Here is a 53991-nt window from a genome sequence, read left to right on the forward strand (position 1 = left end):
GACAGGATGGGAAGAGGGAGGGAGCAGGTGAGGCTCTCCGGCTTCGTGATTCACGGCAACAACCGGGACACCCTTCCACGGTGCCTGGAGGGGCTGCTGTCTGTCTGCGACGAGGTCGTCGCGCTGGACTCGATGTCCACGGACGGCTCCACCGAAATCGCGACGCGGATGGGAGCCCGCTCGGTGTCGTTCCCCTGGGCGGGCTACGGCGCCGCGAGGGCCGCCGCGATCTCCGCGCTGGGCCCGTCCGACTACGTCTTCTTTCTCGACTCGGACGAGCACCTGGAGCCCGAGTCCATCCAGGCCATCCGGGACTGGAAGGCAACGGAGCCTCGGGACCCCGTCTACCGCCTGCCCCGGCATGACTGGGCGGAGGTGGAGGGCCGCCGCTTCCTCTACCGGACCGAGTGGCGCGCGCGCCTCATCCGCCGGGATGTCGCGGTCTGGCGCCCCGAGATGATCGTCCACGAGGCCCTGCCTCGCATGCGCGCGCTGCGCATCCAGGCCCCCATCGAGCACCAGTTCGCGACCTCCGTCTCCTGGCGCTCCGCCAAGGAGGAGCGCTACGCGATGCTGTGGGCCGTCATGGCCTTCGCCGAGGGCCGGCGACTCAAGCCCGCGCTGATTCAACGCCCCGTGCACGTGCTGCGCGATGGGCTCCTGCACGGCGCGCTCTGGCGCGGAGGGTTCGCGGCCTTGAAGCTCGCATGGGTGGTGGCGGGCTATCACGCGGCCAAGTACCGCTACCTGCGTGAGCTGCGGCAGGGCCGCCACCCCGAGCTGATCCAGGCCTTCCGGGAGCAGCGCTATGGGGAGCTGTTCCAGAAGATCCGGACCGGCGAACTCACCGGGTGACGGAGCGGGCCCCCTGGCGCGCGGCGCCGCGGCGGTCTACCGCTTCGCCGCGGAGCCGGCCTTCGCCTGCTCCGCCTGCTTCTTGAGCGCGAGCAGCGTTCCACGAGCCCGCTGGGTGGAGCGGCGGCGCAGGGCGGGGTCGTACTCGATGGCCCGGCCCAGGTCCTTCAGCCCCTCCGGCACCTTGCCGCGGCGCAGGAGGATCTCCCCACGGCCCACCAGCGCGTCCACGTTGGTGCTGTTGAAGCGCAGGGCCTGGTCATACGCCTCGAACGCGTCATCCACCCGGTCGACCGTCATGTACGCGGCGCCCAGCTGCGCGCGAAACACGGTGTCGTGCGGCGCGGCGGCCACCAGGCCCTCGAAGATCTGCAGCGCGACCTTCACGCGGCCCGCCAGCAACATCTGGTGGCCGGTGGCGGCGTACTTGTAGAGCCGGTCGTTCGACAGCCCGAGGAACTGCCCGAGCGTGACCTCGCCCCGGATGAGCCCTTCCTCCAGGGACGGAGCATCCTTCGGCGCATCTTTCGGCGCGGCCTTGGGAGACACGGGCTTGCGGCTCACGGACACCTCATCCGGGGGCCCCGGAGGGCCCCCTTCCAGGGGGTTGCGGTCAGACGAACAGGTTGCGCTTGACCATATCATTCAGGCGGCCGACGTCGTCGAGCGCGCTGAACATGGTCTTCACGCTGTCGAAGGCCTTGGTGATGGCCTTCGCGTGCTCGTCCTTGTCGTACTTGCCCAGGTCGTCCTTGCCCGTGAACGGGTTGAAGCCCAGCGACTGCGTGTTGCCCAGCGCGTTGAACGTGCGGGTCACGGACTCCGTGGCCTTGGTCAGCGCGTTGTCGCGGGTGGTGTCGAAGGTCGCCTTGTTGAACGTGGCCGAGCTGGTCTTCCCGTCCGAGCTGGAGATGGCCTTCTCGCTCAGCGTCATGAAGTCGCCGGTCTTGAACTTGTCGACGGTGCCGTCGTTGCCGGTCACCTCGCGGCCCCCGTAGGACCAGGAGGCCGTGGAGTCACCCATGTTCAGGCGGTCTTCGAAGTGCTTGGTGGTGAAGTCCGCGGAGACCTCCCAGCCATCCTTCTGGATGGTGCCGACCTTGCCCTTGCCCTTGTCGATGTCGGTGACCTGGATGTGGTCGTCGCCGCAGGTGATGTCCAGCTTGCCCGTCACCGTCATCCCGTTGCCGTACGGCACGGTGCCCACGTGGATCTGCGTGCCGTCACCCAGCACGAAGGTCGTGTCGCGCTTGAAGTCGAACTTGCCGCCGTCGCTCTCGTCGACGTGCGGGTCGCCCCAGATGCGGGTGCTCTTGCCGTCCGGGCCGGAGATCTTCCACTCCTGGGTGCCCAGCTGTTCAATCTTGTAGCCGCCCGGCGTGGTGATGACGCCGTTGTTGTCGACCTTGAGCTTGTCGGCGGGGCGCATCTGCGCTTCCCACTTCGGCGCCTCGGAGGGGAAGGCCCCGTTCGTGGTGGCCCCCTGCTGAGTGTCCGCGGGCGCCTGCTGGCTGGTCACGAACGCGCTGCCGTCCGGGGTCTTCGTCGTCGACGCAGGCTGCGCCGAGGCCTGCTTCAGCTGCGCCTCGATGAGCTTCAACGCCTCGTTGGCCGTCGACTCGATGAGCTTGAGGTTCTTCGCAAGCTCCGCCTCGCTCAAGCCGGGAGCATTGGTGGCGCTCTGCAGGACGCGGGTGCTGCTGCCGGTGGAGGTGATACCAGCCATGATCTTCCCCTCGGTGTTGGGCGCCTGCGAGGCGCCGGATATCTCACTGAGGGTTATCCCTCCGGGGCGATCAGAAGTTGTGCCTACATGGTGAATTCCACCAGGGCGGAAAACCGGGCGCGCCGCCTCCCGGGGTGAGGCCGGCGCCACCCAGGCCGGACTACCAGCCCTGGTTGTCCAGGGCGACGCGCAGGCTGGTGAGGAAGGCGTACTTGATGGCGGTGGCGCTGGCCTTGTCCTTCACCATGTCGTCCGCCATCTTCATCCAGGCGGAGACCTCCGAGGAGCTAGGAGGGCGGTAGCTGCTGCCCAGCACCTCGTGGAGGGCCTCGTCCAACACGCGCATCAGCGTGGCGCGGTCCGTCTTGTCCAGGCCGTCGCGGGCCTCGCGCATCATGGAGGGCAGCGTGTTCTTCACGCCGGACGCGTTCAGCTTGTTCTCGTCCACCAGCTTCTTGGCCTCCCCCTCCCAGCGGGACAGCTCGCCGGCGCTGGGCTCGCGGCCATAGGTGGCCTTGAAGGCGTCCTTCGCCAGGGTGCGCAGCGTGGCGGCGTCCGTCTTGTCCAGGCCGTCGCGCACCTCCCGCATCATCCCGGGCAGCGTGTTCTTCACGCCGGTCGCGTTCAGCTTGTTCTCGTCCACCAGCTTCTTGGCCTCTCCCTCCCAGCGGGACAGCTCGCCGGCGCTGGGCTCGCGGCCGAAGGTGGTCTTGAAGGCGTCCTTCGCCAGGGTGCGCAGCGTGGCGGCGTCTGTCTTGTCCAGGCCGTCGCGCACCTCCCGCATCATGGAGGGCAGCGTGCTCTTCACGCCGGTCGCGTTCAGCTTGTTCTCGTCCACCAGCTTCTTGGCCTCTCCCTCCCAGCGGGACAGCTCGCCGGCGCTGGGCTCGCGGCCGAAGGTGGTCTTGAAGGCGTCCTTCGCCAGGGTGCGCAGCGTGGCGGCGTCTGTCTTGTCCAGGCCGTCGCGCACCTCCCGCATCATGGAGGGCAGCGTGCTCTTCACGCCGGTCGCGTTCAGCTTGTTCTCGTCCACCAGCTTCTTGGCCTCTCCCTCCCAGCGGGACAGCTCGCCGGCGCTGGGCTCGCGGCCGAAGACGGACTTGAAGGTCTCCTTCGCGAGGCCGCGCAGCGCGGCGGGGTCTGTCTTGTCCAGGCCGTCGCGCACCTCCCGCATCATGGAGGGGAGGTTGTATTTGATGGAGGTGGCGTCCATCCCCTGGTCCGCCAGCTTCTGGGCTTCGGCGGTCCAGCGGCTCAGCTCACCCTCCCCTGGAGCCCGGCCGAAGAGGCTCTTGAACGTCTCGCTCGCCATGGAGCGCAGCTCGGCGGTGCTCGGCTTCACCGTGGAGCCTGACTGGATGGCCTTCAGCTTCTCGATGACCGCGTACTTGATCTCCGTGGCGCTCTTGCCCTTACCCGCAAGGTCATTCGCGAGCGCGATCATCTCCTTGCGCTCGTTCGAGGACGGAACGCGCCCGATCTGACGGTAGGCCTCGTCGACCTTGTTGGTGAGCACGTCCGGCCTGGGCCGGCTGTCTGGCAGCAGCGGCCCGGTGGGAGCCGCCTTGGCCTGCGGCGTCGTGACGTACTGCGTCCGGGCCACGTCCGTCGGCGCCGCCGCGGTGGGGGCCGCCACCGCCTGCGCGCTGGTCAACTCCTGCAACCCTTGGAGGAACTGCAGCTCCATGGCCTGCGCAGACGGGGCCGCCGCCGGCGTCTGGGTATTGGAAGGAATGGCACTGAGTGGACGCTCGCTCACCTTCATGGAATCTCCTCTGGAATGGAAAAGCGGGCCCCCCGCCATCTCAAATCATCCAAGAATAGCCAGAAAAGTTGCCATGAATGCCAGCACCCTGTCTTCTGTCGTTGCCGCAACGACAGTGCGCCCCGGACATACATCCCAGGAATGGGGGCAAGGCATGCGGGCGGAGGGACCGCAGGTGTTCGCACGCGCGGCCTGCTGGGAGTCTGGCTTCCCGGAGGCACCACGGCGGCTGGGAACGCCCAACTTTATGGGCCATGGAGAAGACAGCCCGCCCCCATCGCCATGCATTGAAGTGGGCGCTCGGCGCCATCGCCGCCGTACTGGTGTTGGTCGTCGGTGCGCTGGCACTGAAGTCCACGTGGATCGCCGAGCGCCTGCGTGGAGAGCTGGAAAGCATCGCCACCCGGTCGCTCGGCCGCCAGGTGAGCGTCGGCAAGCTCGAAACCCATTGGTTTCCGAAGCCTGGCGCCACGGTCACGAACCTGCGGGTCGAGGGGGCGGCCAATGAACCGCCCTTCCTGGAAGCCTCCCACGCGACGGCGACCGTTCAGCTCTGGCCGCTGATCCGGAGCCTGGGCAAGGACGTGCGCGTCGGCGCGCTGAAGCTGGACCAGACGAAGCTGAACCTCGTGCGGCACAAGGACGGGACGTGGAACTACGAGTCGCTCGGGGGGCCGCCCAAGCCTTCGCCGGCTCCCTCGCCGGGAGCCTCCGCTTCTGGCCGGGAGACGCTCATCGAGGACCTTGAGATCCGCGATGGCATCGTGAATGTGATGGACCAGCAGGCGACCGGTGGCAATGCCATCGTGGCGCTGCGGGACATCGACGTGACGTTGAAGGGCCTGGGGCCGGGCCGAGCGCTCAAGGGCTCCTTGAAGACGGCGCTCGCCGCGCCAAAGCAGAACGTGGCGGTGGACTTCAAGGTCGACCCCCTCCCCGCGGGGAAGATTCAGCCCGGACAGCCGTGGCCCCAGGTGACGATGCGCCTGCGTGGCAAGGACCTCTCCGTGAATGCGTTCCGGGACTTCCTGCCTCCAAAGGCAGCCAACTACTTCACCGGAGGCCAGGTGGACGTCAACGCGGACGTGAAGACCGAACAGGGCATGTACACGCTCGTCGGCCAGGGGGCCGCGAAGGCGCTGAAGCTTCGCGGTGAGCCGGCCAGCGGCGCGTTCACCTTCGCCTCCCGCGTCGACCCGGCCCATGTGAAGGCGGCGAAGGTCGACTTCACGCGGATCTCGCTCAAGGGGCCGGGCATCGACCTCGCGGGGAGCACTTCGGTGTCGATGGCGCCGATGCACGTGCGCTTCGCGTTCCAGGGGCAGGAGCTCGACCTGGGACACCTGCTGGGCGCACTGCCCCCCTCACAGCCCCAGACGCAGACCCAGGAAGCGACCTCCTCCACCGCGCTGCCTGCCTCGGTGCGCACGGGGCTCGCGAAGGTGGACGTGGGCGGCACCATCAAGTTCGCGAAGGTCCACCACGGCACGCTCGAGGCGACGAACGTGGATGCGCAGGCGAAGCTGGATGATGGCGTGCTGCTCCTCCAACACGGGAGCGCGACCGTCTACAGCGGGCACGCGGACCTCAGCGGGACCCGGGTGGACCTCACGAAGAAGCAGCCGGAGTGGTCGCTGAAGATGGCGCTCACCGGGATGGACACAGCCCAGGCCTTCCAGGCGCTGTCAGGGCACCCGTCCCTGAAGGGCAAGGCCAGCGGCCAGCTTCAGCTCACCGGTACTGGCGTGGATTGGGACCAGACGCGCAACACCATCACCGGCGAGGGGAACGTGCAGCTCCGCGACGGGGCGCTCACGACAGCGAGCCTGGGAGACAAGGTCACGCCAGTCCTGACGCAGGGACTGACGAGCTTGGGGCACAAGAACACGGCGGGCACGGTCGCGAAGACAGCGCAGGGCACGCAACTGAAGGACCTGAACGCGCAGTTCCGGGTCCAGGGTGGCTGGGTCGCGTTCACGAAGCCCATGGCCTTCGAGTCTGACATTGGCAGCGGGACCGTGGATGGCCGGGTGGGTCTGGATGAGCGGCTGGACCTCAAGGGCACCCTCAACGCTTCGGAGGCCTTCGTCTCCGGAATCACCCACGGCGCGATTCCCATCAAGGCTCCCGTCGCCATTCCGCTGACCATCACGGGCACGATTGGCTCACCGGAGGTGAGGCCGGGCAGCCCGCTGAACATCGCCCAGGGGCTGCTGCCCAAGGTGGGGGGCGGCAACCCGGTGAACCAGGCACGCAAGGGCCTGGGGGACCTCTTCAAGCGGCCCCAGCCCCAGAAATAGGGCTCCGCGGCACTCCTGATGGGTCGGAGAGACAGGGCCTCATGGACGCGCCCGCGCGGGCGCTCGGCTGATTTTTCTGGGACGGGGGCCGGCTCGGTCCCTCCTTCTCCATGGCAGCCCGCTTTCCACTCCCTCGCCCCACCCAGGAGGCGCCCATGGACTACCGCATCAAGTCAGGTGACACGCTGTCCCAGATCGCCAAGACGCACCACACCAGCGTCAGCGCGCTGATGAAGGCCAACCCGAAGCTCAAGGACGCGAACGTCATCCAGGCGGGCAAGTCCCTGAACATCCCTGGCAAGACGGACGGGTTCGATGACAAGCCCTCGCGGGCCATGGGCTCCCAGTCGTCAGCGAAGTCCGACGCCAAGAACACCACCTCCGGCGCGGACGCCGCGTCCTCCGGTGGCGCGAAGGGCGCCAAGGGCAATCCCTTGGACATCGCGAAGAAGCACCTGAACAAGAACGCCGGGTCGCTGAAGCTGGAGAAGAAGGGAGTGGGCGCCGACATGGACGACAACGTCGGCAACAAGGTCAACTGCGCCAACTTCGTCTCCGCGTGCCTGGAGCAGGCCGGGCAGATCAAGGACAACCAGCACAGCAACCTGGTGCGCGGCCTCCAGAACAACCTGGACAAGGACAAGAACTTCAAGCGCGTGTCCTTGAAGGATGCCAAGCCCGGCGACGTGGTCAGCTTGAAGACGGGCTCGGGTGTCGATGACCGCCACGTGGTGATCTTCGCGGGCTGGAAGAATGGGAAGGCGGAGTTCATCGGCTCGAACAACCGGAACCCCGACCGCACGCAGCGGATCACCATGACGATGTCGAACGCCCCCGTCCTGTCCGTCCACCACTACACGGGCTGACACCGACCGTGGAGGGGTGGACGGCCAGTCGCGGGCCGGGAGGTGCTTCACGCAGGGAGCCGGGTGCGCCGCGGCTCCCCGCCTTCAGACCCCGGCGGCCCGGTCACCGTGCGTTCGGGGCGGTCCCGACCACGTTCACCGTGGCCGTGGCGCTGGCCGCGATGCCGAAGTCATCCTGGTTGATGAGCAGCTCCACGGTGTGAACGCCCCGCGCATTCAGCGGAACGGTCTTGGTCATCGTGAACGAGTAGGCGCCGCCCGGAGGCAGGTTGACGCCCCAGTCGGACCAGGAGGTCTCCCAGCCGTCAGGCAGGGTGGACCAGAAGTCGTACCAGACCCAATTGCATGAGGCGGAGTCATTGTCGGTGACGGTCACCGACCACGTGACGTCCGAGCCCGGGGCCGCCGTCACCGTCGCCGGTGAGAGCGAGAGCGTGGGCGGCGTCGCGATGCAGCGCTCGACGACCTCCACGGTGGCCGTCCGCTGCACGGTCTGGCTGCCCCGCGTGACGGTGACGCCCGCCGTGTAGGAGCCGAGCGGCGTGCTGTAGGGCACATACGTCTGGAGGACCAGGGTGTCGGAGCTGGCGGCCGCGAGGGTGCGCTGCGCGGGCAGCGGGTCCGCGCCCCAGCCCGTGGGGACGATGGCGGCGAGCTGGAAGGTGCTCGGACCGCAGCCGGCCGAGTCCCGGTTGGTGATGGACAGCTCGAACTCCGGTCGTGCTCCGGGCGAGAAGGTGGGCTCCAGGGCCGTCACCCGCACCTCGGGCGCGGCCTGCACGCAGGTCGTCACGCGGCGCTGGACGCTCACCGTCAGCCCCGCGGACGTCGCCGCGTTCACCGTGAGGGAGAGGTCGCCATAGGGGTCATTCCACGTCGTGCCCGGCAGCAGGGCCGGGTCGCTCCAGGACGACGTCTGGGGCGTGAAGTCGAGCAGATGGGTGCCGCCGCGCGTCTCCGCGTCCGCCAGGTGGATGAGCGCGCCGCCGAACACCTGGGACGCCAGCGTCGACTCGAAGCGCCCCACGGGCTGGCGGTACTCCACCCACAGCCAGTCGTTGGTGCCAGGGCGCCGGCGCACCTTGAGCGCCTTGAGTCCACCGGAGGCCACCATCGGCGCCAGCGTGAAGGTGCCACCCGTGGCGTCCACCTCGGCCACGGCGGACGGAGCCAACCAGCCGATGCGCGCCTTGTGCGGCGCCGCGTAGTGGCCCAGGTTCCAGGAGCCCATCGTGGAGAAGAGGTCTCCATATTCGTCGATGGTGCCCAGGGCGCCCGGCATGCCCAGCGGCTCCGTGGAGAAGTCTCGAGAGCCCGCGTGGTCCAGCGTGAGGTTGTGTCCCGCCTCATGCGTCACCAGCTTCACGGCGGTGTCGTTGTTCCCCATCCAGTCAGCGACGAGCCACGCCATGGAGGCCGTCACGGTGCCATCCGCCGTCACGACCTGTCCGCAGGACAGGGTGGCCTGTCCCGCATAGGAGCAGCCCTGCGAGGGATTGGGGTGGACGATGAAGATGCGGTCGTACTGCGTGAAGTCCACGTCCGCGTCCGCCGCTCGCACGGCGGCGTCGCGCATGGCATCCACCTCTGAACAGGAATAGGCGCGGTCCAGCGTGTACCAGCCCACCACGTTGCCCGTGGTGGTGGTGCGTCCCTCGGAGACCTCGCTCCAGTAGCTCGCCAGCGAGCGCTGCGTGGAGGAGAAGAAGCTGTCGTGGATGCCCTGCGGGGTGACGGCGGGCCGGGGCATGCCCGGGAAGTCCGCGAGGATGACCAGGCTGCGCTGAACCCCAGTGAGCCCGCACGTTCCCAAGGTGGACTGCAAGGCCGCGGCCTGACGGTCCACTTCCACGCTCCGGGCCGTGAACCGGTGCGCCCCCTCGGTTCCGCGCAACGTCACGCGCAGGCCACTGCGCAACCCTTCCGGTGCCCCGCCGGTGAAGACCACCGGTCGGTGCTGGTTCCCGGTGAAGAGGAAGTACTCCTCGCGCGACTCAGCCAGCGAGGGCGCGTCCGCGACCCGGACCTCGAGCACGCCCTGCACCACCTGCTCACGGCTGGCGTCCCGAGGCGCAGGGGCCGCGTGCTCCTCTGGGACGGAGACCTGCGGGTTACAGGCCGCGAGCCACACGGCCGCGGTGATGCTCCACATGCGGGACATTTCCCCTCCGGCGAGTGGCGGCCCGGCGCGGGAGTGCGCCTGGCGACCGCCGCGCGCCTTGTGCCCCCAGTCGCGCCCGCGCGCAACGACGATTGGGAGCGGAGCGCCGCGGCGTCACCGGGCACGGGAGGCGACGCCGCCATGCAAGGCTTGCCGGACGCGTGCAAGGTTTGCCGTGCCGGCGCGCGGTTTCCGGCAAGCCTTGCCAGGCACGGTGCGCCGTCGTGGGCCGGGCCTCCGGGTTCAGGGTTGGCATCCGGGTTGCTCAGGAGGATGCGTGCTCAGCCCATCATCAAGGCGGGCCTGAAACGGAGACTGGCTTTGAGAACCCGAATCCTCCTTTTGCTCGCGGCATTGTTCTTCATCCACATCCCTCTTTCCGCCCAGGCCCAGGATATGGACTATCCGAGGTGCGGAACCCCCTACCCGAAGTGGTGGTGGAACAAGAATGGGCTCCTCGAGAAGGTCGGGATCCGCAACTGGGACATCCAGCAGGTCGGGCGCACGTTCCAGGTCCGCTTCGACGCCGTGAACCTCACGGACGCCGTCCTCGACTCCGGGCAGGTGTACACGTTGAGCCACGCGGCCGTGGACCCCTCCGGGCACCGGGATCCTTCGTCGCTCACCGTGCCCGCGGATCCTCGCGCGCTGCTGGGCGCGGAGGCGATTGTCCAGGGCCGGCTCCCCAGGCTGGCGCCCGGCCAGTCCGTCACCATCCGCGCGGAGGCGCAGGCCTTCCGGGAGGATGCGAACCACCTGCTGACGATCAGCTTCCTGGACGGCCAGCAGGTGCGCCTCCCGGCGGAGCCCGAGCCGTCGCCCTGGTTCTGGGTGCGCGTCCTCCAGCCGGACACGCGGGGTGCCGTCTTCCGCACCGTGACGAGCTCCGTGGAGGCCGTGGACTCGCGGATCCCGGGCTACGAGGCGCGCCATGTCCGCGCCACGCTCCAGAACGTGGGCAGCGTCACGCTGCGCGAAGGCACGCCCGTGGCCATGGGGCACAGCAGCGCGGCTTCGGCGGCGGGCCTCTGGAGCCCGGAGGATGACAAGGACCCGAATGATCCGGGCAACCCCTACGCCGTCATCTTCCGCACGATCCCGTACCAGGGTGTCCTCGAACGGGCCGTGGCACCGGGTGGCACCTTCACGGTGGAGGGAACGGTGTATCTGCCCCCGGGTCCCTGCATGCAGCTGATCACCGTGTCGGTGGGGCGCTGAGTTCCTGAAGCACACCGGCGTGGAACACCCGGGCCCGCTCCACCGGGCTCCACTCGTCGGTGCCGGTCCAGAGGCCCTCCTCCAGACCGTCCTTGACCTCCCCCCGGCCCCAGAGCCGCTTCTCCGAGGCATCCTCGGTGTGACTCGGGGGGAGGTGGTACTGCCAGGTCCCCTGCCGCACGCCGTTCTCGAAGTGGCCAGAAGCCAGGGGGGCTCCGGTCATGAAGAAGAAGCGGAAGGGGCCCTCCGGCTTGTCGTCCTTGAAGGCTCCCTCCGACTTCACCTTTCCATTGGGCCATCTCGCGTCCGGCGTCACCGCCGTGGGGTAGTAGGACGCGGACCCGGCATAGAGGGAGAGCTCGTCGGCGGGGTCGCTGGCGTTCTGCTTCCTCGGCTTCTTCGCACCGGTTCCCGCCGCCAGGGCCTTGCGGCGGACCTTCTCGATGCGGGCGATACACCAGTCATCGAAGCTCGCCGGCTTCTTCTGGGAGAGCGCGAGACTCTCTTCGATCTCCCAGACGCGCGGCTCCTCTCCGTCGAGCCTCAAGCACCAGCCGCCCACGTCGGAGAGGTCGGAGCCCGCGAAGAACGCGCCATTGGCGCGACGGACCGCCGCCTGGAGGAGCGCCTTGTAGAGGTGCCAGTCGAAACCGGCCTCCGCGAGCCCGATGGTGGGCTGAAGGTGCAGGGGGACGAAGGCCAGTTGAAGTCCCGGGGCCAGGATCGACGGATACCCGCACCGAGCGACGAACGCGCGCAGGGCGGGCGGCACCAGGTGCGCCCAGAGGGGGTGCGGCGCGTCGTCGGTCGGCGAGCCTTCGCGGATCCAATGCCTCTTGCCGTTCGCGTCCAGAAGAGACTTCAGCGCTTCAAAGGCGGCCGCGGCACGAGATTCCATCATCCCCGGAAGCATAGCCCCGCCCGTGCGCGGCAGGTCGTGCCTCGGTCCGTCACACGGCCTCGGGGACATCCTTCGCCGGGGGGCCTTCGTACCGGGTCAGGTGGCCCTCCAGCTGTTGATCCAGGCCCATGGAGCAACACCCACTCAGGCTCGCGTTCAACAGGGCGGAGAGGTCCTCCTCCGTGCCTCGCCGGGAGAGTGCCCGGATGGCCTCCTCGACTTCGGGCGAGACGTGGGGAAAAAAGACAAGGGACGGGAATTCACCCGCCCCCCGGGCGCGAGCATCGGCGAGGACCGCCAGGAACAGCGGCCGGCTCTCTTCCGCGTCCAACGTCCCGAGCCACCCCAACGCCTCGGCGCGGGTCCAGGGGTCGGGCTCTTCGTGGGCGAGCCGACGCAGTGGATCGAGCCACTCCCGCCGGCCCTGCTGGACGAGCCCCGCGAATGCCTGGAGGCGAACCCTGGGGCTGCTGTCGTGAGTCAGGGTCAGGAGCTTGTCACACCAGCCCGCTCCGGACTCGCCGAGCGCGAGCAGCCCCTTGAGGGCAAACTCCCATCGCTCTTCATGGGGTCCTCGCAGCACGGCCAGGAACAGGGGACGGTCCGCGGGCAACGGGTTGGCCGAGGCATACCGGAGGATCCTTTCCACGAGCAGCGAGTTGTCTGGATATCGCTCCGCCGCGAGCGCCCAGCGGACGGCGACGGCGCGGTCCCGCACCCACAGGGCATCGAGCAGCTCCATGCGGACGCTCGACGCCACATCGAAGTCACAGAGCAGCCGGTACAGCACCCGCCGCCGGGCCTCACCCCATTCACACAACACCTCCCTCGCATAGCGGAAGGCCCGGGGATGCTTCACGAGACCGCAGGGCACGGTGCAGGCAACGCTCTCCATCCGCACGACGCGTTCGAGCCGGCGCAGCAGCCCGTCCTCTCCAAGATGCGCAAGCAGGTCCGACAGGGGAAGCAGGAGCGTTTCCACGGCCCATCGACGCAAGCTTGGAGAAGTGCCGGTGAGACCTGCCAGCGCGTCGGGGGACTGTCGCCACACCATCCAAACCTCTACATCCTCCAGTTGCTCGGCCGTCAGCTCTCGACTCCACTCCACGAGGTGCGTCCATGCTTCGGGCCGCTCGCGCAGGGCAAGCGCCACGTTGACGTTGAGCAAGCGACCCGATGGGCCCTGCGCCTCCAAGAGCTGGCGGTCGCATGAGTTCCAGCGCGCGAACAGCCACTCCATGAGCGCCGGGGGTTGAGGGACTCCATGCTGGGGGACGGGGAACCGGAACTGGTTGCTTTCGAGCAGGGCCTCGACCACGCGCTGGCGTTGGCTGAGGCCCGCCAAGGACCGGCGCCTGTCGCAACCGCGAAGCCTTGAGAGGAGTCGGGCCCGGTCACCGGGGTCCATCCGGGCGAGGGCCTCCTCGATGTCCGCTCCGAAGTCCTCGAGCCGCACAAAGAAGAGGAGATACGACAGCTTGAAGGAGGGAGCGTCGGGCTCGACTGCCTCTTCATGGAGCTGGAGCAGTTCCCGCGCGGAGAGCGTCATGCCGTGCTTCAAAACGGCTCGCAGCGCCATGTCTCGAACGAGGGGGTCTTCTCGTGGGTCGAGCAGCAGGGACTTGAGGAGGGGGTGCAGCCCGGCGCCCCCGACAATGCCTAACAACCAGACGATTCGGCACCGCGAGTCGGCGGACTCTCGTGGAGTCTCATCCAGGAGGGACCGCAACTGCGCGCGGAGACTCTCGCGCGAGGACCACACCAACGGGCGAAGCGAGGACACACAGGACGCCGAATCGGGACCGGCTGGCGAAACCGGCTGCGAGAGCGCAGGAAGTGCCATGCAGCGTAATGGAGCCATGGACCGGGCGCAAACCCACCCTCCCCACGATGCCCAGGCCCCGCGCTCCACTCCGGGCCGCCTGTCCTCGGGTCTGTTCCTCCGGGAACTCCTTCGCCTACGGGCGGAAGAGCAGCCGGTCCAGGAACGAGCGGCGCCGCGGGATGACGGGAGTCCCACGCTGTTCCGGCAGGTCGTCGAGGCTCAGCTCTCCCCCGTCCCCTCCCGAGAACAGCCAGAGGTCGACGTCCCCTGCGTCCGGAGCGGGCGTGCTCAGGCTCTCGTACAGCCCCACCTCCTCCATGCGAAGGTGCGCAGGGAGCTGCTTGAAGCCATCCTCCTTCGCGGCCTTCAGCGCCGCCGCCAGCGCGCGCACCTCCGAGGGCGTCAGGCAGTACGCGGTGTGCGCACGGCCGAGCCGCTTCGCGCGCTCCGGGAGGCGCTCGAGATGCGCCACGACATCCGCGCGCGAGGGCACCTCCCACAGGAACCCGAGCAGGTTGGTATCTCCATACGCATGGAGGATGGCTCCGAGCCACGCGAAGAACCCGCCGACGGAATCGGCGTGGAAGATCATCCGGGCCCCCAGCTCCCGCAGGTACTCGGGGGCCACCCACTCCTGGCCTGGGTCGATGAGGATCCGCTCGAGATAGCGGCCCGAATCCTCGCCTCGCATGGGCTCACATTCCGGCTCGGGCTCCTGCGCTTCCTTGAGCGCGGGGAGCAGGAACGCCGGACGCTCCAGGAGCGCCACGGGCAGGCGGAAGAAGCTGAATGCGTTTCCCATGAGGCGCCCAAGCTACCAGCCGAGCCCCCTGGCTCATTCGTCTTCGTCCACGAGCCTCCGCCGCGCCAGGGAGTTGACGTATACGCTGAGGCCATGGTGCGTGCGGCATGGTGGAAGTGGTGGGTGGCGGCCTTCGCCTACTGGACGGTGCAGGGCCTGGCCGCCGCCAGCGAGGCCCACTCCGTCCGCGAGGTGACGTGGCGCCATGCCCTGCTCACCGAGGGCATCTCCCACGTGCTGTGGGTGCCCATCACCCTCGCCATCCTGCACTTCAGCCTGCGCTACCCGCTCGAGCGGCGACGCTGGCGCTCACGCGTCGCCCTGCACGTGGCCGGTGCACTCGCCGTCTCGCTCATCCGCGCCACGCTCATCTATGCGCTGGATCCGTGGGTCGGTTGGTATGCCACCCCGCCCGCGTACGGCGCGGTGCTCAAGCACGCGCTGGTCTACAACCCCTTCATCTACCTGACGCTCCTGGGAGTGGCGCATGCCGTCTACTTCGCCGAGCAGCTCCGGCTGAGGGACACCCAGCTCGCGCGCGCGCAGCTGCACGTCCTCAAGGCACAGCTCCATCCGCACTTCCTCTTCAACACGCTGCACTCCATCTCCGCCCTCGTGCACCGGGATCCAGGCGGCAGCGAACGGATGATCGCCCGCCTGAGCGACCTGCTGCGCGGCACGCTCGACGCGGCGGCCCGGGAGGAAGTGTCGCTTCAAGAAGAGCTGCGCACCCTCCAGCTCTACCTGGACATCCAGGGGGTGCGCTTCACCGACCGCCTTCGGGTGCGGCACGAGATCGAGCAGGACGTGCTCGGGGCGCAGGTACCCCACCTCGTGCTCCAACCCCTGGTGGAGAACGCCATCCAGCATGGCATCGCGCCGCGCTCGACCCCCGGCACGGTGACCGTCGTCGCCCGGCGCTCGGGCTCCGAGCTGCACCTGGAGGTGCGTGACGACGGCGTCGGGCTGCGGCCCGGCGCGGACACGGCCCCAGGTGGACCTGGGAGCGGCAAGGGGCTGTGGATCACCCGGGAGCGCCTGCTCCAGCTCTACGGCGCCAACCAGCGGATGGAGCTGCGAGGCGCACCGGAAGGAGGCGCCTGCGTGACGCTCGCCATCCCCTTGCGGCTGGAGTCCGCGGCGTGAGCCCCCCCATCCGCGTGCTCATCGTCGACGACGAACCGCTCGCCCGCGAACGCCTCAAGGATGTCCTGGCCGACGAAGCCGACATGTCCGTCATCGGCGAGTGCCGCGACGGCGGCGAGGCCATCGCGGCGATCCTCCGGGAGCGCCCGGACCTCGTCCTGCTGGATGTGGAGATGCCCGAGCCCAACGGCTTCGGCGTGCTCCGCGCGGTGTCCCCCGAGCACCAACCGGCGGTCATCTTCGTGACCGCCCACCGCGACTTCGCGGTCCAGGCGTTCGAGGCCAACGCGCTCGACTACCTGCTCAAGCCCTTCGACCGAGAGCGTTTCCGCCTCAGCCTCACGCGGGTGAGGGCGCGCCGCCGCACCGGCGCGACGGAGCTCGATTCGGAGCTCCTGGAGCGGCTGGACTCGCTGTCGCTCCGGCGGTCACCACCCTCCGAGCCCTACCTGACGCGGCTGGTGACCAAGGTGGGCTGGCGCATGAAGTTCCTGCGCGTCGAGGACATCGACTACCTGGAGGCCGAGGGCAACTATGTCTCCGTGCACCTGGGCAAGGAGTCCTACCTGGTCCGGGAGACGATGAACGCGCTGGAGGCGAAGCTGGACCCCAAGGCCTTCGTGCGCGCGCACCGCTCGCTCATCCTCCGGATCGACCGCGTCGAGGAGGTGGAGCCCCTGCCTCCCGGCGAATACGTCCTCACGCTGCGCAACGGCACCCGGTTGACGTCGGGCCGGAGCTACCGCGCACGGCTCCAGCGGGTGCTCGACCTGCCGTCCTGAGCCACGTCCGGACTCCGGCCTCCACGGCTCGTCCCTGGACCTCCACCGTTCGTCACAACGCCGTCGTCCCCCGAGCGAAGTCAGGCGACCGTCGCCTCCTCAACCGAGGAGACATCGCATGCATCGCTTCATGCCGAAGACGTCGTGGTCCCTGAGCCTGATGCTCGCCGTATCGTCCGTGGCGCTGGCGTGCGGCGGGACCGAGCCGGAACAGAAGCCGGAGCCCAAGTCGGACGAAGCCCTGGTGATGGAGGAGCTGGCCGCCCGGGGCCTGGATCCCGCTGGAGCGGCGGGAGGTTCGCACTGCACGCCGGGCGGGACGCTCTTCGCGCCCGGGGAGATCTCCCTGCCGGAGCGCTCGGAGTACCGGATCACCTTCTCCGCGGATGGACAGACGGCGTACTACCACGTGGACACGGCGGAGCCCCCCACGCAGATCATCTACGTGTCGCACCGGGTGAACGGACACTTCACCCCGGGCGTGGTGGCGTCGTTCTCCGGCACGTACGCGGACTCGGACCCCTTCCTCGCTCCGGATGGCCGCTCGCTCTACTTCTCCTCCGCCCGTCCCGTGAATGGCGTGCCCCGCGAGGACACCGACCTCTGGGTCGTCCGCCGCACCGCGAGCGGAGAGTGGGGCGAGCCCGAGCACCTGGGCCCCCAAGTCAACTCGGACCGCCAGGAGCTCTTCGCGAGCGTGACGAATGACGGGACGCTCTACTTCGCCAGCGGCACCTTCGACTCGGACTTCGACATCTACAGCGCGGAGCCGCGCGGCACGGGCTTCGCTCCCGCGGAGCGGCTGGGCGTCGGGGTGAACAGCACGGACTACTGGGAGTACAACTCGCAGATCTCCCCGGATGGCCGGCTCCTCATCTTCGCCTCGCTCAACCGCGAGGAGGGCTACGGCCTGGGCGACCTGTACGCGAGCGTCAAGCTCGGCGGGCGGTGGCTCAAGGCCATCAACCTGGGGCCGGGGGTGAACACGGAGAAGGACGAGTTCCACCCCACGCTGAGCCCCGACGGAAAGGGCATCTACTTCGTGCGGCAGACCTGGGACCCGTACGTGCCGTCTGACTTCTACCACGTCGAGCTGCGCTGCCTGCTGCCCTGACCTTCAGGGGGCTCAGGGCCCGGCGCACTCCGGCCGCAGCTGCTGGTAGCGCCGGATGAGCAGCAGCCGGGCCCTGTCGAACGCCGCGCCGTCATCCGGGACGGCCCAGGCATGCGGGATGAGCTGCCGGGCCACGGCGCGCGCGTAGCCCGGGTCTCCCGCGTCGCTCACCAGCTTCAGCCATTCGTAGTCCTGCATGCCCAGCCGGATGAGCTTCATGCGCAGGGAGGGCAGGGGCACCTCCGTGGTGCCGCCGATGATGGACGGGAGCCCCGGGTAGAAGAGCGTGCCATCGCCGTTGCCATTGAAGCGGAACTGGGTCGTCCACGCCGTCGAGAGCAGCCCCACCGTCTGGTAGTACAGCTCGCCGCGCGCGCCCTCGACGAAGTCCAGCCATTGCATGCCTCGCGCCTTCGCCGCGGAGCGGTCCACCATGTACGAGGGCCAGCCCTGCCCCGGCGTGTTCTCCGGGAGAGGGGGCTCGCCGGGGACGCAGCCGTGGCTCGCGCAGCTCTGGTACAGCCACAGCTCACGACCGGGGCGTGAGAGGAAGTCGTCGTACTTGGGGCGCTGGTTGCCCACGTAGGGGGGCAGCGTCCCGTCGATGAAGTTCACCAGCACGGTGTCCAGGTCGATGTCCTCCAGGAGCCCGTGGTTCTCCAGCTCCGTGACGGTGGTGGTGAGCAGCGTGCGCAGGCGCGGCGCCACGGTGCGGGTCAGGCCCGCGCGGGCGGTCGCCTCCGCCCAAGAGGTGCCATAGGGCGGCTCGTCCCCCACGTAGTCGAAGGCGCGCGAGAGCCACCCACGGGCCTCCGCCTGGGATTGGAACTCCGCGAGCGACGCGCCGTTGCCCGGCCCCAGGTACTGCATGGCCGTCATGCGGGCGCCGGACAGCCGGTTGGGAGCACGGCCCGCGAGGAAGGGCCCCCAGCGCGACGCGAAGGTGTCGTAGTCCGGCAGGTCCCAGGTGGGTTGATCCACCTGCCGGGGAAAGCCGCTCGCCAGCGTGATGCGGTGCTCCAGCGCCATCCGATGGAACCGCTTCAACAGCCGGACCTGGGTCTCCACGGGACACAGCGGATCCCCGGTGAAGGCACGGCACACATGCGGAGGCCAGAGCAGGAAGGCGCTGCGCAGGGAGGACGTGCTCGGCAGCACCGCGTCCACCACCTGGAGGTGCACCGTCACGCTCGCGACGAACCCCGCGCCCTTCAAGCGCACCCCACCGGAATAGCGTCCCGGGGGAGCGTGCGCCGGCACGTGCACGTCCACCCAGAGGGCCCGGGACTCACCGGCTGGGACATCGAAGGGAAACGCCAGTCGCTTCTCCCCCACCACCTCGTCCACGTCTGGCACCAGGCCGTCCGGCCAGCGTCCGGCCGTGCCAGGAGGCGTGGGGGTGGTGATGTCCAGCAGCGCCTCCCGGTAGAGCAGGACGTCCTCTCCGTGGATGCGCGCCCGCCTCCCCTCGAAGCCCGGCGGCGACGCGCTCACGCTCCGCAGTCCCGCCGAGCCTCCGTGCAGGACCACCTGGAAGGAGGCGAACTCGTTGCGCGCGGCCGTCAGCTCCAGCTCCGGCTGGAAGCGGGGCGGGGTCTCCGGGCGCACCTTCACCATCGCGCTCTCCGCCCAGATGGCGGGCGGGGTCGGATGCGCCGCGACAGCGGCGGCCCACAGCCAGGACAAGATGCCCATCCAAGGTGCCAGGGATTGCATGGACAGACAGCCTGAGAGGCGAAAGGAATTGAGTCAACCCGCCCTCCAGTCCCGGTGCTCGGGCCCACACCGGGGCCTGCGGCCTCACCGCCCCAGCCGAGCCGCCAGCTCGAGCCGTGCGGCCACGGCCAGGCTGTCCGCGCGGTTGTTCTCCACGTCGTCCGAGTGGCCGCGCACCCAGTGCCAGGACACCTCGTGGACGCGGACCGCCTCCAGCAGCTCGCGCCACAGGTCCGCGTTCGACACGGCCTTCTTGTCCGACGTGCGCCAGCCGTTGCTCTGCCACTTGTCCAGCCACTTCGCCTCGAAGGCATTGCAGACGTACTTCGAGTCGGTGAACACCTGGACGCGGCACGGCATCTTCAGGGCCTTCAGCGCCACCAACGCCGCGGTCAGCTCCATCCGGTTGTTGGTGGAGTCCGCCTCCGAGCCCTGGAGCTCCTTGCGGTACGCCTTGCGGTCGGGGGCGATGAGGATGGCGCCCCAGCCGCCCAGGCCGGGGTTCGGCGAGCAGGCGCCATCGCAGTAGATGTGAACGAGGGGGAGCGACATCGGGCGCGCATCCTACGACCGAACCGCCCCCCGGCCATCAAGGCGTGGAGGGCACCGCGACGCTTTCCTTCCCCGCCACCAGCACCTCGCGCCGCAACAACAGCCGCGCGTCGCTCTTGGGCAGGATGCGCACCTGGAAGCGGCGCTGGCCCAGGTCCTCGGCCGTGAAGACGCCCCGGTCGCTCACCAGCAGCAGCGCGGTGGGCACCACGTCCCTGGCCGAGTGGTTGCCGTAGTAGTGCACCACCACGTGGTACGGCCCCGGCGCCGCCTTCTTCGCGTGGTACAGCTCCGGCCCCAGGCCATCCGTGATGTCCCAGTACAGCCGGCCCCCCAGCCGCGTCTCCTTGTGCTGGTAGAAGCACTTCTCCCCGTCTGGCTCGAAGACCCACAGGTCGATGTCCGTGTTGTCCGAGTTCCAGTGCGTGGTGAGCTGATAGTCGATGGGCTGCGGCTTCCCGAGCGTCGCCCACCCGTCCGGCCCCGGCAGCTCCTCGCGGCGCGAGTACAGCACGCCCGCCACGTCCTTGAGCTGGGATTGCCGCTCCAGGCCCGCAAGCATCCGCGCGTAGTGGACGGCGGCCACGACCCGGACCTCGCTCCCATGCCGCTTCCAGGGACGCGCCAGCACGATCTCGTAGTTCCGCGCCGCCTCCGAGTAGCGCCCGGAGGCATCCAGCGCCAGGGCCTCCTCCAGGTAGGCCTGTGGCTCGAAGGGACGGCGCAGACGCACGTGTTCGAAGAGCTCCGCCGCCGCCGGATACTGCCCCAGGGCCAGCAGGCCGTACCCCACCAGCCGCAGGGCCTCCGCGTCCTGCGGGCGCAGCTCCACCGGCGACGACAGGGCCCGCACCGCGCCCCAGGTGTCTCCAGCGAACGCGCGCCTGCGGGCGACCGCCTCGTAGATCATCACGTCGTCCCGGTTCTCCCGCCGAGCCTTGCGGTAGAGCAGCTCCGCCTGAAGCCGCTCCTCTCCCCCCGCGTAGGGCTCGTCCCGCAGCGGCTGGCGGCGCAGGGGCGCGGGGAGCTTCGCCTCCTTCAGCCGGGCCACGACCGCGCGGCCGGAGGCCGGCACGTCGTCCAGCGCGATGCCCAGGAGCTTGTCCCGGCGCTGGTCCTCCTCCTGGCGCCGCAGCGACTCCAGGTTCGACAGGTCCACCTGCTCGTCGCGGACCGCGTAGCGCGTGTAGTCGCCCTCGGACTCCAGCACGAGCATGGACGCGCGGGAGTTGGCCAGCCGGTAGTGCTGGCTGAGCGCCACCACCATCCGGTCCAGCCGCTCGTCATCCAGGGACACCAGCCGCGACACGAACAGCTCCGCCCACGCTCGGGGCGCGAACGCGCTGTTCTCATCGAGCGGCAGCGGGATGCGCAGCGTGCGCTCGGGGCCGGTGCCCGCCTGGGTCACGACCTCCAACTGCGCCGCGCCCTTCCCCGTCAGCCGCCCCGCCACCTGCAGCTCCTGACCGGGGAAGACGAGGCGCGGCCTGCCCGCCACCACCAGGTCCTTCACGTCCGCGCCCACCACGGACACCTTCGCCAGCACCACCGACGCCGCGCGGTGCGCCTTCGCCGCCGCGTCCACGTCCGCGGCGGACAGGACGCTCACCCCGCGCCCGCCACTGGAGCGCGCCAGCGCATCGAAGAGCTCCGTGTTCACCGCCGCCTCGCCGAACCGGTACGTCACCCAACGCAGCGACTCCACGCACGGGTGCCGGGACAGGAGCGCGTCCACGCTGCTCTGGCCCCAGGTGATGTTGCCGTCGGAGAGCAGGAACGCCGTCACGCGCTCGCCGGGGGCCGCGGGCTTGAGCCACTCGCGCCCGGCCCGGTCGAGCTCCTCCAACGCGCCATCCACGTGCGACGCGCCCTCCAGGAAGATGCGCTCCAGCTCCGCGAAGCTCTCCTGCCGGTGCCGGGCATCGTTCACGCGGAAGCCCGGTCCGTGCAGCCACCGGGGGCGCACATCGAAGAGGAGCACCGCGTACTCCTTCAAGGTCGGGTCCTTCTCCAGCAGCGCGCGCAGCGTGGCCGCCTGGATGGCCCAGGCGTTGCCGTCCTCGGAGGACAGCGAGGTGTCCACCACCAGCACCGCGCGGCCCGTGGGCGCCCCCTCCTCGCCGGAGGTGAGCCTCGCGGGCAGCCGCACCCGAGCGTGGAAGGCGTGGCCCGGCAGCCCCGCGTCATCCGTGCCCACCAGCACGTCCGCGTCCTCGTGGCGCGGCTTCAGGGCCACGGCCAGCGCTCCGTCACCCGTGAGCTTCGGGAAGTCGTAGACCTGCCAGTCGCCCACCTTGCGCGCCTTCGCGCCCGGCTCCGGCTGCACCGTGACCTCCGGCGCCTGCCGGGGATCCACGTGGACGCGCGCGGTGATGCGCACCTCCTGGCCCGCGCCCGGCGGCAGCGGCCACGTGTAGCGCAGCCGCTCGCCATCGGAGAGGAGCGTCTGCTCATACGCGATGACGACGCGCTTGAGGGACTTCGGCGGCAGGGGGAAGACACGCGCGCTGAAGGAGGATGCGCCCGACCACTCCAGCAGCGCGGGGTCCACCTTGCGGCGCACCACGTCCTCGTACACCTCCCGGGCGCGCTTCTGCTCGACGACGCGGGCTTCCTGGATGTCCCCCCAGGAGCGCTTCGCTCCTCGGGGCGCGGGCGGCGCGGAGGCGGCGAGCCGCTCCGACTCCGTCGAGTCGTCTCCCAGCGGGGGCAGCAGGTCCGACGACTGGAAGAGCGACGGCGCATCCACCGTCACCGCTCCGGAGTACAGCGCGAAGCCAGCCACCGTCGCGCCTCCGGGGAGCGGGTAGTAGAACGTGCCTTCGAGGCTGCGGCCCGTGTCGTTCTCGAAGAGGTGGTCCACCACCGTCCGGGCTCGCGAGCCCTGGATGTACGTGACGACGCGGATGGCGCGGGCCTTGAGGGGCTGATAGCGGCCGTCGTCGCTCATCACCAGCACCTTGGCGGCGCGCGGCGCGGACTCCACGCGAGGAAGCACTGGCTTCGCGGCGTCCGACTTCTCGGCCTCCTTCTTCGCGGGCGCCGCTCCCCCTCCACCAGCCCCGACCCCACGCACACCACCGCTACCGCCCTTGATGATCTGGATGACCGATTGGCGTCGCTGCTCGAGGACGGGGGCCGAGGGAGGCGGAGCGGCCCCAGCCGAGGACGCGCCTCGTGGCCCCTCGGCGAAGGCCTCTGCTCGCGGAGGGGAGGCGGGCGCGGGTTCGGGCGGCTCGGCGACCGCGTCCTCCTCCATGTCCATGTCGCGTGGCGCCAGGGCCTCCGATTCACCCAATCCCGGTGCCTCGTCGGCGTGGCCTCGCGCCCGAGGTGCGGCGCTTGTCGGCGCGGGACCCAGGCGATGGCGCAGAGCGTCCGAACCCTGGCCATGGTGGCCCGACAGCGCCGCGAGCTGCTGCTCGGAGAGCACCTGCGGATCCGCCACGGAGTCACGCAGCGCCGCGAGGTCCACTTCACCGGTATCGGGCTGTCCCGCGGCGGTGGCTGGCGCCACCAGTCCGGCCTGCGCGAAGGCCGTGGGCACTTCACTTGGAGCCGCGGGCGGGGAGGCGTTGGGGTCGGAGTCCCGCTTGCAGCCCGCGGCGAGGAACCCCAATAACAGCAGGAAGGTGGAGGCGCGGACGAGTCGCATGCCCCGGGACGCTAGCCCATCTGCTCCGCGCCAGCGTATGGGGGGCCAGGACAGGACCCGGTGGATGACGCAGCCGCGATGCGGCATGACGGGTCGTGGCTGTCGAACCCAAGCCTCGGTTCAGCGAACGGGGCCGCCCGCGCGGATGCGCTGGACTGGCATCACGGCAGCGGTCAGTCGCGCCCTGTCAGCCAATCCTGGACGCCCTGAAGGGAGGGAGGAACGCGAGACGCCGCGCACCAGTCGACAAGCAGGTGGCGCGCATCTTCCCTACTTGCGCCACCTGCATCCATCAGACAGGGCCCAGGCCCCACGGGCAGACTGTCTACTGCAGGTCGCAGCCAGGGATGCAGTAGTTCACGTTGATGAGCGTGCGCGAGGCAGGCAGGTTCGACTGACAGCCGGCGTACTGCGTGGCGGGAGTGGCCTGGATGCGCGAGGCGCCGCACTTCACGACACAGGCGCGGATGTCCTCGAACCAGTAGACGAGGTCGTTGTTCGGGCAGTTGGGCGGGATGCCGATGCCCTGCTCCGTGCTCGTCATCGCGTCGCGCTCCGGCACGTCGACCGCGGACTCGGCCCCACCACCGCAGGCCACCAGGGACAGGCTGCACATCGCGAACAGGGAAACAACGATACGCTTTGCGTGCATGGCAACTCCTTCAAGACCGAGGGAGAGGAGAATCATGTCCTATCTGGGGCTCCCCGCGAAGCGCTCCTCTGACGCGCGGGCCTTGACACCTCGGACGCCACCGCCATGCACTATCAAGGGGTGAGCGGGCAGCCACGCTTCGCGCCCCACCGCTGACCCGCTCAAGAGTCTCGATTCAGGTCGTCGCGGTCGGCGGCAATGGCAGATGCGGCGCAGCAGCAGATGCTGAAGCCGTCGGCGCACTGGGGCTGTGCCCGGGGCCGCTTTCAACGAGGCGTTGACGCGTCAGGGAGGAGATGTGCCTGCCCAGAATTCAATCGCCTTGGACTGGCACGTCCAGGCTCACTTCGAGCAGGACCGTGAAGACGGGACTGCCCCAACCCTTCGAGAGCCATCCCGAAAGCGTGGAATGGGCTACGCGGGCATCCGCCTCCCGTCATCGGGCCTGGGTGTGGCGAAGGCACCGCCATACTCCGGGAGTTCGAACGCATTGGCTGCATGGGTGACAAGCCTCTCGAACACGCGCTCGAGGGGCTTCGCGGTGAGCATCCGGTAGAACTGGTTGCGCAGGAACAGCCCAGGCCGCGTGCGGGGTGCGAAGAAACCGCCCACGCGCTTCGCGCCGTCCTGTGCGGGAGTCGCATAGGGCCGCATCCGGGCCTCGAAGCGCGCGAAGGCAGCGGAGTGCGCGTCCGGGCTCGCGCTGAGCTCTCCCGCGAGCACATACGCCCCCACTACCGCGAGGGGCGTGCCCTGCCCCCCGAGCGTGCCACCCCACGCCGCGTCTCCGAGCAGCACCACGCGTCCTTGCCAGTACCGTTCAAGCCGCACGGAGCCGACGTCATCGAAGTAGACGTCCTCCGCTTCGAGCAGCCCGTCCACGAGCTGCCGCGTCTTCCACCCCGCGCCCGCGAAAGCCGCTGAGACCGCTTCGCGCGCCGCGGTCGGAGAACGTTCGCGTGGCCCGAGGGGTGCACCCGTGAAGACAAACAGCGCGCGGGACTGCTCCGCGTCACGCGCGCTGGTGACGCTCACCCCACGCCCCGGCTCGCTGTAGATGACGCCGCGCTGCCTCAGCCCCAGCACGTTTGGCAGGGTGCAGCCAGCGACGCGGTAGCCGTGGTGCATCAGACAGTCATGGGCCCCGCCGAAGAGCAGCGAGCGCACGTTCGAGCGAAGCCCATCCGCGCCCACCACCAGGTCGAAGCGCTGCGGGGTGTGCTGTTCGAACGCGACCTCCACGCCGCCAGGGGTCTCGTGCAGCGAGGTCGGGGCGTCCCCGAAGCGATACTCCACGGTCTCTCGCGTCCGCTCGAAGAGCAGCTGACAGAGGTCCCCGCGCTGGAGCTCGACGTCGCCGCTCATCATCAGCGGGGGCAGCTCCACCCGTGTCCGGCCCTTGGCGTCGATGAGGGCCTGCGTCCCTAGCCGCGTCCGCCGGTCGTGGATCGCCTCCCACAACCCCATGCGCTCGAGCACGCTCCGGTGCACGGGACCGCGGAAGTCCACGGCCTGCCCACCGGTGCGCAGCGAGTGAGCGCGTTCGACGACGGTGACCCGCCAGCCCTGCCCCGCGAGCCACCCGGCGAGTGAGGGGCCCGCGATTCCTGCTCCAACGATGAGGACGTGAGGTCGTGCCATGATGCGTACGCTGTACGCACGCACCCTCCGCCGCAATGTGCCCCGCGACGATGTTGCCCGGTGTTCTAGCTCAAGCGAACGCGTGCGCCAGGGCGTGCGGATGCGCCGCGCTCTGTACTAGTACAAGCCTCATGGGAACGGCCCCCTACCAGCGTATCGTCGAGGACGTGAAGAAGCAGGTCCGCGCCGGCGCGCTCCAGCCCGGCGACCGGTTGCCGTCCACCCGGGAGCTCGCCCGGCAGTGGAAGGTCGCGCTCGCGACGGCGGCGCATGCCATGAGGGTGCTCGCGCAGGAGGGCGTGGTGAAGGCCCTGCCGCGTGTGGGCACCGTTGTCGCTGGGGGCGCCTCCCGGACCGGTGCGGCGCGCGGCACGGCGGAGTCCACGCGCGAGCGCATCGTGCGCGCGGCGATCACCATGGCGGATGACGAAGGCCTGCCAGCGCTTTCCATTCGTGGAGTCGCATCGAAGCTGGGCCTGCCGGTGATGTCGCTCTACCGGTACGTCGCGAGCAAGGAGGTGCTGCTCGTGATGATGGCGGAGGCGGCGTTCGCGGAGGAGCCGCTGCCACGGGAGCCTCCGCAGGGCTGGCGCGCGCAGTTGGAGCTGGCGGCGCGGCTGGAGTGGCGGGTCTTCAAGCGGCACCCCTGGCTCGCGCGCGTGGTGAACCTCACGCGGCCCCAGCCGCAGCCGGGTGCGCTCGCCTTCGCGGACTGGGTGATGCGCGCGCTCCTGGAGACGCGGCTCCCGGCGCAGGACATGATGAGCGTCCACGTGCTGCTCCACGCGTTCGTGCAGGGCATCGCGGTCAACCTCGAGTCCGAAGCCGACGCGGTCGCGCAGACGGGCATGAACGACGAGGAGTTCATGCGGCAGACCGAGTCCGTCTTCCTCCGCTTCGCGACGTCAGGGCGCTTCCCGCACTTCGCGAAGGTGCTCGCCGACCTGCGCACGGGCTTCGACCTGGACTTCGACGCACTGTTCGAATCGGGCCTGCGCGTCTGGCTCGACGGCCTCGAAGTCCGGCTCGCGAAGCGGTGATGATCCGGCCACCGCCCCACTTCTACTGTGACGCGGGCAGTTCGCCGTGACGTCGCAGGGCGGAGGCCAGGACGCGGAAGGGCCCGGGTGCCGAGCCGCCCGTCGCCGGAGCTGCCCGGGCGCAGTCCCCTCTTCGCATGGTGGTGGGAAGGACTCTGAGCATCCCTCGCGGCTCGACACCCGAGGACGTTGGGGTCATCTCACCCCCGCACCGCCGCCTTGACTTCAGGACCTGCGAGCCCGTTTGATTACAAATAATTATCAACTGGAATCAGGAACCGTCATGCCCGATGTCGAAACCGCGCTGGAGATGCTGGAGTACTGCCGTTTCGCATACAAGGCATACGCCCAGACCTGCACCTACCCGCTGGACCCATTCTACGAGGCGCATGGGGCCGGAAAGTGGCAGGGCGCGCGAGACCGCGTGATGGCCCATGTGCACAAGCTCATGGACAGCGACGAGGACGTCCGCAAGTTCGACCCCATTGAATACAATCTCACCCAGCTCCCCAATCCCTCGCACGGCATCGTGTATCGCGGTGGCTCCGCGGAAGAGCCCTACATCCTCTTCCAGCCACGCGAACTCGACCGCTCCATCTCCTATGTGCAGGGCGTGGCCCTGGATGGAAGCGACATCTGGGGCTTCGACATCCACGGCGCGATCGGCTCGAAGCGGTGCTGCTACTTCCAGGGCAAGACGGGCATGACCCAGACGCACCCGGAGGCGGGCTGGCCCAGTTGGATGGGAGCGGCGATCTATGACCCGGACAAGCAGCGGATGGTCATCACCTTCCGGGGGAGCCGGAGCGGAAAAGGGGGCCGCGCCCTGTCACAGGCCCTGGTCAAGAGCGCGGGGAGCCCGGACTGGGTCACGGACATGAACCACCTGAAGGCCGTCCAGGTCCCGCGGTTCAGCCGGGCGAGCCTCGCGTGCGGGTTCTGGTATGCCTATGAGAGCTGCCGGGAGTCGCTGGAAGGCGCCTTCCTGGAGGCACTGCACCACCGGGGACTCAAGGAGATCATCTTCACGGGGCACAGCCTGGGCGGTGCGCTCGCGCAATGCGCATACATCGACATGATGGGAGGGGAGCTGCTCAGCCGGAGCGCGGCGATGCAGCGGATCAAGAAGACGGTGCCCATCTCCTGCTATGCCATCTCCGCCCCGCCCATCGTCCTGGGCCGTGAATCTGCGGCGAAGGTCTCCGTGCACGTGGGGGCGATGAATATCTTCCACTACTTCTCGCCCAAGGACGCCGTGCACCACAGCGCGAAGGTGGATTTCTCCGGGGTGACGGCGGTGAACTCGGTCGTGGGCTTTTCGACGCATCCGCTCACGACGGCGGTCCACCTGGGCACGGAGTTTCCCCTGGAGGGGTGCACGGCCGCCTTCCCCGACTCGCACGAACCCGAGGAGGTGCGACGGGGGCTCGTCGCGGCCATCGCGAGCTTTCGGCGCATGGGCCTGGGCGCGGACCCGGGGTTCTGGCCCACCTTCGAGTTCAACCCTTGCGGCGCGTGGGGCGCGTCCGTCCGGCACGGGTGGGCCACGGGTACGCTCGCGGAGAACCTGAAGATGGCGCTCGTGAGCAGCGTCTCGGACGGGGGGACCCAGGCCCGGGCGGAGCTCTGGTCGGAGGTCATCAAGGGGATGGAGAGCGGTGGGTACCGCCGCCTGGACGACACGAGCGGCGCCGCGTTCGACTCCTTTGGCGATGCGGTGCGTTTGGTCGGCGAGCTCAGCAATCCCTTCACGGACAACCGGGCGCAGAACGCGCTGGAGTTGAAGAAGCTCCGGACCGCGCTGCTCAAGTCCTACGAGGGGGCCTCGAGCCACAAGGCCACCTCGAGCGTCTACTTCGTGATGCTCCAGTACCTGACCGCGATGCAGTACGGACTCGACATCGTCTGAGTCAGCGGCCCTGGAAGTGGGGCGGCCGGCGCTCGGCGAAGGCGGAGAAGGCCTCCGTCAGGTCATGGGACTGGAGGAACGCCGAGTTCCACACCGCCACGTAGCGAAGCCCATCCGCGATGGACTTGTCCGCGCAGTACTCCATCACCTGCTTGGCGCCCTGGATGACGAGCGGCGGATTGTCGGCGATGCGCCGCGCCGTCGCCCGTGCCTCCGTGAGCAGGGCCTCGGGCGTGGGGAAGACCTCATTGACCAGGCCGATGCGCAGCGCGCGAGCGGCGTCCACGTCGCCGCCGGTGTAGGCCAGCTCGCGGGTGTTCCCCTCGCCGATGATGCGCGGAAGGCGCTGGAGCGCGCCCAGGTCCGCGACGATGCCGACCTTCACCTCGCGCAGGGAGAACTTCGCGTCCTGCGAGCAGTACCGGAAGTCACACGCGGCGATGAGGTCCATGCCCCCGCCAATGCACCAGCCATGCACCGCGGCGATGACGGGCTTCTTGCACCTCGCCACCCCTTCGGTGGCCTGCTGCATCTCCCCAATCAGCTTGAGCAGCCGGCTGCGCTCCAGGGCCAGGTTGCTCTCCGCGGTGAGCAGCGGCCCCAGGGACTCCATCATCCCCATCAGGTCGAGGCCATAGGTGAAGTGGCTGCCCTCGCCGCGCACCAGCACGACGCGCACCTCGTCGTCGGCGTCCAGCGCGCGAAGCGCCTCGGGCATCTCCCGCCAGAAGTCGGGGCCCATGGCGTTGCCCTTGCCGGGACCGGTGAGCACCAGCTCGGCGATGCCGTCGCCCTTCTCGATGCGCAATGACTTGTACGAAGTGCTCATCCGTTTCCTCCCAGGAAGGTTCGCCGGAGGCACTTGAGCAGATGCAGCGCGGCTTCGTCCACGGACGTGCCGCATACCGAGGTGCCGGGCGTTACTCCCACTCCTTCGCGACGTCCCTCGGGGCCGGTGGGGGAGGGGGCGGAGGGAAGTAGCGCGCCCGGTGGTGATCCCAGTCCGACCAGGTCACCTTCTGCCCGAACTCGGCCACCCTGCCCCGCACGTCATCGACGGAGGACTGACGCTCACGTCCGTCGGTGAAGGCCTGATCGACGCGACCCTCCTTGAACGTGGCGCGGAAGATGAGCGTCTTCTCGCTACACCTCGTCCCCGTATAGATGGGCTTGAAGCGAACGCCATCCACACGGACCAGGTGATACTCCAGCTTGTTGTATTTCTGGTTGGGCTCCAGTCGGCCCATGCTGCACCGGGCGACCACCTCGGAAACCTCGTGCAGGAACACCCGGGAGTTGGCCGCCGCCTCCGGAATCAGGCCGGGCGCGTCCCTTGGATTCATGTCCGCCAGCGCGTTGTCGATGCTCTCGTTGAGCAGCCGCGCGAGTGTCGGGCTGGGGATGTTGCCGGGCACTTCGGGCGGCGCCAGCCAGGGCGTCAGGATGAAGTAGCCACCGGGAAGCATGACCGCCAGGGAGAAGCCCACCACCAGCGCCACGTTGGTCCGCTTCGCCCGCTCTTGCTCTTGCGTCATCGCTTCGGTCCCCAGGGCGAGGAGGTCCCACGCTCCCCCGCGTTCGCGCTGACGCCGGGACTATCATGAAACGAGCCGTTGAAGGTTCCGTCAACGGCAGCAAGACGCCCGAAGAACAAGCCGGGCTGAAAACATTGAAGACATCCGACCTGACACGAGGTGCTCTAAACCCGCGACGGCGCACGCCTTTCGCTGAGTCGTGAGTGAATCCGGCCACTTCGAGTCCACGGGGCAGACCTCGCCAGTCCCACCTGTCACCCGGAGTCCTCTCCCGTCTTGGAGACATTTTGGAGACGAAGCCAGGGGCTCACTGAGCCCTTCCATGGGCGAGGCGTGAGGGACTGGGAGCTGCCGCCATCTGGTCTCGAATCAAGGCCGGGGAAGCGGTCCAGGGTTCGCCCCTCCTGACGCACTGTCCTGGTCGCGCCTCGAACCACCCGAGCAGCCAGGGGTTCCACGGAAGCCCGTGGGAGCCCCTCCGCAGTGTGAGCCCTGACGAGGTGTGGCAGGGGAGGGGCAGGTGGAGGAGTGAAATTGCCCCGATTCCGCAGAGCGTTCCGCGCTTTCGCCCTCAAGCGGCCCTTCTTGGCCCCTCTTCACCAGCCCGCCGCCCTCAACAGGGCTCCTCTCCGTCCTATACTTTCGCCTTGCTGCCTCCGTCTGGCATTGGAGTCGCAGCCAGAGTATGAGCGGTCGATGAGGCGCAGGAGCGGCTGGCTCCTGCGAAGCGGGGCTTTCTGGCAGAGTGTGTGCTTTCGCCAGGGGCCCGCCATGCAGAGCAGTGCCATCACCGAAGTGTTCCTGCCGATTGCGTTGGGCGTCATCATGCTCGGCCTCGGGCTGAGCCTCACCCTCGCGGACTTCCGCCGCGTTGCGTTGTATCCGCGCGCGGCGCTGGTGGGCCTGGGCTGTCAGACGCTGCTCATGCCTGGGGTCTGTTACGCCATCGCGACCGGCTTCGGGCTACCACCCCAGCTCGCCGTGGGGTTGATGCTGCTCTCCGCCACGCCGGGCGGCGCGACGGCGAACCTCTTCAGTCACTTGGCCAAGGGCGATGTCGCGCTGAACGTCAGCCTGACGGCGGTCAACAGCGTGCTGTCGCTGCTCACGCTGCCGCTCATCGTGAACTTCTCCCTGGCGCACTTCATGGGGGAGGAGCGCGCCATTCCGTTGCAGTTCGCGAAGATCGTCCAGGTGTTCGGCATCGTCCTGGTGCCCATCTCGCTGGGAATGTTCGTGCGCGCGAAGCGGCCGGCGCTCGCGGATGGCCTGGACCGGCCGGTGCGCATCATCTCGGCGCTGTTCCTGGTGCTCGTGGTGCTCGCGGCGACGCTCAAGGAGCGGGACCAGTTGGTCACGTACTTCCAGAGCGTGGGGCTCGCGGCGCTGGCCTTCAACCTGGCCAGCATGGCGGTGGGCTTCGTGGTGCCCAGCCTGCTGCGCGTCGAGCGCAAGCAGGCGGTGGCGATCGCGATGGAGGTGGGCATCCACAACGGCACGCTCGCCATCGCCATCGCGTCCAGCCCCCGGTTGCTCAATGACGGCGTGATGGCCATTCCCGCGGCCATCTACAGCGTCATCATGTTCTTCACCGCCGGAGTCTTCGGCGCCGTGGTCGCCCGGAGGCAGGCCCCGAGCGCGACCGCGGAGGACCTCCAACCGCGCAGGGCTCCGTGAAGCAGGTGGGCCGGCGCGGGAGCCCCCGGGGGCCTCGGGGGGCTCGATCCGCCACGGCCGCGGATATGCGCTTCACGGATGCGCGGAGGGCGCGGGGCCGGCGACACGCTCCAGGGGCACGGGGTGCGCGTGCGCGGCGACAGGCTCCATGGGCGCGGGCTGCATGAGTCCTGCGCCCAGGAGCGCCCCCTCCATCGAGCCGTGCATCCGCCCTTCGAGCAGGTGCTTCGCGATCGGCTCGAGCGCGGCCTCCAGATGGGGCGGCACCTTCACCAGGGCCAGGTGCGCGCTGCGCACGGCGAGGAACTCCGCCAGGTACTGGAGCGTCGCCACACCGGCGGCGTCCACGAGCGACACCCGCGACAGGTCGACAACCACGAGCTTCGCCCATGGCGGGCCGTCCACGAGGTCGTAGAGCTTCAGGTGGTTGATGAACAGGATGGGCCCGTCCACGCGCGCGACCATGAGGTCCAGCGCTTCGGGGGTGTGGGGCGTTTCGGGGGCCTGCGTGTGCAGGTTGCGCTGCAGCTGCGACGCATCCGTCACCCGCTGCACCTCCAGCCGCAGGGCGCCATGGCGCCGCACGTAGAGGATGCTCGCCAGCGCGAGCCCGGCCCCGATGCCGGCGAACACGTTGAACACCGCGATACCCAGCGCGGTGACGAGCACCACGCTCAACGTCGACTTGGATTGATTCCACATGGCGACAAGGCCCTCCAGATTGAGCAGGCGCACCCCCACCACCAGCAGGATGGCGGTGAGTGCGGCAATGGGGATTCGCGCCACCAGGGACGCGAGCAGCGCCATGGCCACGAAGAGCCACAGTGCATGCAGGACGGAAGCAGCGCGGGTGCGCGCACCCGCTTGAATGGAAGCGCTGGCGCGCACGATGGCGCCCATCACCGGGAAGCCACCCACGAGTCCGGCGGTCATGTTGGCCAGGCCTTGCGCCATCAGGTCCTGGTCCAGGTCACTCTGGGTGCGCGCCCCCGTGAGCGTGTCCAGCGAGCTGGTCGCGAGCAGCGAGCCCAGCGACGCGAGCAACGCGAGGCCGAACGCCGCCGGCAGGAGCGACGCGAGGTGCACGCCTTCGAAGGACGGCAGCGTCGGCATGGGCAGCGAGCGCGGCAGGGCGCCCACCGCGTCGTAGCCCGCCCCGAGCGTGACCATGAGCACGGTGCCGAGCGTCAGCCCCACGAGGACCGCGGGGATGCGCTTGTGGAGCCGGGGCAGCCCCACCATGGCCAGCGCCGTGAGGGCTCCGGCCGCGACCCCGAGCCACCCCACGTGGTCGCCCCAGGTGCGCCGCAGCACGAGCGCCACGGCGTTCGCATGCGTGTCCTCCACCGCGAACAGCCGCGGCAGCTGCGTGTTGAGCAGCAGAAGCCCGATGCCCACCGTGAAGCCCATCACCACTGGCCGGGGAATGAGCCGCGCGAACCGGCCGGCGCGCACGAGCCCCAACGCCACCTGCATGGCGCCCGCGAGCACCGTGGCGATGGCGAGGCCCGCGGCCCCATGCGCCGCCACGATGGCCGCGGCCATGGGCAGCAGCGCCGCCTCCGGGCCGGTGACCTGGAAGCGGCTGCCACTGAGCAGCCCGCCCACGACGCCGGCCACCACGCCGGAGACGAGCCCCACGCTCGCGGGCAGTCCCGCCGCGGTGGCGAGCGCGACATTGAGGGGAAGGGCCACGCACGCCACGCTCAGGCCGGCGGCCGCGTCGGCTGGCAGGCTGCTGGGCTGCACCATCTCGCGCCAGCTTTGGAGGAGCTCGCCCGCACGGCGGGTCGAGAAGGGTCGCTTGGAGAGAGCGGTCGTCGAACGCATGGACGACACGCCTTTCAGGTGTCGTGCCAGGGGCCGTGTCAGAGGGAGGCGTGCCCCCGCTGTCGGTCCACACCAGCAGCGCCCTGTCGGCTCCGACCAACACTGTTGGGACCGACAGACGGCCGTGCGAAGGGACGGGCCGTGCGCACGGGCGCGGGTTAGATTGCGCGCCATGTTGGTGCTTCGACTGCGTGCCCGGCTCCTGTTGTCCTACGCCGTGGTCACCGCGCTGCTGTTGGCCGCGTTCTCACAGATGGCCGTGGGCCTCATGCACACCCACGAGGTGGTGGCGAGCGTGGGCCAAGAGGAGCTCGCGTCCTTCGAGCGGGAGCAGCGGGTGTACGTCGCGGCCTGGGCGCTCGAACTGGCGGTGCGGCGCGGCGTGGTGGCCTGCGAGCAGCACGACAGCAGCGCGGCCTCCGTGCACCGCGCTGTCGCCAGCGCGCGCCAGGATCTCCAGACCGCGCTCGGCGCCGGCTCGGAGCGACTCGACGCGGGCTTCCGCGCGAGCGCCCAGGACTATGTGCAGTACGCCCTGCAACTGGAGCAGGCCGGCACCTGTGAGTCGATGCTGTCGTTCCCCCTCCGTGAGCGGCGGCTGCACCTGGATGAGGTCCTCACCACGGTGTGGTCCGAGCGCACGCGGGACATGCGCCTGGCCATCCAGGCGAAGGAGGACCACGCGCGCGCCATCGGCTCGGCGTCGCTGCGCTCCGGCGGACTCTTCGGCCTCCTGGGCATCCTCGCCGCGGGAGCGCTCGCCCTGTCGCAGGCGCGCGCGGTGTCGAACTCGGTGGCGCTGCTCTCCACGCATGCGCGCCGCATCGGCCAGGGGGACTTCAGCCCGCTGCCCCCCCTGCGAGGCCCCGAGGAGCTGCGCGCGCTCTCGTTGGACCTGGACCGCATGCGTGGGCGCCTGGCGGAGCTGGATCAGCTCAAGAGCGCGTTCGTGGCTTCGGTGTCCCACGACCTGCGCACGCCGCTGGCCCGGGTGCGCGAGGCCCTCTCGCTCCTGGGCGATGGCAGCACGGGCCCCCTGACGCCGCAGCAGGCCCGCGTGGTGAAGCTCGCCCAGGCCGCGTGCGAGCGGGAGATCCGCATGGTGACCTCCGTGTTGGACCTGTCGCGCGTGCAGTCCGGCCAGCCGCTGCAGCGCAACGCCGGGGCCTCGGTGGACCAGATCGTCCAGAACGTCCTCCGGGACCTTGCCTTCGAAGCGGATGAGCGCAAGGTCCAGCTGGTGTACGACCCCGCCTCGAAGCCCGTGCGTGCGCCCATCGACGACCCCCTGGTCGAGCGCGCCCTGTCCAACCTGGTGAGCAACGCCATCGCGGTCTCCAGCGCGGGCAAGACGGTGCGCATCACGTGTGAGCTGGTGAGCCGCAAGCGCCATGGCGCCGCCAGCGCCGTTCCCGCGGTCCAGCTGTCCGTCGCGGACCAGGGCCCGGGCGTGCCCGCGCACGCGCGCGAGTGGATCTTCCGGCCCTTCGCGAGCCTCGAGGTCGGCGGGCGCCGCAGCACGGGGCTGGGCCTGACCATCGCGCGTGAGATGGTCGCCGCGCATGGCGGTGAGCTGTCGCTCGCGGACACTTCCGGGCCTGGCGCCACCTTCACCTTCTGGATTCCCCTTGAAGACTCCGCGTCCCCCGGAGGCCGCCTTGACGCCTGAGCCCCCCGTCCAGCAGCCCCATGTGCTCCTGGTGGACGATGACCTCCAGCTCGCGGAGCTGATGTCCATGCGGATGACTTCACGCGGCTACCGCGTGACCGTGGAAGGCGAGGGCAAGGCCGCCCTGCGCAGGCTCTCGCAGGAGCGCGTGGACGCGATGGTGCTCGACCTGCGTCTGGAGGACATGGATGGCATGGATGTGCTCCGGGCCGTGCGGCAGCGTGCGCCCGAGCTGTCCGTCATCATGCTCACCGCGCACGGCTCCATCGAAACCGCGGTGCAGGCCATGCAGGAGGGGGCCTACGGCTTCCTGACCAAGCCGTTTCACGACCACGAGCTCATGCAGAAGCTCACGCACGCGCTCGAGCGTTCGCTGCTGCGCCAGGAGGTGGCCGAGCTGCGGCGGCGCATGGGGGAGGAAGGCGAGCCCCTGCTGCTGGGCATCAGCGAGGCCATTTCGCGCGTGCGCGAGGTGATTGCCCGCATCGCCCCCACCGACGCCACGGTCCTGCTCACCGGCGAGAGTGGCACCGGCAAGGAGCTGGCGGCGCGGATGCTCCACGTGCTCTCGCGCCGCAACACGGGGCGCTTCGTCGCCGTCAACTGCGGCGCCCTTCCGCCAGAGCTGCTGGAGAGCGAGCTGTTCGGTCACGTGAAGGGCGCGTTCTCCGGGGCCGTGCGCGAGCGCGAAGGCCTGTTTGGCGCGGCCAACGGCGGCACGCTGTTCCTGGATGAAATCGGCGAGGCGTCCCCGTCCGTGCAGGTGAAGCTCCTGCGCGTGCTACAGGAGCAGCGGCTCACGCGCGTGGGCGCGGACGTGGAGGAGCCCGTGGACGTGCGGGTGGTCGCCGCCACCAACCGGGACCTCGCGGAAGAGGTGGCCGCGAAGCGCTTCCGCCAGGACCTCTACTTCCGGCTGCACGTGGTGCCCATCGAGCTGCCACCCCTGCGCGAGCGGCTCGAGGACATCCCCCTGCTCGCGCAACTCTTCCTGGAGCGCACGGCGAGCCGCTACGGCCTGCGTCCGCCGCGCCTGTCGCCCGCGACGGTGGAGCTGATGCAGCGCTATGGCTGGCCGGGCAACGTCCGGGAGCTCATCCACGAGATGGAGGCCGCGGTGCTCCTGGCCGGTGCGGACGAGCTCCAGCCGCGGCATGTGCCCCGCCTGGGGCAGGCGCTGGAGCGGCCCCCGGCCGGGAGCGCGCAGCTGCCGGTGGTTCCGGCCGGGACGGAGGACCTGCCCTCGCTGCGCGAAGCCCGCGATGCCTTCGAGCGCGCCTACCTGGCGGAGGCCATGCGCCGCTGCAATGGCAGTGTCAGTGCAGCGGCGCGAATGGCCGGGCGCAACCGGAGCGACTTCTACGACCTGCTCAAGCGGCACGGACTGTCCGCCGCTGACTTCAAGGGACCCTCCGAGGGCGGGCCCACGGGTTGAGCCCGCCCCTTCGCCGCGGTGGCTACGGCGTCCTCACGCAGACCCCGCGCTGGGGCTCCGTCTTCAGTTTGAACGACGTCTGGCCCGAGGACAGGTTGATGCCCAGGGCCGTGGTGGTCGGTGAGCTCCAGGTGCTGGAGCTCCAGAAGGAGTCCGCGGACCAGCGGGAGACGGGGCTCACACCGCACCAGTTCCTGCTGCGGACGCGGGTGCTCCACGCCCTGGCCCTGCTGCGCGACACGCGAAGGCCGGTGACGGAGATTGCGTTCGACGTGGGGTTCGGGGACCTGTCGAACTTCATCCACACGTTCCGCAGGGAGCTGGGCTGCTCCCCGCGGGCCTTCCGCGAGACGACGCCCGCGGCCTGGGCCGCCGCGGGCCTCCAGACTCAGGGCGCGCAGTAGCGCACGGACTGGAGGCTGTAGCTTTCCGTCGGCATGTTGGTAGCGGTCATCAGGAGCGCCCCCATCCAGTGTCCGGGGAGCTCATGCATCAACACCCACTGCGAATAGCGGTGCAGGGCCATGTACTGGGGGCCCGGGCTCTGGTCCTTCGCGAGGCCGTTGGGCCCCCGGGTCCAGAACCGGCCCTCCCAGTTGAAGAACGTGTCGTCCGCCCCCTGGGGGGACACGTCGCGCACGGAGAGCCAAGCCATCTGGAGGCCCCTGGAGGTCATCGTGGCGCCGAACCACGGCACCTCGCCCTCCGTCGTGGACACGAGCGTTTCCGGAACACCCCCCTCGAGAACGGACCGGACCTGCTTGAGCGGGGAAGGACGAACCGACGTCTCGCGATAGAGCAGCGACGGCTTGTCGCCCAGCAACATGGCCGTGGGCGAATACCCCACGTCGAGCACCCGCGACTGGGTCGCGGCCGACAGGCTGCCGTCGTAGCGCATCAACTGGATGCGTGACGGCTGGTCGACGCCATGGTCTTCCAGCACCATCAACAGGAACCCTCCATCCTCGAGCCCCATCACGGTCGGAGTGGAGAGCCTGACCTGCTCCTCCTTCGTCAGGAACAGGATCCAGGGACCGCTCACCACGCCTCCGTCCAGGTCCACGACCCGCCCCAGCACCTCCTTGGCATTGCTCGTGGCGCTCCAGACCACCGCGAGCTGCTGCCCATCCCTGCTCGCGGCCACCCGCGCGGAGACCGTGACCTGGAAGTGTTGGAAGATGACGACGCCCCCCGCGGGGCCCACGGGGTTGCCCTGCTCATCCAGGTGAACGAGGCGACCTTGCGAGACGACGTCCGAGGTCACGTACCGCCCGACGTAGACCAGCGCCGGTCCACGTGCGGTCCGCACCAGGCTGACCGAGGTGATCGGAGCGGGGCCGGGCGCGACGGGCACCTGAATGACGGCCTGCAGCTTCAGGGACGCATCGAGACGGCGCACCTGGATCGTGTCCGAGCCCGCGACGGATGCCACCAGGAAGCCCCCAGACACGGGCAGGCTGTCCACGAGGCCTCCGTACGGCGGCGTTCCCAGGGAATCCACCTGCGCCCAGGTGGCCGGATCCGCCACCCCGTCACAATCGTTGTCCAGCCCGTCGCAACGCGTCTCCGTGGCCTCGTAGTCCGCGCCATAGGAGCGCGCGGTGCATACGGGCTCATAGGCGCCGTCCACCATGGCCCGTCTGGCTCCGGCACAGACGCCCTGGGTCTTCTCGCAGGGCAGGGCCTGCGCCACGCCACTGTCGGGCGTCCCGGCGTCGTCCGTGCTGCCCGCATCCGTCCCGGCATCCACCTGCGTGCCGGCATCCGGCCCGGGGCCCGACGGGCTCGTGTTGGAACCACAGCCCACGAGCAGCAGGGCCATCAACAACGACACGCTGCCCAACGACTTCACGACCCATTGCATGTTCACAGACCTCAAGGAGCGCAGTAGCGGAGCGAGTGAAGGGTGTAGGCCCTGGGGGTTTCCGTGGCGGTCATCAGGAGCGCGCCCATCCACTAGCCCGGGAGCTCCTGCAGCCGAACCCAGTCGCCCTGTCGCTCCATGGGCATGCGCGCGGGTCCGGGAGTCCACTCCGTCACGACGCCCGAGGGGCTCCGGCCCCAGAGCCGTCCGTTCCACGGATAGAAGGCACTCAAGCCAGGAGTATAGGCGGCGCTCAAGGAGATCCAGGCCATCTGGAGCCCCCGGGAGGTCATCGTGGCGCCAAGCACGCCGGTCTGGCTCCACGACGTGGGCGTCAGCGTCTCCGACATGCTCGGGCCGAACAGGGATTGCACCAGGTGGACCCGGGGAAGGTGTCCGTCGGGTTCGCGGTAGAGCATCACGGGCTCCCCGACGCCGCCCTCTTCCGTGGGAGGCTGCCACAGCAACATGGGAAGGGCTCCATGCGCCAGCGGGAGGAGCTTCACTCCGTCATCCGGCGAGAGCTCTCGGTCGAAACGCTTCAGCCAGACGCGCCCCCCGAAAAAATCGCCCGTGTTCTCGTTCGTCGTCATCAGGAAGCCGCCCGTCTCCAGTCCCACCACCGAGGGTGAGGAGAGAAGGAACCCGCTCGACTGGAACAGCGCATGAGGTGGCGTCAGGGCCTGTCCGCTCGCATCCACGGTCATGCCCCGCACCTCGTAGGATTCGAAGGTGCGGGTCCAGACCACGGCGATCCGCTCCCCATCCAGGGATGGAGCCACACGCGTGAAGACAAAGGCACTCGGTTCCTCGAAAAGAACCAGGCCCTCCGGTGAGCCGATGGGCGTCCCCTGTTCATCCAGTGGCACGAAGCGTCCCCGCGTGACGCCGTCCGAATTCATCGCGGTGAAGGAGAGCGCGACACCGCGCGAGGTGCGCACCAACTGGGCACTCGTGATGAGCGCGAAGTCAGGAGGCAGTGGAATGAGCGATGAGCCCCGCAGGGCGAGGGCTTCATCGAACCGGAGCACCTGGATCCCCTCCGGGCTGTCGACGAAGACCATCAGGAAGCCCCCTGCCACACGGAGGCTGTCCACGGTGTTGTCAGCGGGTGCCCACTTCATCGGAGCGACGTCCGACCAGGTCGCGGGATCCGCGACGCCGTCGCAGTCGTTGTCCAGGCCGTCGCAGCGCGTCTCTGACGCCTCGTAGTCCGCGCCATAGGAGCGAGCCGTGCATACCGGCTCGTAGGCGCCATCCACCAGCGCCCGTTTGGCACCCGCGCACACGCCCTGGGTCCGTTCGCACGGCAGGGCCTCCGCCACGCCGCTGTCGGGCATCCCCGCGTCGTCCGTGACGCCCGCGTCGTCCGTGACGCCCGCGTCGTCCGCGTCGTCCGTGACGCCCGCGTCGTCCGTGACGCCCGCGTCGTCCGTGACGCCCGCGTCCACTTCCGTCCCAGCATCCGGCGGCTTCGTGGAGGGTCCACAGCCCACGAGCAACAGGGCCACCACCAACGACACACTTCCCCACGGCGATTGCATGGTCCCCTGACTCCCTGCGCCGACCAAAACAGAATTCAATGCAAAACCAGAATTTACACTGGTTCTTCCCCAGCGTCCAAAGCCTAGCATGGCCGCCGCGGTCGCTAGAATGGATCCATGCAGGCGTGGGCCCTCCGGAATCCCTATGACCCTCGCAGCAACGCCAGCCCGCGCAGGAAGTCCTCTGGCAATGGCGACTCCACCTGGATGATCTGGCCCGTCGCGGAGGAAGGCACCTCCAGCCGCCACGCGTGTAGGGCCCGCCGTCCCACCGCGAGCGCCGCCGGATGCTTGCGCGCCTCCTCCGTGCCGTAGCGCGAATCCCCCAGCACCGGGAACCCGGCCTCCGACAGCTGCACGCGGATCTGGTGCGTGCGCCCCGTGTCCAGGTCGATGTCCAGCAGCGCCCCTTCGCGGAACCGCTCGCGCACCGTGAACGTCAGCGCCGCCCTCCGCGCGGAGGGCACGCGGGTGGTGAAGCGGCGCTTGCCTATACCTAGGGGCTTGGGGGGCTGCTGTTCATGGTGGATAGCGCGAGCAAGCACCCGACGGGTGGAGACCTTGTCCACGGGGTCATGCGGGTTTGCGGGGCCCGCGCGTCGGTCAATGCATTCTTTGTAAACTGTCTCAGGCGTCACCTTGAGATCATGAACAAGACCACCAGACCACCCGTGCCTACGGTCTGACGGTGCTGACCCTGGATGAATCCGGTGCGCGGCGAGCGCTGATCGAGCACCGGCTGGTGATGCGAAGCGCGGATCTCTTCAGGACGGGCGGCGCGGCCGAACCCGGTGGCGCCGCGCTCGGCGGCCCCAGGCCGGGCATGTCCGAGCCCGGTGGCGTCAAAGAAGCCCTCCTGCTTCGATCTCCGAGGGCGCTCCTCCCGGGCCGCCCTGCGCTGACAACACCTGACGGAGGCGCGGGCCGGGCGGGGCCGCGAACGCGTCCCCGCCTCCTTCTGGCGGCACGTGGCCCCCCCTGCCGCCATCGGCCGTGCGCCATCCGCTCAGGGGCTCACGGTGAAGGTCCGCGTGTAGCTGTTGTTCGCCTCGTTGCTCTCCTGGACGGTATTGCCATCATCCACGCGCATGGTGAGGGTGTAGGTGCCCGCGGGCAGGGGATTCAGCTGGATGTCCGTCACCCCCTGGCCCGACAGCGACAGGAGACCGGTGGAGGACGCGGTGACCAGGGAGCTGCCCTGCAGCGTGAGCAGGACGGTGAAGGGCCCCGCGTCGGCGTTGCCGAAGTTGGCCCAGGCCAGGTCGATGTAGACCGACTGGGCCGTCGTGATGACGGCGCTGTTCGTGCTCGTCCCGGGCTGGTTGGACACCACGATGGGCGCGGACCAGCCGGACGGCGTGAAGGGGGCCAGGTCGGGCAACGGGCAGGACGAGGTCACGATCCGCTGATTGCCCGGGTTGGAGGTGCCCACGCTCACCCAGGCCGCCGGTCCCGCGGTCACGTCCTCCAGGCTGTTCGACGTCCCCGAGCTCCGGCTCACCCACGACCCGGAGCCGGACGAACTCGCGATCTGTCCCCCCTGGCCGACGACGACCCAGACGCCATCCAGATACGCGCCACTGAACCAGGCCAGGGTGCTGGGCGTCGCATCCAGGGACCACGACTGCCCCGTGGTGGACTTGTAGAGCCTTCCATCCGAGGTGCCCGCCACGAACTGCCCCCCGCCGGAGGCGACGAACTTGAAGGTCGCGCCGGGCACGTAGGCGGCATAGGACCAGGTCGTCCCATTGGACGAGGAGTAGACGTCGCCCTCCTGGCCCGTCACGACGAACACGCCACTCCCGAACGCGACGCCACGGCTCGCGGTGGTCGCTCCCGACGCGGGGATGGAGTTGACGACGTTCCAGGAGAGCCCTCCGTCCGTCGACGCGATGATCAACGAGTACCAATGGAAGCTGGCGTCCAGGTAGGACCCCGTGACGACCCAGGCCCCGTTGCCATAGGCCACGTGGCCGAGCACGAAGCCCGAACCGAAGGACACGGTCCCCGTGACGGGCCCGCTCAACAGGGAGATGCGCCCTTCGGTTCCCACCGCGACGAAGGTCCCGTTCCCGTACGCCACGTCCAGATAGGAGAAGGGGCTTGAAGCGGTGGACAGGTCGCTCCAGGCCGTCCCATTGCCGGAGGTGAGGATCTCCCCGCTGTTTCCCACCGCCACATAGACGCCGTCGCCGTAGGCGACACCGCCCAGGATCCTCCCGGGCGCCACCTGCGGCTGAACGGCCCAGGCATTCGGCTGGCAGGCCGCGAGCGCCGCCAACGCCCGCTCAGCGGTGGGCGCCGAAGCGGTGACCCCCGTCAGGTCCACCGCCATTCCACGGGAGGTGACAAGCCTTGCCTCATCCCGCACGCGCAACGCCTGCTCCGACAGGCGTGACTGGGAGGGCGTTTCGACCTCGGCCGCGGAGCGCTCCAGGGCGGCTCGGGGCCACGCGGCCCACTCCGCGGGCGCCGTGCTCCGGGGCTCGCTCGCTGTGAGGTCGGGTTCGGCTCCGCAGCCCGCCAGGGAGATGACGGAGAGCAGCGATAGGATGGACAATCCATGACGTCGATAGGGAATAGAAGACATGGGGGCTTCTCCTGATAAGGGAAAGGGGCGGGTGGGAATTCAGACATGGGGGGCTTGGTAAGGGCAAGCCTGACTCCAGGCGTGGCAAGAAAAGCCCTCATTCCAAGACGGGGTCCGGCCTGACTTGGGAGCCCGGCCCCTTGGACAGGAGGACCGGTCGCGCCGGGTCCCCTCCCCCGGAACGTTCGAGGTGACACCTTCCGGTGGGGGCGCGGTGTTCCCTTCGCGCACCGCATCTATCGAGGGGAAATCACCATGTCTTTGTTCGTACCCGCGCAGGTTCCCGCCGAGCATCTCAGGGTGGCTCAGCGGCAAGCTGCTGGGGGTGACGCTCACAAGCCGCACCCACGCCCTGGGCCACGCGCTCGTGGGAAGCCTGCGCGCGGAGGTCCGCCAGTCATGCATTGCCCTCGCGGCCTGCGACGCTGGGCCCGGCACAGGGGCCACCCCTGCTGCGGCTTCTACGCGGACGCACCACCCAGGTCCTTCCCTGCGTGTCTTCCAGACGCGCTTGCGTCCCGAGAGGACCTGGATGCGCCTCGCTTGAAGCACCTCTCCCTCTCGTCACGAGCGGTACACGACATGCAACGGCTGCTGCACCACCGTTGCTGTCACATCGGTACCACGAGAGAGAGAAGACGACGCATGCTCTGCCAGTACTGCGAAACCGAACTAGCGAGTGAGGAAGACGGAACCTGCTGCACTGGCTGCGGCATGCCCCCCTCAGCCGCGGCAGCCGCTGCCAAGTCAGTCGAACAACAGATGGCCGCCGAGGCGCAGGGGGTCTCCAGCAAGGGCGGCACGGGTTCCCATTGCGACCACGGGTTCCGGCCTGACGACTGCCAGAAATGCAACCAGCCGACTCGCTGCCAACACAAGCAAGTGGCCCAGGATTGCGTCTCGTGCAAGCAAGCCGCGAACGCCAGTCACCTCAAGAGTCCGGCCGCCGCTCTTGGAGGGGTATCCGCCGCCGCTGCTGCTGGCGCCGCTGGCAATGGTGCCGCCGCTGCCGCCGCCGCCCAATCCGCGACGCCAGCGGCCCCTAAAAAGAACAATGAGGCGCGTCGGTTGCAGAGGAAGCTCGACGCCGCGAGAAAGGCGGAGGGTAAGAACAAGGCCCCTCCCGCTGCCGGAGCTGGGGCCGCCGCGAAAGACGGTGCTCCCGCAGCCGCAGCCGCGGCCGCGAGCAAGGCGCCCACCGGAAAAGGCACCGCAGGATATTCGAACACGTGGACCAAGGCGGATGAAGAACTCTACGCGTTCGTGGGACCGGAACTCAAAGTGAAAAAACAAGTCCTCCAGGCCATGCTCCAGAAATGGCAGAGCGCGCTGTCCCCCTTCCACAAAGCCGGACTCGAAACAGTCAAGGCAGAATGGGGCAGCAAATACAAAATCCAGATGGATACCCTCCTGGCGAAATGGATTGTGGATGACGCCAAGGCACCGCTAGGCGACGGGTCCCGTGCCAACGGCAGTTGGGCGGTGAAGCAGATCCGAGAGAATGCCAGACGGCTCGCGGAGGACCCCACCTTCAATACCCTCTTCCCGAGAGGGATTGGATCGCTGCACCACAAGGTCTCTCAAGCAACATTGAAGGCCTTGGCCCAGAAGCTCGAGACCGCGAAGGAAGAAGGCGAGCCGCTCCGTGTATTCCTGAGGTATATCCAGGCCCGGATCCGGCCCCATGCCGAAAAAACGGACTATGAAGAACTGCTGCTCAACCTCCCCGCGAACCTCGAGGTGGGCCCGCAAGCCGAGTTACGAACGGATGACCCTGGAGATGCATTCGACCCCAACCATGTCAAGCCTGGTACGCTGTCACCTCGGTCGAAGCAATTGTCAGAAGTCGACCGGCTTGTACGGAACAAGGACTTCCAATGGAAGCGCATCGCCGAGCTCCTCTTGGAAGCCGACAAGGCGCACCAGAAAATGCTCCTGGCCCTGAAAATCCGGGAGCTCCTCACCCCTCCAGTACCAGGTCGCTGGGACAAGGCTGGGGGCAAGTACACCAAGCAATGAAGTCGTGATTCGAGGTGCGCCGCGCTGCCAACCCTGGCTCACCGCCAGGCCGATGCCGCTGCCTTGGGGCTTGGTGGTGAAGAAGGGCACGAAGAGGTTACCCCTATCCACCAGCCCCGGCCCCTCGTTCCCCCAAGCAGGTGAGGAGGAGGCGAGAGCGGGAAAGGAGGCAGCTGCCAGAACGGAGCGGATGAAGCAGAGAACGCCGCGAGTGGACTTACGCCGAGTTGCTGAGGAGGACGTTCGACTTCGACGTGTTCGCCTGCGTGAAGTGGGCCGGCCTGTGCCCCGAGCGGCGGCACAGCCTCTGCTCCGGCCCGGCGCACAGCCCGCGGGGCACCCCCCAGCGGCCCTTCTTGGCCCCTCTTCACCAGCCCGCCCCCCTCAACACGGCTCCTCTCCGTCCTCTACTTGTCGGCCCTGGTAAGCGGTCACCCACTTCGCGGACGAGCCTTTCAACTCCAGCGCCACCTTCTGGGTGCGCTCGGAGTCATACAACGCCTGCTCGCAGCAGGGGCCTTCACCGCGGCCACACGGAGCGGGCCGAAATATGTTGAAGATGGGCACATGTCGCCGCCCCCGGCCCATCCCTCCCTGACCTCTCTCGTGCCTCCGCCGGGAGAGCTCCTCCGCACGCAGCAAAAAGCCGGCCGGTCCGCCGTGGTCGGGCTGATGCTCCTCTGGTGCGCCGCCTTCGTGAGTCCCTTCGTGACCTACCAGGCGGACGTGAAGGCGGCGGAGGGCGAGCTCCTCATCCACCTGTCGGACCGCGCGGGCCTCCAGGCCCAGGCGCTGGGCGCTCACCTCGGACTGCTGCGCTCGGAGCTGCAACGGCTCGCGGAGCACCCGTCGCTCAGACCCGAGGACGGAGTAGCAGGCCCCGAGCTGGCGCTCCTCGAGAATGCCTTCGGCCACACGTCGCTCTTCTCGGGGGGCGTCGCGCTGGTGTCCGCGACCGGCCAGCGCATCTGGAGCGACCCGGTGAACATGCCGCTCGGGCGCACAGCGCTCACCTCGCGCCCCTGGTTCCGGCGGATGATGGAGAAGCAGGCCGCCTCGGTGGGACTGGTGGACGAGGAAGGCGGAGGGCTCATCGCGGTCGCGGTCCCCATCGTGCGCGACGACCATGTCGTGGGCCTCCTCGTGGGTGAGCTCGCGACGGCGAGCGAGCTGCTGCCGCCCCATCGCGGGACGAACGAGTCCATGGTCGCCCTGCTCGGCGAGCGCGGCCGGCTCCTCCTCCCGGCGACGCCCCCTCCCCTCCTGCGTCAGGTGGATCTCGCCGCGCACCTTCGCCCGCTGGTGGACGCTCCAGGGGCCGTCACGCTCGGAGGCGCGCGGTTCCTCGGCGCGGCGGCGCTCGTTCCCGGAACCGAGATGCTGCTCGTCGTGCTCGAGGACGAGGCGCGGGACCGCGCGCTGCTCAAGCGCCGCTACCTGGGCCAGCTCGGGACTCACACCGCGCTGCTCGGCGGAGTGCTCCTGCTCTTCACCGTGCTCCTGCGCCGCTCCTACCGTTCGCTGATGGCCGCCGAAGAACACCTGCGGCGCCAGGAGACGATGGCGGCGCTCGGCACGGCCTCCTCGCTCATCGCCCACGAGGTGAAGAACGCGCTCAACAGCATGCAGGCCGCGCTCAGCATGATTCGCGCGAAGGGAGGGGAGACGGCCCTGCCCGTCCAGGCGCTGCGTTCCCAGGCGGACCGGCTCGGACACCTCGCCCGCTCCCTGCTGAGCTTCGCCTCCCCCCAGTCCACGCAGCAGCGCAGCTGCGAGATGCACCTGCTCGTCCAGGACGCGCTTCAAGCCGTGAGGCTCCTGCCGGAAGCAGCGGATGTCGCCGTCGAGACCTCCTTGCAGGAGGGGCTCTTCGTGAAGGGGGATCCGACGCTGCTGGTCTCCGCGGTCGACAACCTCATCCGCAACGCCGTCGAAGCGGGCGCCGTGGCTCATGACACAGGACAGCAGCCGACGCCTCGCGTCGAAGTCCGGCTCCTGCGCGAAGGCGCGGAGGTGGTGCTCCTCGTGGAGGACAACGCAGGAGGCGTGCCCCCGGCCTTCGAGCCCAGGCTCTGGGAGCCCTTCGCGGTGGGCCGCTCGAGGGGCATCGGGCTTGGGCTTCCGATGGTGCGCACGGCCATCCGCGCGCATGATGGAGGAAGCGTTTCCGATACACGCGTGCCCGGAGGCAGCCGCTTCACGGTTCGCCTCCCGCTTGAGAAAATGGCTTCATGAGCACCTCCCTGCTGCTCGTCGATGACGACAGGACCTTCTCCTCGCTCGCGGCCTCCATGCTGAGCCAGGAGGGTTTTCGCGTCCGGGTCGCGCGCTCACTGCATGAGACCCGCGTCGCGCTCGCCGCCGAGGCGCCAGACCTGGTGCTGCTGGACCGCAGGCTGCCGGACGGAGATGGGCTCGACTTCCTGCCCGAGCTGCGCGCCCAGCTTCCGGCGACCATCGTGCTGATGGTGACCGCGCACGGCGACATCGAGAGCGCGGTCGAAGCCATCCGCGCGGGTGCCCGCGACTACCTGAGCAAGCCGGTCGAGATCGACGACCTGGTGATGCGCGCACGCCGCGCGGCGAGCGACCTCCAGCTCCAGGAACGGCTGCGTCAGGCCGAGAGCGTCCTTGAAGGACGGCATCGGATGGCGGAGCCCCGCTCGCCGGCGATGCAGCGGACGCTCGTGATGCTGGAGCGGATCGCCACCACGCCGCGCAGCCCCGTCCTCCTGCTCGGGGAGACCGGGACCGGGAAGGCGGTGCTCGCCCGCCACCTCCACGCCCTGCGCCAGAAGCAGGGAGCCTTCGTGCAGATCAACTGCGCCGCGCTTCCGGACACGATGATGGAGAGCGAGCTCTTCGGACACGAGCGCGGCGCCTTCACGGACGCGAAGACGGCCAGGCGCGGGCTCGTGGAGCTCGCGAACGACGGGCTCCTCTTTCTCGACGAGGTGGGTGAGCTGCCGCTCGCGCTCCAGGCCAAGCTGCTCACGTTCCTCGACAAGGGGGCCTTCCGGCGGCTCGGCGGGATGACGGAACTCACGAGCACCGCCCGCATCGTGGCGGCCACCAACAAGGACCTCGAAGCGGAGGTCGCCGCCGGGCGCTTTCGCGAGGACCTCCTCTTCCGGCTGAGCGTGTTCCGGGTGGACGTCCCCCCCTTGCGTGAGCGCCGTGAGGACGTGCTGCCGCTCGCACGGACGCTCGTGCAGGAGCTCAGCTCGGAGCTCGGCCGGCGCCCGGTCCCCTTCTCACCCGCCGCGGAGGAGCGCCTGCTGAGCTATCCCTTCCCCGGCAACGTCCGGGAGCTGCGCAACGTGCTCGAGCGGGCGCTCGTGCTCGAGGGCGGGCCCACGCTCGAGCTCCAGGCGCTCGCCAAGGGGGGCGGCGCGCAGGCCCCGATCGACCCCAACGCGTTCTTCGTGTCGGGCCCACCCCGGCCGCTCGATGAAGTGGAGCGGCTCTACGTCCGGCACGTGCTCGAGCAGCTCGGAGGCAGGCGCGTGGAGGCGGCCCGCGCACTGGGTCTGTCCTACCCGACCTTCCTCCGCCGCATGGAGGAGAGCCCGCCCTCGGAGTGAAGGAATTTAAAATTCGTTCATCGCCCGGACCGACGGATTCACGTTTCTTTCATCGCCCGGTCTGGAAGCGCCACGCCCCCGACGGGAGGGGCCCGGGGCGGTCTGGCACAACGCTTGCGTAGCCCCCTGTCACGTCGAGCCCCGGTTGCGGCCCGGCGGATGACAGGGAGCGCGTGCAATGACTTCGGATGTAAAGGCTGCAGAGGCGAAGCCGTCGTTGAAGGCGATTCTCGCTTCGGATTTGCCAGCTTCGCTGGTGGTGTTCCTGGTGGCCCTGCCCCTCTGCATGGGCATCGCGCTCGCCTCTGGAGCGCCCATCATGGCGGGACTCATTGCCGGCGTCGTGGGAGGCCTGGTGGTGGGCTTCCTGGGCGGCGTGCCGCTGCTCGTGAGCGGCCCCGCGGCGGGCCTCGCGGTGATGGTCTTCGGCTTCATCCAGCAGCTGGGCTTCGCCGTGACGTGCGCGGCGGTGGCGGCGGCGGGACTCGTGCAGGTGGCGCTCGGCGGCCTGAAGGTCGCGCGCTCGGCGCTGGCCATCTCGCCGGCCGTGATCCACGGGATGCTCGCGGGTATCGGCATCCTCATCGTGCTGGGGCAGGTGCACATCGTTCTCGGTGGCTCTCCGCAGAGCAATGCCTGGAACAACCTGCGTGAGCTGCCCGGGCAGATCCTCAACCTTCATGGAGCGGCCACGCTGCTGGGCCTGCTGACGCTGGGAGTCCTCATCGCGTGGGGGTTCCTGCCGAACGGGCGGCTGAAGAAGGTCCCGGGGCCGCTGGTGGCGGTCGTGGGCGGGACCGTGGTCGCGGCGGTGATGAACGCGGACGTGGCGCGGGTGCAGCTGGCGGCGGATGCGCTGGCGGCCATCAAGCTGCCGTCCCTTCCGGAGGGCTCCATGTGGGGCGCCTTCTTCGTCGCCGTGTTCTCCCTCGCCCTCGTGGCGAGCGCCGAATCGCTCCTGAGCGCGGTGGCGACCGACAAGCTCCACACGGGCCCGCGGGCGAACCTGGACCGCGAGCTGCTCGCGCAGGGCGTGGCGAACACCGTCTCCGGTCTGCTCGGCGGCCTGCCCATCACCGGCGTCATCGTGCGCAGCGCGGCGAACATCAACGCCGGCGCGAAGACGCGCTGGTCGGCGGTGCTCCATGCGGTGTGGATGCTCGCCTTCATCACCCTGCTGGGGCGCCTGGCGGCGTACGTGCCCCTGACGGTGCTCGCCGGCCTGCTCGTGCACGTGGGCATGAAGCTCGTGAACCTGGCCCACATCCGGGAGCTGCGGCACCGCGGTGAGCTGCCCGTGTACCTCATCACCGTGTTCGGCGTCGTGGGCATCAACCTGCTCGCGGGCATCGGTCTGGGACTCGGCGCGGCCATCCTCCGGCTCCTGTGGCAGCTGGGCCAGGTGCGCGTGGAGATCCGCGCCGCCAATGGCATTCATCAGGTCTGCATCAGCGGAGCGCTGACGTTCGTCGGGGTGCCGAAGCTGTCGACGGCGCTCGCGAAGGTCCCCGCGGGCTCCCGGGTGGAGGTGGACGTGGCGGTGAACACGCTCGACCACTCCGGCTTCGAGGCGCTCGAGAGCTGGGCGGACACGTATCGCAAGACGGGCGGCACCGTGACCATGGAGCCGCTCGAGGACGTCTGGACCCGGCGCAGCGCGCGTGCGGGCCCGGCGCCGGGCTCCGCGGCGCCAACCCCTTCCTCCCCCGTTCATCACGTTTCGACTCTCTCTCCCGGAGGTGTGCAGTGAAGAAGCTCATCAGAGGCCTGCTCGATTTCCAGCGTCACACGCTGCCCTCGTACCGCGCGACCTTCGCGAGGCTCGCGAAGGGGCAATCCCCTGACTGCCTCTTCATCAGCTGCTCGGACAGCCGCGTGGTGCCGAACCTGCTCGTCTCCACGGACCCGGGCGACCTCTTCACCGTGCGCAACGTGGGAAACCTGGTCCCGTCGGCCACGCCCGGCGGTCAGCCCTCGGCGGACCGCGGAGAGGCGGCGGCCATCGAGTTCTCCCTGGGCTTCCTGCCCATCGAGGACGTCGTGGTCTGCGGCCACTCGGGCTGCGGCGCGATGAAGGCCATCCTGGCCGGCGGCGCCGTGGACGGCGCTCCGAACCTCGAGAAGTGGCTCGCGCACGGAGCGCCCTCGCTCAAGAAGCTGCGTGAGAACAACTCCCAGGTGGGCGAGGGGCTGCCCGACGCGGATCGCCTCTCCCAGCTGAACGTCCTCGAGCAGCTCGAGCACCTGAAGACCTACCCCATCGTGCGCGACCGGCTCGCGGCGGGGACGCTGCGGCTGCACGGCTGGTGGTTCGACATCGGGGCGGCGCAGGTCCACGCCTACCGGGCGGACCTCGGCCGCTTCGTGCCCATCGACGAGACCGAGGGCGACCGCCTCCTGACGTCGCTGTCTGACGAGCAGCCCGGGCTCCGCGCCGTCCAGTAAGGCGGCATCGAGGCAGGCCACGTCGAGCCTCGGCGAGCCCGCGTGCAGCGTGGGTCGCCGGGGCTTCGCTTCAACCCCCTGCCAGCCACCTTTCGCCCTCGGCGGCAGGGGCTGGCAAGGCGGCGAGCCGCTTCAGGGGCCCAGCGCCGTGATCGCCACGAAGCGCTGGACCTCCTCGGGCTCCGTTGCATGGAAGGTGATGGGAATGACGCAGCCTCGCGTCATCACGGCTTGCTCATGGACGCCTCATTCGTCCGGCACTGCCTCGTGGTCTAGAGTACGGACCCATGTGTTGGCGCTGGCTGTTCCTGTCCCTGGTACTTGGAGTCACCGGATGTGCCCATCCGGGCATCCCGACCCTGCCCGCGAGCCATGGGCATCTGATGTCCGTGATGGAGGACTTCCAGTCGAAGAGGGGCCTCCCGTCGACAGGGCTCTGGGACCTGTCGATAGGGGACGAGGCCCCGCCCGGGCCGCCGCCCAAACTGGATCCAGCGCAGGCGCCTCGCGTCTTCGAGGAGGCGGTCAAGACGCTGCGTGGTACCCCCGGAGAGGATGCCGTCCTCCGCGCATTCCAGGACGTCTCGGCCGCGTGCGCCGCGGAGCTCGCCGAAGCTTGCACGTTCGCGTCCGGGGCGCTCACCCGTCCGGAGCCGATCTCTCCGGCGGCCTTCAGGTATCCCGAGACGTTGGTCGAGCAAGGTGCGTTCGCATTCATGGTCTTCCAGTGCCACATCGACACGGATGGCCACGTGCGTGACTGCACGGTCGTGGAAGGGGCTCGGCTTCCCGGCATCGAGCAGAACCTCGCGGCGCTTCAGTCGGCGCGATACCGTCCCGCGACCCTCTCGGGGCATCCCATGAGGACTGACTACACCTTCTACGTGCGCTTCATCCCGAGCGGGCTCACGTTGACCCGGCAACAAGAACAGGACTGGGCCCGGCTGCGGGTGCGCCAGAATCCCGATAGCCGTTCGGCATGGCTCAACCTGGCCCGGAAGCTCGCGGAGCAGGCTCCAGGAGATCCGCTCTATCCCCAGGCCGTCGCCCGCACCTGGTTCCTGGCGCCCAGGAATGGGTGGGCGGCCATCGAGTCCGCGTGGCAGTTCGTGCAGTCAGGCCAGTATGCGCCGGCCCTCCGTGCGGTGCGTCCCTTCGTGCGACGCAGCCACAATCCCTATGTGCTGGAGACCGCCGCCGCCGCGCAGTTCGGGCTGAAGCAGTGCACCGCCGCACTGGCCGAACAACAGAAGGCCGTGGAGCTGCTGCCCGCGGAATGGCCCGCGCCCGAGAAGGAACGTTTCCAGGCCAGGCTCCAGGACTACCAGTCCGCCTGCGCCACGTCCCTGGCCGCTCCCTGACGCAATGTGCCCAGGCGGGTGCTTCGGGAACTGCCGCCTCCCGTTGGGCGCGAGCTTGGCACGGGCTCTGGGCCGAGGCCGGATCCTTCGTGCGCAGGAGCGCCGCGCACGGCCGCCGGGCTTCGGCCCGGCTTGGACGCTCAGCGGGCTGCCTCCGAAATCGCGGCCCGCAACTTCTCCGGCGCTCCCGGGTTCACAGGGGAGAAGTAGCGACAAGAGCGGCCACCGGGTCAAGGCCATCAACCTCACGGAGCAGGCCATCGCCTGCCGTGCGCGACGGCATCCCGTTCGACAACCCCCATTGAGCGCGCCCCGCGCCGCGGGTGCTCGATCCCGCGCGAACAGCTCTTCGAACGGCCTGCTGTCCTCGATGGCGCGGTTCGCGTCGCGCTGTCTTCACGGCGCGTGACAACGCCGTGTCAGCGTTCCCCGCAGCAGGTGAGGAGGAGGCGAGAGCGGGAAAGGAGGCAGCGGCCAGAACGGAGCGGATGAAGCAGAGAACGCCGCGAGTGGACGGGGCCGAATTGCTGAGGAGGACGTTCGACTTCGACGTGTTCGCCTGCGTGAAGTGTGGAGGCCGCAGGAGAGTGCGGGCATACCTGACGGCCCCCGGTGAGGGGCGCGCCATTCTGGAGCACCTGGCATTGCCCTCGCGGCCTGCCGTCTGGCTCGACCGCTTGGGCCGGCATGTGCCCCGAGCCGCAGCACAGCCTCTGCTCCGGCACGGCGCACAGCCCGCGGCCCCCTCCAGCGGCCCTTCTTGGCCCCTCTTCACCAGCCCGCCGCCCTCACCAGGGCTCCTCTCCGTCCTATACTTCCTATACTTTGGATCAACAATGCAGCGTGGCGTTGCTGGTCGTGATCAATGGGCCTCTACGCAAATCGGCTCGTCTGCGTCTTCAAGATGGAAGCACGACTGCCCGCCTGGGCAATCCGCGTCAGAAGAGCAAGGAACTTCACAGCTGTGAACTGCTCTGAAACGTCCTTTGTCTATCTGCCTGTGGACTGTCGTGATGCATTTACGACCCACAGGGCAATCGTCTGATCGCCTGCAAGACCCTTCGTCGAAGACGCCACTCGCATCAAGCAGAAGCGCTGAGCAGAGAAGAAAGACCAGTACAGCGCCTATGGACGCCGCCCTCCGCAGCCATTGCCGGTGGAATGCCATGATGACTCCTTCCAGCACTTCTCAACGGTGTCCTCAGTGTCGTCCCAGCCCGGGCTCCATTTGCCGAACGGGGTACCCCAGCCGTCCTTGGCGGAAGGCGCCGTGATGCCAATAGTCTGACACATATGGATGGCCTCGTGTATGAGCATTTGCGCGAGCTCTTCGGTATTGTCGAACGAATACCCTGGCACGGTCGTGTTTCCGCAGAGCCAACGTGCCAGCCCGAGTTGCGTCCGGTCCGGATTCAGGCCACCACGAATCCCGCCAGTCATGTCGAAGATGCGGGCGGTAGGTGGTGTCGACTCATCCAACCACGGGCAGATATCACACGGAAGAGCACATTTTGTGCAGCTTTGCTGGGAAGAGACTCCTCCGGATTCCTTTTGACATCCCGCCTTTACCTTTGCTCGTGCGAGTGCCTCACTCCAGTTCTTGCATTCGCCTTCAGGCCGGATGAACAGACCGGTCGGATCCGAGTTCCTTACTGGATTGTTCCCCGCATATGAGTACGCAGCCCAAGAACCCGACTTGGCATCAACAGCCATCATCGGCTCCGGCTGCAGGTATCCCCCTGTGTCAGGGAAGTTGTCGCCTCGGCTGAGCGGCCGGGATGACCACGCCCTGGGGGCGAGAGCAGGCAGGAC

37 protein-coding genes and 1 pseudogene are annotated in these 53991 nt (G+C 69.0%); 19 read left to right on the top strand and 19 right to left on the bottom strand.

Features of this window, described 5'->3' with window-relative positions; translation table 11 throughout:
* The first annotated feature begins 27 nt into the window (after positions 1-27).
* Positions 28-855: a glycosyltransferase family 2 protein gene (locus FOF48_RS25490; RefSeq protein ID WP_143905503.1), complete on the top strand. Its 828-nt coding sequence runs from the start codon at positions 28-30 to the stop codon at positions 853-855.
* Between the two features lie 36 nt (positions 856-891).
* Here the strand turns inward: FOF48_RS25490 and FOF48_RS25495 are convergent, their stop codons facing one another.
* The 3 genes from FOF48_RS25495 to FOF48_RS25505 all read right to left on the bottom strand — a co-directional run bounded on the left by FOF48_RS25495 (position 892) and on the right by FOF48_RS25505 (position 4268).
* The gene (locus FOF48_RS25495) at positions 892-1419 is read right to left on the bottom strand and encodes a BTAD domain-containing putative transcriptional regulator (RefSeq protein ID WP_255442649.1); all 528 of its coding nucleotides are present in this window, start codon (positions 1417-1419) and stop codon (positions 892-894) included.
* A gap of 49 nt (positions 1420-1468) precedes the next feature.
* The gene (locus FOF48_RS25500; RefSeq protein ID WP_235685849.1) at positions 1469-2581 is read right to left on the bottom strand and encodes a DUF1521 domain-containing protein; all 1113 of its coding nucleotides are present in this window, start codon (positions 2579-2581) and stop codon (positions 1469-1471) included.
* A gap of 160 nt (positions 2582-2741) precedes the next feature.
* Positions 2742-4268 (bottom strand): hypothetical protein, encoded by a 1527-nt coding sequence (locus FOF48_RS25505; protein WP_143905505.1) that lies wholly within the window; start codon positions 4266-4268, stop codon positions 2742-2744.
* Between the two features lie 332 nt (positions 4269-4600).
* On the opposite strand from FOF48_RS25505, the gene FOF48_RS25510 reads away from it, so the two are divergent.
* Positions 4601-6646, top strand: a complete 2046-nt coding sequence (locus FOF48_RS25510) for an AsmA-like C-terminal region-containing protein (RefSeq protein ID WP_143905508.1) — start codon at positions 4601-4603, stop codon at positions 6644-6646.
* A gap of 155 nt (positions 6647-6801) precedes the next feature.
* Positions 6802-7512: a LysM peptidoglycan-binding domain-containing protein gene (locus FOF48_RS25515; RefSeq protein ID WP_143905509.1), complete on the top strand. Its 711-nt coding sequence runs from the start codon at positions 6802-6804 to the stop codon at positions 7510-7512.
* A 103-nt stretch (positions 7513-7615) separates the two neighbouring features.
* On the opposite strand, the gene FOF48_RS25520 is transcribed toward FOF48_RS25515, so the two are convergent.
* Positions 7616-9673, bottom strand: coding sequence for a hypothetical protein (locus FOF48_RS25520; RefSeq protein ID WP_143905511.1), 2058 nt, complete (start codon positions 9671-9673; stop codon positions 7616-7618).
* A gap of 396 nt (positions 9674-10069) precedes the next feature.
* Between FOF48_RS25520 and FOF48_RS25525 the strand changes: the two genes are divergently transcribed.
* Positions 10070-10891: a hypothetical protein gene (locus FOF48_RS25525; protein ID WP_143905513.1), complete on the top strand. Its 822-nt coding sequence runs from the start codon at positions 10070-10072 to the stop codon at positions 10889-10891.
* On the opposite strand, the gene FOF48_RS25530 is transcribed toward FOF48_RS25525, so the two are convergent.
* The 3 genes from FOF48_RS25530 to FOF48_RS25540 all read right to left on the bottom strand — a co-directional run bounded on the left by FOF48_RS25530 (position 10869) and on the right by FOF48_RS25540 (position 14419).
* The gene (locus tag FOF48_RS25530; protein WP_143905515.1) at positions 10869-11792 is read right to left on the bottom strand and encodes a toxin-antitoxin system YwqK family antitoxin; all 924 of its coding nucleotides are present in this window, start codon (positions 11790-11792) and stop codon (positions 10869-10871) included. The two genes, FOF48_RS25525 and FOF48_RS25530, sit on opposite strands and share 23 nt — an antisense overlap.
* Before the next feature lie 49 nt (positions 11793-11841).
* On the bottom strand, positions 11842-13521 hold the full coding sequence (locus tag FOF48_RS25535; protein ID WP_186002064.1) for a HEAT repeat domain-containing protein: 1680 nt from the start codon (positions 13519-13521) through the stop codon (positions 11842-11844).
* A 229-nt stretch (positions 13522-13750) separates the two neighbouring features.
* Positions 13751-14419: a hypothetical protein gene (locus FOF48_RS25540; RefSeq protein ID WP_143905520.1), complete on the bottom strand. Its 669-nt coding sequence runs from the start codon at positions 14417-14419 to the stop codon at positions 13751-13753.
* 93 nt (positions 14420-14512) lie between these two features.
* Here FOF48_RS25540 and FOF48_RS25545 point away from each other — a divergent pair, with 93 nt between their 5' ends.
* The 3 genes from FOF48_RS25545 (at position 14513) to FOF48_RS25555 (ending at position 17461) form a co-directional block, all read left to right on the top strand.
* Positions 14513-15565, top strand: a complete 1053-nt coding sequence (locus tag FOF48_RS25545; protein WP_143905522.1) for a sensor histidine kinase — start codon at positions 14513-14515, stop codon at positions 15563-15565.
* Positions 15562-16347 carry a LytTR family DNA-binding domain-containing protein gene (locus FOF48_RS25550; protein WP_143905524.1) on the top strand — a complete coding sequence of 262 codons (786 nt, stop codon included), beginning with the start codon at positions 15562-15564 and terminating at the stop codon, positions 16345-16347. Before FOF48_RS25545 ends, FOF48_RS25550 begins: the two co-directional genes overlap by 4 nt.
* A gap of 118 nt (positions 16348-16465) precedes the next feature.
* The gene (locus FOF48_RS25555; protein ID WP_143905526.1) at positions 16466-17461 is read left to right on the top strand and encodes a PD40 domain-containing protein; all 996 of its coding nucleotides are present in this window, start codon (positions 16466-16468) and stop codon (positions 17459-17461) included.
* Positions 17462-17473: 12 nt separating this feature from the next.
* Here the strand turns inward: FOF48_RS25555 and FOF48_RS25560 are convergent, their stop codons facing one another.
* From FOF48_RS25560 to FOF48_RS25580, 5 genes are all read right to left on the bottom strand, one after another.
* Positions 17474-19156: a glycoside hydrolase domain-containing protein gene (locus FOF48_RS25560; RefSeq protein WP_255442651.1), complete on the bottom strand. Its 1683-nt coding sequence runs from the start codon at positions 19154-19156 to the stop codon at positions 17474-17476.
* A gap of 105 nt (positions 19157-19261) precedes the next feature.
* Positions 19262-19729 carry a ribonuclease HI gene (rnhA, locus tag FOF48_RS25565; RefSeq protein ID WP_143905530.1) on the bottom strand — a complete coding sequence of 156 codons (468 nt, stop codon included), beginning with the start codon at positions 19727-19729 and terminating at the stop codon, positions 19262-19264.
* A 37-nt stretch (positions 19730-19766) separates the two neighbouring features.
* On the bottom strand, positions 19767-23384 hold the full coding sequence (locus tag FOF48_RS25570) for a VIT domain-containing protein (RefSeq protein WP_143905532.1): 3618 nt from the start codon (positions 23382-23384) through the stop codon (positions 19767-19769).
* A 325-nt stretch (positions 23385-23709) separates the two neighbouring features.
* Entirely contained in the window at positions 23710-24036 is a 327-nt protein-coding gene (locus FOF48_RS25575; protein WP_143905535.1) for a hypothetical protein, read from the bottom strand.
* Positions 24037-24450: 414 nt separating this feature from the next.
* Positions 24451-25677: an FAD-dependent monooxygenase gene (locus FOF48_RS25580; protein WP_143905537.1), complete on the bottom strand. Its 1227-nt coding sequence runs from the start codon at positions 25675-25677 to the stop codon at positions 24451-24453.
* A gap of 131 nt (positions 25678-25808) precedes the next feature.
* On the opposite strand from FOF48_RS25580, the gene FOF48_RS25585 reads away from it, so the two are divergent.
* Entirely contained in the window at positions 25809-26717 is a 909-nt protein-coding gene (locus tag FOF48_RS25585; protein WP_143905539.1) for a TetR/AcrR family transcriptional regulator C-terminal domain-containing protein, read from the top strand.
* A gap of 283 nt (positions 26718-27000) precedes the next feature.
* A complete protein-coding gene (locus FOF48_RS25590; protein ID WP_143905540.1) occupies positions 27001-28626 on the top strand; it encodes a hypothetical protein in 1626 nt (541 codons plus the stop codon).
* Position 28627: 1 nt separating this feature from the next.
* On the opposite strand, the gene FOF48_RS25595 is transcribed toward FOF48_RS25590, so the two are convergent.
* Together FOF48_RS25595 and FOF48_RS25600 are read right to left on the bottom strand one after the other, a co-directional pair.
* Positions 28628-29455, bottom strand: a complete 828-nt coding sequence (locus FOF48_RS25595; RefSeq protein ID WP_143905542.1) for a crotonase/enoyl-CoA hydratase family protein — start codon at positions 29453-29455, stop codon at positions 28628-28630.
* 91 nt (positions 29456-29546) lie between these two features.
* A complete protein-coding gene (locus FOF48_RS25600; protein ID WP_255442652.1) occupies positions 29547-30161 on the bottom strand; it encodes a hypothetical protein in 615 nt (204 codons plus the stop codon).
* Positions 30162-30932: 771 nt separating this feature from the next.
* Between FOF48_RS25600 and FOF48_RS25605 the strand changes: the two genes are divergently transcribed.
* Entirely contained in the window at positions 30933-31838 is a 906-nt protein-coding gene (locus tag FOF48_RS25605; protein ID WP_143905544.1) for a bile acid:sodium symporter family protein, read from the top strand.
* Between the two features lie 72 nt (positions 31839-31910).
* Here FOF48_RS25605 and FOF48_RS25610 read toward each other — a convergent pair whose 3' ends face one another.
* Positions 31911-33668, bottom strand: a complete 1758-nt coding sequence (locus FOF48_RS25610) for a SulP family inorganic anion transporter (protein ID WP_186002065.1) — start codon at positions 33666-33668, stop codon at positions 31911-31913.
* A gap of 172 nt (positions 33669-33840) precedes the next feature.
* Between FOF48_RS25610 and FOF48_RS25615 the strand changes: the two genes are divergently transcribed.
* From FOF48_RS25615 to FOF48_RS25625, 3 genes are read left to right on the top strand one after another with little or no spacing between them, the layout of a single operon-like run.
* A complete protein-coding gene (locus FOF48_RS25615; RefSeq protein ID WP_143905548.1) occupies positions 33841-35337 on the top strand; it encodes a HAMP domain-containing sensor histidine kinase in 1497 nt (498 codons plus the stop codon).
* A complete protein-coding gene (locus FOF48_RS25620) occupies positions 35327-36772 on the top strand; it encodes a sigma-54 dependent transcriptional regulator (protein ID WP_143905550.1) in 1446 nt (481 codons plus the stop codon). The genes FOF48_RS25615 and FOF48_RS25620 overlap by 11 nt, the downstream gene beginning before the upstream one ends.
* Positions 36769-37176 carry a helix-turn-helix transcriptional regulator gene (locus FOF48_RS25625; protein WP_255442653.1) on the top strand — a complete coding sequence of 136 codons (408 nt, stop codon included), beginning with the start codon at positions 36769-36771 and terminating at the stop codon, positions 37174-37176. Before FOF48_RS25620 ends, FOF48_RS25625 begins: the two co-directional genes overlap by 4 nt.
* Here FOF48_RS25625 and FOF48_RS25630 read toward each other — a convergent pair.
* From FOF48_RS25630 to FOF48_RS25645, 4 genes and pseudogenes are all read right to left on the bottom strand, one after another.
* Positions 37161-38636, bottom strand: coding sequence for a putative metal-binding motif-containing protein (locus tag FOF48_RS25630; RefSeq protein ID WP_143905552.1), 1476 nt, complete (start codon positions 38634-38636; stop codon positions 37161-37163). The genes FOF48_RS25625 and FOF48_RS25630 overlap by 16 nt on opposite strands.
* A gap of 92 nt (positions 38637-38728) precedes the next feature.
* The gene (locus tag FOF48_RS25635; protein WP_143905554.1) at positions 38729-40180 is read right to left on the bottom strand and encodes a hypothetical protein; all 1452 of its coding nucleotides are present in this window, start codon (positions 40178-40180) and stop codon (positions 38729-38731) included.
* Between the two features lie 143 nt (positions 40181-40323).
* Positions 40324-40665 (bottom strand): annotated as a pseudogene (locus tag FOF48_RS25640) (RluA family pseudouridine synthase); the annotation flags it as partial.
* Between the two features lie 521 nt (positions 40666-41186).
* Positions 41187-42770, bottom strand: coding sequence for a CARDB domain-containing protein (locus FOF48_RS25645; protein ID WP_143905556.1), 1584 nt, complete (start codon positions 42768-42770; stop codon positions 41187-41189).
* Positions 42771-43415: 645 nt separating this feature from the next.
* Here FOF48_RS25645 and FOF48_RS25650 point away from each other — a divergent pair.
* The 6 genes from FOF48_RS25650 (at position 43416) to FOF48_RS25680 (ending at position 52179) form a co-directional block, all read left to right on the top strand.
* Positions 43416-44789 carry a hypothetical protein gene (locus FOF48_RS25650; protein ID WP_143905558.1) on the top strand — a complete coding sequence of 458 codons (1374 nt, stop codon included), beginning with the start codon at positions 43416-43418 and terminating at the stop codon, positions 44787-44789.
* 696 nt (positions 44790-45485) lie between these two features.
* Entirely contained in the window at positions 45486-47024 is a 1539-nt protein-coding gene (locus FOF48_RS25660) for a sensor histidine kinase (protein ID WP_255442654.1), read from the top strand.
* Entirely contained in the window at positions 47021-48373 is a 1353-nt protein-coding gene (locus FOF48_RS25665) for a sigma-54 dependent transcriptional regulator (protein ID WP_143905562.1), read from the top strand. The genes FOF48_RS25660 and FOF48_RS25665 overlap by 4 nt, the downstream gene beginning before the upstream one ends.
* Before the next feature lie 178 nt (positions 48374-48551).
* Positions 48552-50123, top strand: coding sequence for a SulP family inorganic anion transporter (locus FOF48_RS25670; RefSeq protein ID WP_143905564.1), 1572 nt, complete (start codon positions 48552-48554; stop codon positions 50121-50123).
* Positions 50120-50818 carry a carbonic anhydrase gene (locus FOF48_RS25675; protein WP_143905566.1) on the top strand — a complete coding sequence of 233 codons (699 nt, stop codon included), beginning with the start codon at positions 50120-50122 and terminating at the stop codon, positions 50816-50818. The genes FOF48_RS25670 and FOF48_RS25675 overlap by 4 nt, the downstream gene beginning before the upstream one ends.
* Positions 50819-51105: 287 nt before the next feature.
* Positions 51106-52179, top strand: coding sequence for an energy transducer TonB (locus tag FOF48_RS25680; protein ID WP_143905568.1), 1074 nt, complete (start codon positions 51106-51108; stop codon positions 52177-52179).
* The last annotated feature ends 1812 nt before the right edge of the window (positions 52180-53991 follow it).

The sequence above is a fragment of the Corallococcus sp. Z5C101001 genome, from assembly GCF_007352635.1.
GTDB classification, from domain to species: Bacteria; Myxococcota; Myxococcia; order Myxococcales; family Myxococcaceae; genus Corallococcus; species Corallococcus silvisoli.

Bases quoted from the DNA above. Each gene is read 5' to 3' on its own strand.
- FOF48_RS25500 (WP_235685849.1), bottom strand. From the start codon at position 2,581: ATGGCTGGTATCACCTCCACCGGCAGCAGCACCCGCGTCCTGCAGAGC.
- FOF48_RS25505 (WP_143905505.1), bottom strand. From the start codon at position 4,268: ATGGAGCTGCAGTTCCTCCAAGGGTTGCAGGAGTTGACCAGCGCGCAG.
- FOF48_RS25510 (WP_143905508.1), top strand. From the start codon at position 4,601: ATGGAGAAGACAGCCCGCCCCCATCGCCATGCATTGAAGTGGGCGCTC.
- FOF48_RS25515 (WP_143905509.1), top strand. From the start codon at position 6,802: ATGGACTACCGCATCAAGTCAGGTGACACGCTGTCCCAGATCGCCAAG.
- FOF48_RS25520 (WP_143905511.1), bottom strand. From the start codon at position 9,673: ATGTCCCGCATGTGGAGCATCACCGCGGCCGTGTGGCTCGCGGCCTGT.
- FOF48_RS25525 (WP_143905513.1), top strand. From the start codon at position 10,070: ATGGACTATCCGAGGTGCGGAACCCCCTACCCGAAGTGGTGGTGGAAC.
- FOF48_RS25530 (WP_143905515.1), bottom strand. From the start codon at position 11,792: ATGATGGAATCTCGTGCCGCGGCCGCCTTTGAAGCGCTGAAGTCTCTT.
- FOF48_RS25540 (WP_143905520.1), bottom strand. From the start codon at position 14,419: ATGGGAAACGCATTCAGCTTCTTCCGCCTGCCCGTGGCGCTCCTGGAG.
- FOF48_RS25545 (WP_143905522.1), top strand. From the start codon at position 14,513: ATGGTGCGTGCGGCATGGTGGAAGTGGTGGGTGGCGGCCTTCGCCTAC.
- FOF48_RS25555 (WP_143905526.1), top strand. From the start codon at position 16,466: ATGCATCGCTTCATGCCGAAGACGTCGTGGTCCCTGAGCCTGATGCTC.
- FOF48_RS25560 (WP_255442651.1), bottom strand. From the start codon at position 19,156: ATGGGCATCTTGTCCTGGCTGTGGGCCGCCGCTGTCGCGGCGCATCCG.
- rnhA (WP_143905530.1), bottom strand. From the start codon at position 19,729: ATGTCGCTCCCCCTCGTTCACATCTACTGCGATGGCGCCTGCTCGCCG.
- FOF48_RS25570 (WP_143905532.1), bottom strand. From the start codon at position 23,384: ATGCGACTCGTCCGCGCCTCCACCTTCCTGCTGTTATTGGGGTTCCTC.
- FOF48_RS25575 (WP_143905535.1), bottom strand. From the start codon at position 24,036: ATGCACGCAAAGCGTATCGTTGTTTCCCTGTTCGCGATGTGCAGCCTG.
- FOF48_RS25580 (WP_143905537.1), bottom strand. From the start codon at position 25,677: ATGGCACGACCTCACGTCCTCATCGTTGGAGCAGGAATCGCGGGCCCC.
- FOF48_RS25585 (WP_143905539.1), top strand. From the start codon at position 25,809: ATGGGAACGGCCCCCTACCAGCGTATCGTCGAGGACGTGAAGAAGCAG.
- FOF48_RS25590 (WP_143905540.1), top strand. From the start codon at position 27,001: ATGCCCGATGTCGAAACCGCGCTGGAGATGCTGGAGTACTGCCGTTTC.
- FOF48_RS25595 (WP_143905542.1), bottom strand. From the start codon at position 29,455: ATGAGCACTTCGTACAAGTCATTGCGCATCGAGAAGGGCGACGGCATC.
- FOF48_RS25600 (WP_255442652.1), bottom strand. From the start codon at position 30,161: ATGACGCAAGAGCAAGAGCGGGCGAAGCGGACCAACGTGGCGCTGGTG.
- FOF48_RS25605 (WP_143905544.1), top strand. From the start codon at position 30,933: ATGCAGAGCAGTGCCATCACCGAAGTGTTCCTGCCGATTGCGTTGGGC.
- FOF48_RS25610 (WP_186002065.1), bottom strand. From the start codon at position 33,668: ATGCGTTCGACGACCGCTCTCTCCAAGCGACCCTTCTCGACCCGCCGT.
- FOF48_RS25615 (WP_143905548.1), top strand. From the start codon at position 33,841: ATGTTGGTGCTTCGACTGCGTGCCCGGCTCCTGTTGTCCTACGCCGTG.
- FOF48_RS25630 (WP_143905552.1), bottom strand. From the start codon at position 38,636: ATGCAATGGGTCGTGAAGTCGTTGGGCAGCGTGTCGTTGTTGATGGCC.
- FOF48_RS25635 (WP_143905554.1), bottom strand. From the start codon at position 40,180: ATGCAATCGCCGTGGGGAAGTGTGTCGTTGGTGGTGGCCCTGTTGCTC.
- FOF48_RS25645 (WP_143905556.1), bottom strand. From the start codon at position 42,770: ATGTCTTCTATTCCCTATCGACGTCATGGATTGTCCATCCTATCGCTG.
- FOF48_RS25650 (WP_143905558.1), top strand. From the start codon at position 43,416: ATGCTCTGCCAGTACTGCGAAACCGAACTAGCGAGTGAGGAAGACGGA.
- FOF48_RS25665 (WP_143905562.1), top strand. From the start codon at position 47,021: ATGAGCACCTCCCTGCTGCTCGTCGATGACGACAGGACCTTCTCCTCG.
- FOF48_RS25670 (WP_143905564.1), top strand. From the start codon at position 48,552: ATGACTTCGGATGTAAAGGCTGCAGAGGCGAAGCCGTCGTTGAAGGCG.
- FOF48_RS25680 (WP_143905568.1), top strand. From the start codon at position 51,106: ATGTGTTGGCGCTGGCTGTTCCTGTCCCTGGTACTTGGAGTCACCGGA.